This window comes from Dyadobacter sp., from assembly GCF_017744695.1.
Taxonomy (GTDB): Bacteria; Bacteroidota; Bacteroidia; order Cytophagales; family Spirosomataceae; genus Dyadobacter.
This window is the reverse complement of the sequence record NZ_JAGIAS010000011.1, coordinates 57,672-115,342: the sequence shown is the minus strand read 5'-3', so window position 1 is coordinate 115,342 and position 57,671 is coordinate 57,672. Positions and strand designations below refer to the sequence as shown.

General features: G+C 52.3%; 42 protein-coding genes (2 of these 42 cut by a window edge). 20 read left to right on the top strand and 22 right to left on the bottom strand.

The window, feature by feature from the left end:
- Positions 1–361, bottom strand: partial view of a tannase/feruloyl esterase family alpha/beta hydrolase gene (locus J7619_RS29745; RefSeq protein ID WP_291207888.1) — the start only. Its footprint begins 1,271 nt before the window's first position; only the first 361 of its 1,632 coding nucleotides appear in the window; the start codon lies at positions 359–361; its stop codon lies beyond the left edge, outside the window.
- Positions 362–550: 189 nt separating this feature from the next.
- Here J7619_RS29745 and J7619_RS29740 point away from each other — a divergent pair, with 189 nt between their 5' ends.
- Positions 551–1,300, top strand: a complete 750-nt coding sequence (locus J7619_RS29740) for a GntR family transcriptional regulator (RefSeq protein ID WP_291207886.1) — start codon at positions 551–553, stop codon at positions 1,298–1,300.
- A gap of 37 nt (positions 1,301–1,337) precedes the next feature.
- Here J7619_RS29740 and J7619_RS29735 read toward each other — a convergent pair whose 3' ends face one another.
- The 8 genes from J7619_RS29735 to J7619_RS29700 all read right to left on the bottom strand — a co-directional run bounded on the left by J7619_RS29735 (position 1,338) and on the right by J7619_RS29700 (position 17,040).
- Complete coding sequence (locus J7619_RS29735) at positions 1,338–2,045, bottom strand: SGNH/GDSL hydrolase family protein (protein ID WP_291207884.1); 708 nt, start codon at positions 2,043–2,045, stop codon at positions 1,338–1,340.
- A 27-nt stretch (positions 2,046–2,072) separates the two neighbouring features.
- Positions 2,073–4,589, bottom strand: a complete 2,517-nt coding sequence (locus J7619_RS29730; RefSeq protein ID WP_291207882.1) for a hypothetical protein — start codon at positions 4,587–4,589, stop codon at positions 2,073–2,075.
- A 51-nt stretch (positions 4,590–4,640) separates the two neighbouring features.
- Positions 4,641–6,263, bottom strand: a complete 1,623-nt coding sequence (locus J7619_RS29725; RefSeq protein WP_291207880.1) for a RagB/SusD family nutrient uptake outer membrane protein — start codon at positions 6,261–6,263, stop codon at positions 4,641–4,643.
- A gap of 21 nt (positions 6,264–6,284) precedes the next feature.
- On the bottom strand, positions 6,285–9,305 hold the full coding sequence (locus J7619_RS29720; protein ID WP_291207878.1) for a TonB-dependent receptor: 3,021 nt from the start codon (positions 9,303–9,305) through the stop codon (positions 6,285–6,287).
- Positions 9,306–9,329: 24 nt separating this feature from the next.
- Positions 9,330–10,982 (bottom strand): RagB/SusD family nutrient uptake outer membrane protein, encoded by a 1,653-nt coding sequence (locus tag J7619_RS29715; protein WP_291207876.1) that lies wholly within the window; start codon positions 10,980–10,982, stop codon positions 9,330–9,332.
- A gap of 15 nt (positions 10,983–10,997) precedes the next feature.
- Positions 10,998–14,135 (bottom strand): TonB-dependent receptor, encoded by a 3,138-nt coding sequence (locus J7619_RS29710; RefSeq protein ID WP_291207874.1) that lies wholly within the window; start codon positions 14,133–14,135, stop codon positions 10,998–11,000.
- 50 nt (positions 14,136–14,185) lie between these two features.
- Positions 14,186–15,682 carry an L-fucose/L-arabinose isomerase family protein gene (locus J7619_RS29705; RefSeq protein WP_291207872.1) on the bottom strand — a complete coding sequence of 499 codons (1,497 nt, stop codon included), beginning with the start codon at positions 15,680–15,682 and terminating at the stop codon, positions 14,186–14,188.
- A 98-nt stretch (positions 15,683–15,780) separates the two neighbouring features.
- Positions 15,781–17,040, bottom strand: coding sequence for an MFS transporter (locus tag J7619_RS29700; protein ID WP_291207870.1), 1,260 nt, complete (start codon positions 17,038–17,040; stop codon positions 15,781–15,783).
- 258 nt (positions 17,041–17,298) lie between these two features.
- Between J7619_RS29700 and J7619_RS29695 the strand changes: the two genes are divergently transcribed.
- The 4 genes from J7619_RS29695 to J7619_RS29680 all read left to right on the top strand — a co-directional run bounded on the left by J7619_RS29695 (position 17,299) and on the right by J7619_RS29680 (position 22,547).
- Positions 17,299–18,093, top strand: a complete 795-nt coding sequence (locus J7619_RS29695; protein WP_291207868.1) for an AraC family transcriptional regulator — start codon at positions 17,299–17,301, stop codon at positions 18,091–18,093.
- A 73-nt stretch (positions 18,094–18,166) separates the two neighbouring features.
- A complete protein-coding gene (locus J7619_RS29690; RefSeq protein ID WP_291207866.1) occupies positions 18,167–19,153 on the top strand; it encodes a S41 family peptidase in 987 nt (328 codons plus the stop codon).
- 204 nt (positions 19,154–19,357) lie between these two features.
- The gene (locus J7619_RS29685; protein WP_291207864.1) at positions 19,358–20,365 is read left to right on the top strand and encodes a bestrophin family protein; all 1,008 of its coding nucleotides are present in this window, start codon (positions 19,358–19,360) and stop codon (positions 20,363–20,365) included.
- A gap of 94 nt (positions 20,366–20,459) precedes the next feature.
- On the top strand, positions 20,460–22,547 hold the full coding sequence (locus J7619_RS29680; protein WP_291207862.1) for a sigma 54-interacting transcriptional regulator: 2,088 nt from the start codon (positions 20,460–20,462) through the stop codon (positions 22,545–22,547).
- Between the two features lie 85 nt (positions 22,548–22,632).
- Here J7619_RS29680 and J7619_RS29675 read toward each other — a convergent pair whose 3' ends face one another.
- The 5 genes from J7619_RS29675 to J7619_RS29655 form a co-directional block, all read right to left on the bottom strand.
- A complete protein-coding gene (locus tag J7619_RS29675; protein WP_291207860.1) occupies positions 22,633–23,505 on the bottom strand; it encodes a pirin family protein in 873 nt (290 codons plus the stop codon).
- A 28-nt stretch (positions 23,506–23,533) separates the two neighbouring features.
- Positions 23,534–23,704: a hypothetical protein gene (locus tag J7619_RS29670; RefSeq protein WP_291207858.1), complete on the bottom strand. Its 171-nt coding sequence runs from the start codon at positions 23,702–23,704 to the stop codon at positions 23,534–23,536.
- Between the two features lie 55 nt (positions 23,705–23,759).
- The gene (locus tag J7619_RS29665; protein WP_291207856.1) at positions 23,760–24,509 is read right to left on the bottom strand and encodes an SDR family oxidoreductase; all 750 of its coding nucleotides are present in this window, start codon (positions 24,507–24,509) and stop codon (positions 23,760–23,762) included.
- Positions 24,510–24,676: 167 nt separating this feature from the next.
- Positions 24,677–26,860, bottom strand: a complete 2,184-nt coding sequence (locus J7619_RS29660; RefSeq protein ID WP_291207854.1) for a sigma 54-interacting transcriptional regulator — start codon at positions 26,858–26,860, stop codon at positions 24,677–24,679.
- 70 nt (positions 26,861–26,930) lie between these two features.
- The gene (locus J7619_RS29655; RefSeq protein ID WP_291207852.1) at positions 26,931–27,800 is read right to left on the bottom strand and encodes a hypothetical protein; all 870 of its coding nucleotides are present in this window, start codon (positions 27,798–27,800) and stop codon (positions 26,931–26,933) included.
- Between the two features lie 172 nt (positions 27,801–27,972).
- Here J7619_RS29655 and J7619_RS29650 point away from each other — a divergent pair, with 172 nt between their 5' ends.
- The 6 genes from J7619_RS29650 to J7619_RS29625 all read left to right on the top strand — a co-directional run bounded on the left by J7619_RS29650 (position 27,973) and on the right by J7619_RS29625 (position 36,714).
- Entirely contained in the window at positions 27,973–28,380 is a 408-nt protein-coding gene (locus J7619_RS29650; protein ID WP_291207850.1) for a DUF1801 domain-containing protein, read from the top strand.
- 107 nt (positions 28,381–28,487) lie between these two features.
- Positions 28,488–29,069 carry an RNA polymerase sigma factor gene (locus J7619_RS29645; RefSeq protein ID WP_291207848.1) on the top strand — a complete coding sequence of 194 codons (582 nt, stop codon included), beginning with the start codon at positions 28,488–28,490 and terminating at the stop codon, positions 29,067–29,069.
- Between the two features lie 58 nt (positions 29,070–29,127).
- Positions 29,128–30,225, top strand: coding sequence for a FecR family protein (locus J7619_RS29640; RefSeq protein ID WP_291207846.1), 1,098 nt, complete (start codon positions 29,128–29,130; stop codon positions 30,223–30,225).
- 98 nt (positions 30,226–30,323) lie between these two features.
- Entirely contained in the window at positions 30,324–33,638 is a 3,315-nt protein-coding gene (locus tag J7619_RS29635) for a TonB-dependent receptor (protein ID WP_291207844.1), read from the top strand.
- 12 nt (positions 33,639–33,650) lie between these two features.
- On the top strand, positions 33,651–35,351 hold the full coding sequence (locus tag J7619_RS29630; RefSeq protein ID WP_291207842.1) for a RagB/SusD family nutrient uptake outer membrane protein: 1,701 nt from the start codon (positions 33,651–33,653) through the stop codon (positions 35,349–35,351).
- 94 nt (positions 35,352–35,445) lie between these two features.
- Entirely contained in the window at positions 35,446–36,714 is a 1,269-nt protein-coding gene (locus J7619_RS29625; protein WP_291207840.1) for a polysaccharide pyruvyl transferase family protein, read from the top strand.
- A 106-nt stretch (positions 36,715–36,820) separates the two neighbouring features.
- Here the strand turns inward: J7619_RS29625 and J7619_RS29620 are convergent, their stop codons facing one another.
- Entirely contained in the window at positions 36,821–38,422 is a 1,602-nt protein-coding gene (locus J7619_RS29620) for a RagB/SusD family nutrient uptake outer membrane protein (protein WP_291207838.1), read from the bottom strand.
- Between the two features lie 23 nt (positions 38,423–38,445).
- Positions 38,446–41,907 (bottom strand): SusC/RagA family TonB-linked outer membrane protein, encoded by a 3,462-nt coding sequence (locus J7619_RS29615; protein ID WP_291207836.1) that lies wholly within the window; start codon positions 41,905–41,907, stop codon positions 38,446–38,448.
- A 445-nt stretch (positions 41,908–42,352) separates the two neighbouring features.
- Here J7619_RS29615 and J7619_RS29610 point away from each other — a divergent pair, with 445 nt between their 5' ends.
- The gene (locus tag J7619_RS29610) at positions 42,353–44,503 is read left to right on the top strand and encodes an acetylxylan esterase (RefSeq protein ID WP_291207834.1); all 2,151 of its coding nucleotides are present in this window, start codon (positions 42,353–42,355) and stop codon (positions 44,501–44,503) included.
- A 151-nt stretch (positions 44,504–44,654) separates the two neighbouring features.
- Positions 44,655–45,242 carry a hypothetical protein gene (locus tag J7619_RS29605; protein ID WP_291207832.1) on the top strand — a complete coding sequence of 196 codons (588 nt, stop codon included), beginning with the start codon at positions 44,655–44,657 and terminating at the stop codon, positions 45,240–45,242.
- A gap of 6 nt (positions 45,243–45,248) precedes the next feature.
- Here the strand turns inward: J7619_RS29605 and J7619_RS29600 are convergent, their stop codons facing one another.
- Positions 45,249–45,836: a Crp/Fnr family transcriptional regulator gene (locus J7619_RS29600; protein ID WP_291207830.1), complete on the bottom strand. Its 588-nt coding sequence runs from the start codon at positions 45,834–45,836 to the stop codon at positions 45,249–45,251.
- A 667-nt stretch (positions 45,837–46,503) separates the two neighbouring features.
- On the opposite strand from J7619_RS29600, the gene J7619_RS29595 reads away from it, so the two are divergent.
- Positions 46,504–46,887, top strand: a complete 384-nt coding sequence (locus J7619_RS29595) for a RidA family protein (RefSeq protein ID WP_291207828.1) — start codon at positions 46,504–46,506, stop codon at positions 46,885–46,887.
- Positions 46,888–47,409: 522 nt separating this feature from the next.
- Positions 47,410–47,709 carry a hypothetical protein gene (locus tag J7619_RS29590; RefSeq protein ID WP_291207826.1) on the top strand — a complete coding sequence of 100 codons (300 nt, stop codon included), beginning with the start codon at positions 47,410–47,412 and terminating at the stop codon, positions 47,707–47,709.
- Positions 47,710–47,751: 42 nt separating this feature from the next.
- Here J7619_RS29590 and J7619_RS29585 read toward each other — a convergent pair whose 3' ends face one another.
- Together J7619_RS29585 and J7619_RS29580 are read right to left on the bottom strand one after the other, a co-directional pair.
- A complete protein-coding gene (locus tag J7619_RS29585) occupies positions 47,752–48,330 on the bottom strand; it encodes a DapH/DapD/GlmU-related protein (RefSeq protein ID WP_291207824.1) in 579 nt (192 codons plus the stop codon).
- Between the two features lie 85 nt (positions 48,331–48,415).
- Complete coding sequence (locus tag J7619_RS29580; protein ID WP_291207822.1) at positions 48,416–49,294, bottom strand: AraC family transcriptional regulator; 879 nt, start codon at positions 49,292–49,294, stop codon at positions 48,416–48,418.
- A 208-nt stretch (positions 49,295–49,502) separates the two neighbouring features.
- Between J7619_RS29580 and J7619_RS29575 the strand changes: the two genes are divergently transcribed.
- Positions 49,503–49,901 carry a cupin domain-containing protein gene (locus J7619_RS29575; RefSeq protein ID WP_291207820.1) on the top strand — a complete coding sequence of 133 codons (399 nt, stop codon included), beginning with the start codon at positions 49,503–49,505 and terminating at the stop codon, positions 49,899–49,901.
- Positions 49,902–49,912: 11 nt separating this feature from the next.
- Positions 49,913–50,305, top strand: coding sequence for a putative quinol monooxygenase (locus J7619_RS29570; protein ID WP_291207818.1), 393 nt, complete (start codon positions 49,913–49,915; stop codon positions 50,303–50,305).
- A gap of 73 nt (positions 50,306–50,378) precedes the next feature.
- Here the strand turns inward: J7619_RS29570 and J7619_RS29565 are convergent, their stop codons facing one another.
- Both J7619_RS29565 and J7619_RS29560 read right to left on the bottom strand, forming a co-directional pair.
- Positions 50,379–50,606, bottom strand: a complete 228-nt coding sequence (locus J7619_RS29565; protein ID WP_291207816.1) for a hypothetical protein — start codon at positions 50,604–50,606, stop codon at positions 50,379–50,381.
- A gap of 218 nt (positions 50,607–50,824) precedes the next feature.
- Positions 50,825–51,028, bottom strand: a complete 204-nt coding sequence (locus tag J7619_RS29560) for a hypothetical protein (RefSeq protein ID WP_291207814.1) — start codon at positions 51,026–51,028, stop codon at positions 50,825–50,827.
- A 133-nt stretch (positions 51,029–51,161) separates the two neighbouring features.
- Between J7619_RS29560 and J7619_RS29555 the strand changes: the two genes are divergently transcribed.
- The 3 genes from J7619_RS29555 to J7619_RS29545 are packed head-to-tail and all read left to right on the top strand — an operon-like array spanning position 51,162 to position 55,570.
- Positions 51,162–52,028, top strand: a complete 867-nt coding sequence (locus J7619_RS29555; RefSeq protein ID WP_291207812.1) for a GLPGLI family protein — start codon at positions 51,162–51,164, stop codon at positions 52,026–52,028.
- On the top strand, positions 52,025–54,661 hold the full coding sequence (locus J7619_RS29550) for a hypothetical protein (protein WP_291207810.1): 2,637 nt from the start codon (positions 52,025–52,027) through the stop codon (positions 54,659–54,661). The genes J7619_RS29555 and J7619_RS29550 overlap by 4 nt, the downstream gene beginning before the upstream one ends.
- 21 nt (positions 54,662–54,682) lie before the next feature.
- Complete coding sequence (locus J7619_RS29545; RefSeq protein WP_291207808.1) at positions 54,683–55,570, top strand: polysaccharide deacetylase family protein; 888 nt, start codon at positions 54,683–54,685, stop codon at positions 55,568–55,570.
- Here J7619_RS29545 and J7619_RS29540 read toward each other — a convergent pair.
- Positions 55,549–57,671, bottom strand: partial view of a VCBS repeat-containing protein gene (locus J7619_RS29540; protein WP_291207806.1) — the 3' portion only. Its footprint extends 1,315 nt past the window's final position; the window shows 2,123 of its 3,438 coding nt (coding positions 1,316–3,438); the start codon falls outside the window, past its right edge — the gene reads right to left on this strand; its stop codon occupies positions 55,549–55,551. The genes J7619_RS29545 and J7619_RS29540 overlap by 22 nt on opposite strands.

Here is a 57,671-nt window from a genome sequence, read left to right as displayed (position 1 = left end):
CCAGCGAACCGTAGTTGATGTACCCGGCCCCGCCACCCGTGCCGGTGCCGAGAAACCGCTCGTTCCAGCCCGTTTCGGGTAGCCACAATTCAATGCGGATATGGGAGTCCGGCGAAGGCTGCAACACGGCGGCGACCCGGCAGAATGCCGGCAGGTCGCTTATCGCAGGCCCGTTACCGGGAGGCTTGAACGTGCCCGCGGGTACGCATTCGGTAGTTGTGATGGTAGCCTGCGGGATGTGCATCCTTGCGAGCTGTGCGCACGCGCAGGTGTCCGCACGAGGGGATTTGGACTGGGCCACGGACCTTGCGGACAGCAAACCGAACGCGGCCATCAGTAATAATGCAGGGATCTTTTTCATGTTTAAAACAATAAACGGACTGATTTGGCCGCCAACAGGATAAAAAGTCTCTTAACGCACTAACCATACTCGCCGAAAATGCCGTAATTGAGCTCCCGATGCGGGCATCGGCCGGAATATGCGGTTTTCCTATTGCACAGGAATTTGCTTCTGGTAAATTTGCCCTTTTACGTATTGTCCAGTGCACCAATGAAACCGAAGTTTGTCAGTATCAGTGAGGAAATTATCGAAAGGATCAAAACCGGGGAATTACAGCCCGGAGACAAGATTCCGTCGGAGAATGATTTGATCAAAACTTACCGGATCAGCAATACGACGGCGCGCAAAAGCCTGCTGGAAATCGAAAACCAGGGCTGGGCCCGGCGCATCAAGGGAAAGGGGACATTCGTCTTGAACCGTACGGTAGGCCATCACCTTATCCGTACATTGGGCTCCATTAATGCCACCCGGCGCGGGTTTCACGAAAGCCTCATCGCCGAGGGTTTCGAGCCGCATAATGTGGTGCTGGAAAAAACGGTACTCGACGACGGCATTTCGTCGGAAATAGGCGGGAAGCATTTCATCATCGGCGGCCCCGTGCTCAAAGTGCACCAGCTGCGCTACGCCGACAACGAGATCATCAAGGACGAGATCAAGTACATTTCCCTCGCCCTGTGCCCGAAGATCAACCGCATGCCCACGGAAATTTCCTATTTCAAAATTTATGAAACTACCTATAACCTTCGCATTGACGAAGTGAAGCAGACTTTAAGCACCGAAATCGTCCAGCCCGGATCGGAAATGGATAATTTCGAGCTTGCCAATGCCACGCCCATGTTCATCCTCGACAGCGCGGTGATCTGCAAAGACGGCCAGGTGGTGGAGATAGAACGGTCGTTTTACCGGGGCGATAAATACAAGTTCGCCATCAGCGCGAATCCAGACTATCAGGACGCTTAAAGGCCGTTCCGGGACTATTTCGGCCTTTGGTATGCATTCAGAAATAGGGAAGAATGCGGTTCACGATCACCATATGCCCCGTTTCGTTCGGGTGGTTCACCGAGGCCATCACTTCTTTGAGTTTGCCATCCTTCACCAATTGCTGAAATACCACGTACGGATCGGCCAGGCCGGTTTTGTACTGTTTGGCCAGTTCACGGATCTGCACCACATAAGGATCGAGCGGGTTGGCAGGGTCGGCGATGTTGATGCGCTGGTCGGGGGACGGGGTGAGCAGGATTACGGGAATGCCTTTGGCCTGCGCCGCTTCAATCATTTGCGCCCAGGAACTTTTCACCTTGTCGAGCGGTGAAAACCGGTCATTCAATGCATAATCGATAAAAAGGATATCGGGCCGGTGCGTCAGCACGTCTTTTTCGAAACGCGCCTGTCCGCTGATCGCATTCTCGCCGCCGATTGCCGTAACGATCACATTCACAACGGCATAGGAATATTTCGCTTTCAATGCTTTCAGGAATAGATTGGGATACGATTCGAGGGTATGCACCTCGTGGTTTTCCCAATAACCCGCCGGCACGGAATGGCCATGAAAAACGACGTTGATCGTCCGGCTTTTAGGCCATTCGGTTTGTAATTCCTGTTTTAATTTTTGCAGGTACTGGCTGCTGTCTGCGACTTGCGCACGGGTTTTGATGCCCGTAAAAATTGCAAGCAGTGCGATGCCGTAAAGTTTCAGGTATTTCATAGTCAGTATTATTTCAAAATAAATGCATTACCACGCGACGGTGAGCGTACCTGTCACATGCTCGGCCACGAAATGCCTGCCGAACTTCGGGTCGCCTTCGCCGACCTTGATCCTGCCGGTTTTCCAGGGATAGGACGCATTGATATAAGCCTCGAATCGCTCCAAACTAATGTGCTCCGGTGCGTAGACGCGTACGGTAGCGTTCTGCAACCCGCTTATCTGGAAGCGTTTGTCGATATCCTTCACCCCGGAATGCAGCTCTTTATAGGATACAATACCATTGTTTTGCGTCACGAAAATGCGGCATTCACGGTTCCAGGAAGTCGGCAGATTGTACACCGAATGCCCGGCGTCCAGTTTCGTTTCCAGTCCGAGCAGCAAAGGCGCGCCTTGCGGGAATTTGAACCGGTCGGTGATGGTGCTGTTGGGATGGTAACCCGAGAAAACGAATGCATTGTTGCTCCTCGCAATGGTAAGTACCGGATTTTTCACAGCGGCGTTTTCCTTTTCAATCACACAATGCATATCGAATGCGGCCAACGCGTATCGCATCAGCAGCGGGCCGGTGAAGAATTTCGAAGGATCGTCCGGGTTAAGCAGCTTGCCGCCATTGAACTTGCTGGAATTGGTGCCGCGGATGTAGACCACTTTTCCGCCATGCCAGTCGTCGCCCGCGCGTACCCACGCTACGTCGCGCGACTGGCCCGCCTGCGACATTCGTGCGAGGAGGCGGGTATCGGGGTCATTGGGATTGGCAAGGTTCGTGGCCATACCACCACCTGAAAACAATGCTTCATGCCGCACCACATCCGGGTAAGCCGTTGCCAGCCTGTCGCCCTCGTACTGTCCCGATACTTTGAATTCTCCTTCCAACGGTACCTCGTTTTTCAGGTTCAGTAATTCCCGAAAAGCCTTTCCCGCGTGGTCAGCAGGGCCGTACACCATCAATTTACCCCCATTTTTAACAAAACCAATGAGCGCCTTTTCCATCGGGGAATCCGCGTCAGGCACCACGGTTACGAGGATGGATTCTTTGAAAAAGCCGGGTTTGCTTTTGATTACGCTTTGAAATGAACCGGTAGAAACCACGGTGTTCAGCGGGAAACCATTGTTGATCGCCTGCCGGATGAGCCAATCGCCGTAGTAAATCTCGGGGAGGCGGTCCGGGTAGGCGAATGCCCACCGGTGGTATTCTTCGAACGGGTACAGCCACACCAACGGCCCCGGCGCGGTAGGGGCGTCATAGCGGGCTTTCAGGATGTGCGGGGTAACCTCGTCGGGTACCTGCGTGGGCATGTCGCCGTGGGTATCGTCGATGCTGAGGAAGCTCAGGTGCGACGGGATTCTTACCTCGCCTTTGGCATTAATGCGGCTGACGGAGAGCGGAAGGTAAATATCGTGCGCCTCGCGACCATAGCGGTCGAGCCAGGGGCTGTTGAGCCACCACGGGTCGTGGGTGTAGAAGCGGAAAAGGAAGCGTTCGTCGGGCAGCTCGGCCATTCTGGACATGTATCCCACCATTTCCAGCCCGAAATCGCCGTCCAATGCGGCCCATGGCGAGTTGGGCGGCGGCAGCATGTTTTTGTCGCGGTAAATGGCTTGCAGGTTCACGCCGTCGCGGGCGAGGTCGGTGCCGGCGGAGAGGTTGGTACCGCGGGTCTGGATCTGCACATCGGGGTTTTCGGCCCGGAAGTACTTCCAGAAACCGGCGATCTTGTCCTTCGTATCCGCCAGTTTGGCCTGGTCGAAACCCTTGCCGTCGAAAATCGCGCCGGTAGACGACCAGCCTTCCATCCCGTACCCAAACCCGTTGCTCAGCCACAGGAAATCAAACCCCATATCCTTCAAAAAATGCTTGCTTTGCCTGCCCAGGAACGTTCCGAACGGCGTATTGGCCGGAATGCCTTTGGGAAAACCCGCATAGGCCTCGCTGTCGGCATTGAGTACCGAATAGCAGCTCACCATCGTATTATGCCCCATGGCGCTCCCGCCCAGGATTTCCCGGTGTTTTTTGTACTTAAAATCCGACCGAGCGAACTCCGGCCCCGGATCGAAAGTTTCGCCGATGAGCACTGGCTTACCGGTTGCTTTGCGGCCTTCTTCCTTCAATGTTTGTACGATGAATTTCAGGTCGCCATAGGTGAATGCGGGTGGGTTATCGAGGTAAAGATATGCCCGCTCGTGAATGGACAATTCCTTCGGCCCGGAGTTTACCGCGTGTTCGGTGTTGGGGTTGCCCATGTACCTGGCCCATTCCAGCGGCTGCGCGGGCGTGCCCTTGTAATCCAGGATTTCGGAGCCATCGCTCGTCCAGAGCATCACCGATACCGTGTCCGCATGCCGCAGCATCGACGACCATTGCACGAACATTTCCCTGGCCACCTCGCGGATGTAGACCTTGTCATTCTTTTTAAATGGTTTCAGCGAAACTTCCAGGGTGATGTTGTTGAAATTCTTCCCCTTCAGCGTTCCCAGCTTGTTTTGAGCGGAAAGCGAAAGGCCGGTGAGCAGGCTCAGGCAAGTTAATGCGAGTTTTATTTTCATGGTAAAAGGTCAGGTCGGCAAGCCAATTGTGACTAAAAGCAATTTTTGAACTCAATATCCCGGGTTCTGTACCAGTTTCGTAGTGTTATTGATCTCGCCTTGCGGTATCGGGTAGCGGTACATCCTTTCACTGAACACCCGCCGGGCCACTATGAAGCGCTCGTAGACCGTGTTGGTGCCATTCATGGATATCCGCATCCCCGATACCGGCGCAGCGAAGTCTTTTTCCCCCGTTTTCCATCTTCTTACATCAAAAAAACGGTGTTCCTCGAAGGCCAGCTCCACCCGCCGTTCGTTGCGGATCCGGGTGCGCATCTGGTCTTTCGAAAGCCCTTGCGGGAGCACCGGCATGCCTGCGCGCTGGCGTACCTGGTTCACCGCGTCGTACACGCTGGCGTCGGGGCCGGCAGCTTCGTTCTGCGCTTCGGCGTAGTTGAGCAGGATTTCCGCATACCTGAAAATCACCCATGGCCGGCGCACGGTTGCATTGGTGGTCTGGTTCCAGCTGGCAGCTTCGCTGAGGAATTTACGCATGTAGTAGCCCGTTTGGGTCGCATTCACGCTCACACCCAGGCCGTCCTTGCCGCCAGTCGCGGTATTCACGGGCGTACCTTTGAAATTCGAGCCATTGTAAATCACCGACAATGCGAAGCGCGGGTCGCGGTCTTTGTAGGGGTCCGCCGGGTTGTATCCCGACAGCGGATCGGTGATCGGCAGGCCGTTTTTCATTTCATAGGCATCCACCAGTTCCTGCGTAGGATTGGTAAGACCCAACGCGCCATTGTAGCTGATCGGCGCATTATTGGTTTCAATGTCGTTGCGCAGGTTGGCAGCCGTGGCGAAGATCACCTCCGCATTGTAGGCGGCGGTGGAGAAATTGAAAATGTCGGCATAGTTGGCCAGCAGGCTATGGGCTTTGGTGTCGATCAGCTCTTTGGAAGCGGCGGCGGCTTTTTGCCAAAGGGTAATATCCCCGTTCGCATTGTTGAGCGGGCTGGCGGCGTAAAGCAATGCCCTCGATTTCAATGCCATCGCGGCGGCCTTGGTGGCGCGCCCTTTGTCGCCCGCGCCGTATTGTACAGGCGAGAGCGGTAGTGTCACAGCGGCCGAATCGCAGTCTTTCAGGATTTGTGCCAAAGTTTCCTCCGGCGTGTTGCGGGGCAGGTCGAGATTGTCGGTTTGGCTGAAAACGTGATCGGCGATGATCACACCGCCGTAGCGTTTCCAGAGCTCGAAATGGAAGAATGCGCGGAGGAAAAAGGCCTCTGCGCGGAGCCTGGGAATGTCGGTGAGCGGGATGATATTGGCGCGGCGGGCATTTTCGAGGAAGAGGTTCACTTGCCTGAGGCCGTTGTAGTTGATAGCGTAGCTGTCGTCCAGTGTCCGCAGCGAGCTCCACGTTCCGTTGTTAAATACATTGATGTCCGAATTGAGGTTCGAATTCACGGCTTCGTCGGACCCGGCCGCGAGCATGGCGCCGCCATACCGGTTATAACCTTCTTGCAGGAAGTTATAGCCGCGGTTGAGCTGGCCGCGGGCGGAGGCGTTCAGGTTCCAGAACTGCTCTTCGGTCACCGGACCGTCGTAGTAGGGAAATTCCAGGAACCGCGATTCCTTGCACGCGCTCACGAGCACCGCGAGGATCAATGGGATAATGACTTGGTACCTTTTCATAATTATCAAAAAGATGAATGGTCAGAATTTGAGGTTAATGCCCGCCGTAACCGTGCGCAGGTAGGGATAGGCGTTATAGCCTGCGAAAGGTATTTCGGGATCGATGTCCAGGTGGGTTTTATTCAAATTAAATAGGTTAAAACCATTGGCATATACCCTCAAACTCCTGATCCGCAGCTTGTCGGCCATACTTTGCGGGATGGTATACCCCAGCTCCACCGACTTGACGCGCAGGTAATCGCCCGATCGCAGCCAGAAATCCGAATCGGCCGTGTTGTTGCCCCGGTCCGAAATGCCTAATCTGGGATATGGCGCATTAGGATTGTCCTGCGTCCACGCCTGCGGGCTGAACTGGTTGATATACCCCGTGTTGTTCGACCCTGCCATGACCAGCGAACGGATCTGGATTGTGCGGCCGGTCACGCCCTGGCCTACCACCGAGATGTCCAATGCCCGGTAGCGCGCGCCGATGTGGAAGCCGTAGTAGGCATTCGGCGTGTCGTTGAAATCCGTCATCACGCGGTCGTAATTGTCGATCACCTTATCGCCGTTCACGTCCTTGTATTTGATGTCACCGGGTTGGAGCTTGCCTGCGAAACGCTGTGCGGGGCTTTGGTCGATCTCGGCTTGCGACTGGAAAATACCGTCCGAAATGAGCATCAGCTTGCCATAATCGGTCACGCCGGCGATGTTGTGGCCAGCTTGTTTCTGGTAATCGAGCAAGCCCGCCGATTCGTTAATGCGCAGGATTTTGTTTTTGGCAAAAGTATAATTGCCTCCTAATGATAATGTCAGCTGTCCGAATGTTCTGGTAAAATCAATGGAACCTTCAAAGCCTCTGAGACGCGTTTCGCCGTCGTTAATGCGGTAAGTCGCCAGGCCAAGGATCGACGGGTTAATAGGTGCTGTCAGGATGTTCTTTCTCAGCTCATTGAAATAATTGGCATACAACGTGACGGTGTTTTTAAACAGCTTTGCGTCCAAACCGACATCCGTTTTGTAAGCCGATTCCCAGGTAATATCCGGGTTCGGCAAGGTGTTTTCCGAAGCCCCGGCCTGCGCCGCGAAACTGGTGCCAAACGCATAGCTGCCATTTGCCGGACTGAACAGGTAGGCATAGGGAAACTTGCCCGTTTCGCCCGTCGCATTGTTGCCGGCCTTGCCGTAGGAGGCCCGCAATTTGAGGTAATCAATGGCTTTTACACTCCTTAGAAACGACTCTTCGGAAATCACCCAGCCCGCAGCCACCGCCGGAAAGAAACCGAATTGCTTGCCCGGCATGTAGTTGTCCGCGCCTGTGTAGCTGGCTACCAGGTCGGCATAGTAGCGGTTGTTGAAGCCGTAGGAAACACGGCCCGAAAAGCCCTGGCGCTTGTCTTGCAGACGGGCAGGATTGAAGGTCACGGCCTGCTGGTAGCGCGCTGTCGCTTTGAGCTGGTGCCTGCCGAATGCACGGTCGTAGTCGAAGCCGGTCCACAGCTCGTTGGTGCGGATGTTGTCGGCGAAAGTGGCGGCGAGGTAGCCCAGCGGGGTGGATGTGCCGAAGCGCGTGAGTGCGCCATTGGCCGCCCGTTCGTACACCTCGTATTCCTGGCTGCGACCGCTCACGTACCGGCCCGAAATGTCGAAAGTATAGAACACATTCGCGCTCAGTCCCGGCAGCCAGAAATCCAGCTTGTGGGTCGCATTCAATGTGCCGAGCAGCACGCGGGTCACCTCGCTGCGGTTGCCTTGCGCCCGCAACTGCGCGAGCGGGTTGGCACGGAAGAGGTTGCTGCCGCCGTAGGAGCCATTTTCATTCAGCAGAGGAAATGCATTGGCCGGCGTGGTGAAGATGGTGCTCAGGAATGCAGCACTGGTGCCGCCCGGTTCACGACGGTCTTCGATGCGCCCGCCCATATCCAGCTGCACGCTGAGCATGGGTGTCACCTGAATGTCGAGGTTGGTACGCAGGTTGTAACGGCGGTAGCCCACATTGGAATTGAACATGGGGGCATCGGCATGGTCGTACAGCCCGCGCTGGTCGAAAAAGCTGAGGTTGGTGAAGTAGCGCACCGCTCTGGAGCCGCCGGAGGCTGTGAGCACGTGCCGCTGCACGAATGCGCTGGATTTCAGGAACTCGTTCACGAAATTGTTATTGGGATATCTGTACGCGTCGGCGCCGCTGCGGTAGCCGTCGAGCTGCTCCTGGGTGTAAAGTGGCGCGAAGCCGTCGTTTTTCAGGGCCTGATTGTACAGGTTGGCAAAATTGTAGGAATCGAGCGGCTTCATGAGTCTGGTCGGTTGCTGGGCGCCCATCTGCATATCGTAGGTAAACCGCGTTTTGTCCGCATTGCCCCGGCGTGTCGTGATGAGCAGCACGCCGTTTGCCGCGCGGTTGCCGTACCAGGCCAGCGAAGCCGCGTCTTTCAATGTGGTAATGGATTCGATCTCGCTCAGGTCCATGTCCGAAAAATCGCGCGCGACCCCGTCCACGAGCACGAGCGGCACGTTTGCGCCTGCGAAGGATGCGCGGTTGCGGATCACGATAGTCGTTTCGTCGCGTCCGGGCAAGGTGCCGGTTTGCCAAACATTCAACCCCGGTAATTGGCCTGCAAAGAGGTTGGTGAGCGAGCTGGCCGGGATCTGCGGCAATGCATTGGCTTTCAGCGTCGATACCGACCCGTTGATCTCGCGGTTTTTACGCACCCCAAAGGGAATGTACACATCGTCGTCCATACCGGCATATGGCAGGGCTTTCGGCAACTGGATTTTCAGGGGATGTTTCGTTTCGGTGATATTCTGGTAAAAGGTGAGGTAGCCATTTTTTTCAAAAACCAGCACTTCCCCCTTCGCCACTTTAATGGAAAACGCGCCATTCTCGTCTGAAATGGTTTGCATTTTCCCTTCCTGGACGCTCACATTCACACCTGCCACGGGCATGCGGCCGGCGTCTTCCACCGTTCCCGAAACAGCCGCCGGCACAGCATCCTGGGCCATTGCCCGGCCCGACAGCACCGCGAGCGTCAACATCAGCCCGCGGATCATATTGGTTATTTTCATAGATATCGTAAGGTTGAGGTGGGACTACCAGCCTGGGTTTTGTTCCAGCTTTTTGCTCTTCTGCACTTCGTTGCGCGGGATGGGGTAGAGGTGCATATGGTCTTCATACACCCGCTGGAATGAAGTCGGCAGCTCCACTTTGGTGTAGGTAAATGTGCCGTCGGCGTTCTTCACTACGTTCATTCCATACATCTTCTGCGCCACCAGTTCCTTGCCCTTTTTCCACCGCATGATGTCGTACCAGCGGTTATCCTCGAAAGCCAGTTCCACGGCCCGTTCGTTGTAGATCCGGGCGCGCATCTGGTCTTTACTCAAACCGGTGGGCAAATCGGGCATGCCGGCGCGCTTGCGGAGCTGGTTAATGGCGCTGTACACGCTCGCATCCGGGCCGGAGGCTTCGTTTTTCGCCTCGGCATAGTTGAGTAAAATCTCGCCGTAGCGGAAGAAGATGAAGTTGAGGAAAGCCGTTTGTGTGCCGGGCGTTTTGTAGACTTCGGGCCACATTTTACGGGAGTAGTACCGGGTAGCTGTATACGACGAGCTGCTCGAACTGTAATCGGCACCGCCGTCCCACATTTGCATTTTCCGGTCCTGCCAGGGCGCGTCGTTGTAGAGAATGTTGGCATAAAAACGCGGGTCGCGGTTGGCATAAGGATTCGCCGGGTCATAACCCGACTGTGGATCGGTAATGGGCAGCCCGTTCTTCATTTCATACAGATCCACGTGGTTTTGGGTAGGATTATAGGTCCCAATGCGCCCGCCGGAACCCGGCGATACTACCGAGAGAATGGCCCAATCCCAGGTTCGTGGTTTTTTGATCTTGATGAGAATGTACTCGTCGGTGGTGCCGTTCCCGGCGGGTGAAAGCAATTCTTCGTAGCGCGGGTGCAGCTTGTATTTATTCATATCCATTACCTCTTTGGCCGCATCGGCAGCGGCTTGCCATTTGGCCGGATCATTGGAGCTATTATGTAATGGGCTGGCCGCATACAGGAGCAGCCGGCTTTTGAGCGCCCGGGCAGCCCCAATCGTCGGGCGACCGTAATTCGCCTCGTCGTGGTCGGTGGGCAGGAGGGACACAGCCTGCGCGATGTCAGCCTGGATGAATTTTACACATTCGTCGTAACTGTTGCGGGGAAGGTCGATATCGTCCGTGGCCGCATAGGCCTTGTCGATGAGCACCACGCCGCCGAAGCGTTTGATGAGTTCGAAATACATGAATGCACGCAGGTAGTACATTTCGCCTTTGATGCGCTGCGGGTTCTGGTCGGCGGTCCATTTCACCTCGTCCATTTTGGAGAGCATTTTATTCACAATGCGGATACCGGCATACAGACGGTCGTATTGTCCGCCGATGTCGTTGATCGCCAATGTGGTAAAGGCGGTGTGATCGTGGTAGAGGCCTTTGGAAAGAGTATAAAGCATCGGGTTGGTAACGTCAATGCCGACCGCCTCGTCGGAAGCCTGGGCCACGCCGTTGCCTTCATTGAAACGCAGGTAATCGTCGGGGAGGAAGCTGTACGCATTGTCGGCGTATTGCGCGGCCATCACCGGGTCACCGAATACTTTCGTTTCATCGAGCGCTACATCGGGCGCTACGTTCAGAAACTTGTCGTCACAGCCCGACAGCACGGCCAGCGAAGCGACAAAGAGGGAAAGGAAATGTTTTTTCATCATCGTAAAAAAGATGGTTCAGAACTCGATGTTGAGGCCCAGGTTGTAAAGCCGGGAAGTAGGGTACACGTTGTAAGCCCCCTGCGGCGCGCGGCGCTGGAAGTTTTCCGGATCGCGGTAGAGCACTTTGGTCCAGGTGTACAGGTTTTGGCCCGAAAGCGATACGCGGATGCCTTTCACACCCACTTTCTTTACCAGTGTGGAAGGCAGCTGATAAGCGAGTTGTGCATTGCGGATTTTGAGAAAACGGGCATTGGTGAGCAGAAAATCGTTGGTCGCATAGCTCATGAAGTTACCGCCTACTGCCGGCTGCAAAGCGGGCCAGGTCGCGGTTTGGGCGGTAGCGGGTGTCCAGCGGCCGAGCATATTTTCGTACATCTGGTTGCTGCTCAGGTTCCGCTGGTCAAACTGAATGTCGGAGCTCACGTGCGCCACGCCCTGGAACATCACCGAAAACGAGAAGCCCTTGAAACTGAATGTCGGTTCGACGCTGTAAGTGTACTCGGGTACGTTGGAGTAGCCGATGGGTGTAATGTCGTCGGTGGAAATCACGCCGTCGCCGTTGATGTCCCTGAATTTCAAATCTCCGGGAATGGGCTTGCCGAGCAGGTTGGGCAGGTAGCTGTTGATATCGTCCTGCGACTGGTAAAAGCCGTCGGTCACGTAGCCCCGGTACTGGCCGATCTGGTAGCCTGCGGCCTTTTGGTAAGCCGGACGGCCCGATGGCTCATCGAGGTTGATCACCTTGTTTCTGGCAAAACTCGCCTGGGCCGTAATGCCGTACCCGATCTCGCCGATCCGCCGCAAATGCCGCAATTCGATCTCGTAGCCGTGGTTGCGCACCTCGCCATAATTCAGGCTTGGATACGCCTCCCCGTAAGTAGTGAGGCCCGATTGCCGGTTGAGCAGGATGTTTTTTCTGGTTTCATTAAAAATATCGAAGTTCAGCGAGAACATATCATTGAAGAAGCTACTCTCAAAACCGATGTTACGCTTCGTGGAGGTTTCCCAGGTAATATTCGGGTTGCCAATGCGTGAATGCGTAATTACCGGGTAGGTGTTGATGGCTGTGGGCAATCCGAATTGCGCCGCGGTGTTGGGTTTTACTGTCAACCCAAGGTTGGCGCCCCCGCCGTAAACGGTGGAGTTGCGGGTATATTCGTCCAGGTACAAAAAGCGGTTCCCGCCGATTTTATCAAAGCCGATCTTACCCGCGCTGCCCCTGATTTTGAGGTAGCTCAGCCAGGAAACATTTTTCATAAAATCCTCCTTACTCACCGTCCATCCCGCCGACACCGCCGGGAAAAAGCCGTAGCGTTTGCCCGAAGCGAAGTTTTCCGAACCATTGTAAGCCCCGTTGAACTCGGCGAAATACTTGTCCATAAAACTGTAAGTCACCCGCGCCACAAGCCCCTGCGACGCGTACGCGGGCTGCGCACCGACCACACGCCGCGCCTGCCGCTGGAACAATGCCAGGCCCGTCACGGTGTGGTTACCGAAGGTGTTGTTATAGTTCAGGCTCGATTGCAGGTTGTAGGCGATGGTGCCGTCGTAAGCAGCTACCACCGCGCCCAGCGGGGTATCCGAGTCGCTGAAAGAGGCGTTACCCTTCACGATCGCGTCGGTCTGTTTGTTGATGTAGTAGGAGGTAAAAGTGCCCTGTTGGCGGCGTGTGGCGATAAAGTAGGCATCGTAGGCATACTGGGTGCGGAACGAAAGCCCTTTCAGCAGCTTGTGTAAGTCATAATTCAATGCGAGCGTGCTTTCGATGGAATTGTTTTGCTGGATGTAGTAGCCGCGGCGCGAAATCCAGCCGAGCGGGTTGGTGAGGTTTACGCCCGCATTGGGGTTTTCCATGAAACGGCCATCGGGCAAAAAGGGCTGGTAGGCATATGCCGGTATCCCGTTCACACGCGACAGCAGGTATTCAATTTCCGCATTGGCATAAAACGGATCGCCGGCGGGCGCATAACGCTCTTCGAGACGGCCGCCGAGCTTTACCGACACGCTCAGGTCTTTGCTCAAAGTCAGGTCCAGGTTGGAGCGGAAGTTGTAGCGGCTGTATTTGGGTGAGGTGGAGTAGCCGTAGGGATTGTCGAATTTTTTGAGAAAACCATCCTCGAACAAATAGCCCGCCGACACGAAATACCGTGCCACTTTGGTGCCGCCCGATACGTTCAGGTTATGCTGTGTCTGCGGATAATATTTGCGGGTAATGTAGTCGAACCAGTTGAAATCCAGGTACTTGTACGGGTCGGAATGGTCTTTGAACTTCTGCAACTCGATGTCGGTGAATGCCGGAGCCTTGCCCACATTCGCATTGGCTTCGTTGAGCAGGCTGGCCGCATTGAATGCATTCAGGGTTTTGGGCAAACTGGTGTAAGTCTGCAAAGCCACGTTGCCCGAATAGCTGATACGCGGCTTGCCTTCCTTGCCCACTTTGGTTGTCACCAGGATAACGCCATTCCCGCCCTTGATCCCGAAAAGCGCCGTGGCGGAAGCGTCTTTCAGTACCGACACGGTTTCGATCTCGTTCGGGTCAATATCTCCGAAACTCTGCCGCTCGGCGCCGTCCACGATGATGAGCGGGGAACTGTCGCCGGTGGTAGCGCGGCCGCGGATGAATATATCGGCCTGATTGTCACCTGGTTTACCGCTCCGCTGCACCACAAATACCCCCGGCATCCGGCCGGTGAGGCTGTTGGTGGCATTGGAGGTAGGCGCTTTTAAGATTTCGTCCGACTTCACCGAAGCCACCGAGCCTGTCAGTGTGGACTTCTTTTGGGTACCATAACCCACCACGACCACGTCCTGCAACTGTTGCATATCCGCTTTCAGCGTGACATCGATTACCGAACGGTTATCCGGTTTTACTTCCTCCGCGGTGTAGCCGATGAAGCTGATCACCAGCGTACCCGTGCTTGCGAGGGTGATCTTGTACTGGCCGTTGCCATCCGTGGTGGTGCCATTGGTGGTGCCTTTTTCGGCAATGGTGGCGCCGATCAGAGGCGTGTTATCTGTCCCGGAAAGGACCGTGCCGGTGACCGTCACCCGCGGGCCCGACTGCGCGAGCAGGTGGCGGCAGGGCAAAAAGAGCAAACACAGCACAGCCCACCGCGCATAAGGCGGCAGCTTTTTGCATAAAAAGTGTTTCATAAAGATTCGGATTTACTTTGATTAAAGCGGTACAGGAAATGCAAAAGGTCCTACTGGTCGATCACCACGGCTTCGAGGCCGAGATAACCGGCTATTTTGGCAATGGTGGCTGCATGGTGCCCTACGCCGAGCGCGAAGTGGTGCGTGGGCCCTTCTTTCATCCATTTTTTTAAAAACGTGCGCACATCCGGCTTGAAAAATCCACGCGTATTGGTATTACCGGTTGGTGGAATAGGGCCTTCTACTGACTGTCCTTCGGCAATAATGAATTTAAATTTGCCATCGAACGTGGAATTGATGCTTAGCATGGTAATAGGCCCTTCCTTGATTTTGAATTCCACGCCTGCACCGAAACCGGGTTTGCCGTGGTACTTCGTGAGGCTGCGCAAAACGGGTTTCCCATTGGCAATAGCGACATTGTGCGGCCCATCGTGGCCCACTAGCACGAAACCTTCTTTGAAGTCCACCGGATGAAACTCGGCAAAGCTACCGCCTATGCCTAAACGTTCCATGATCAGCATCGCAAAGCACGTCTTCAAATCCGACTCCCCGCACATGGGGAAGCCCGCGCCGGTGAGCAGCGAGTTGCCGACGATGAGGTTGGACATGACGAGCCGCGTTTCACTGTTTTCGGGACCTTCGTAATAGTAGGCGAGGCCGTCGAGCTGTTTGGCTTCCACAAACTTTTCCAGTGCTACCGTCACGCGGGCGGCGGTTTCGAGGTCGGTATCGCGGAGTTTTTCGGAAATAGGGTCGGAGACCGGGTCGGGCGTGTCGAAAAAGTCAAGGATACGTTCCTTCATGTTTTCAATATCGGCCCGTTGCGTTTGCTGGTACTGCGTCACGATCTCGTGGGCCTCGCATTGCACAATGTGCGCACCGAAATGCGCGGTAAACATCGTGGAGTCCGAATGCATATCGAGCATTGCCTCGATGGGGTGGCCGATGTGACCGATGCGGGAAGTACGCAAATCGTGCAGCACGGCGGCAATGCGGCAATATTCTTCAATCTCCGCGTCGGCCTGCGGATCGTCGTGGAGCGTACCGATGATCATTTCCGGCACGCGCTTGCCCATCCGTGCGGCCACGCCCGCGAACTCGGGCAGGGAACAGATGTCGTCGTTATACAACTGCATGTAGGTGGAGGCGCGGCTGTAATCCATCGCCTGGTCGGGCTGCAATGCTACGAGCACGATGGGCACGTTCAGGTTGCGGATAATGGTACCGAACGTATTGGAAGTGGCGTAGGTGAGCATATCGCAGAAAATCAGGTCGAGATTGGCCGCATGCAGCTTCGGAACGAGCTCGTAAGCCTTCTGCACCGTATCGATCAACCCGAAATCGACGCGTTCGACATCGCCCAGGCGATCGATCTTTTCGATGAAAACAGCCTGTTTACGCAGCATATCGTCGAGCAGACCATCGAACTGGCCCCAATATTTGAAATACCCGACCCCAAACACGCCGATGCGCGGTTTGGTAGGCTGGCGTTTCCGGATAATGGCTTCTTCTACGGCGTGATTTTCGTTCGGTAATGGATTTCCCATGAGTGAGTGAAATATTGTTTTTAAAGTTTAATTCTTAACGCACTAAGTTCTTTGAGCAATAGTTTTTCCTGTTCGGGTTTTACTAAAAATAGAAAATGCTAGTCGGTAACCTCCGCTGGCGTGACGATGGCGGCAGGGCGTTCAAAAAGTGGCCGCAGCCTGGGTATGAGCACAATGAATGCGATGAATGCAACGGGATACAGCAAGCCTGAAGCGATCCAGAGCGGCTTATACGAATATTCCTGCACGATTTTCCCGATCATCGGGTTCAGGATCAGGCTGGATAATGCACCTGCCGTGCCCGACAACCCCACCACCGTAGACGTCGCCCCCGGCCCGAAAACGTCCGAAATGGCGGTGATATAATTGGTAATCCAGCAGCCATGCGCAAACATATATAACGCCATGCAAGCCACCGCAATACCCACCGACGATGTAAATTCCGTGAGCGGGACCGCGAGTGTCAGAGCCGCCGCGCAGCCCATTACGATCTTCCGCGCGCGACCGGTACTGACCTCTTTCCGGGCCAGTTGATCGGAGAAGAAGCCGCCGAGGATATTGGAAATACCCAGCGACAGAAAGGGTATCCAGAACAACCGCCCGATCTGACCAAAAGGTACGGCGCGTACGTCGCTCAGGTATTTGGGTATCCAGAACATCATGAAATACATGACCGGATCGAGGAGAAACCGTATCAGGACGAATACCCAGGTTTCCCGTTGTTTTAATATGGTTGAAAAGGGTATTTTAAAGATTTGCTGGGTCTGGAAGACGGCTGTTTCCGTGTTCGCATCCTTCCGTTTCCACGGCAAAAGCAGCCATACGATCACCCAAATGGCTCCTGCCACGCCGGGTATCACAAATCCCGAACGCCATCCGTAGCTGTTGGACAGCCAGATGGTGAGCGGCGGGGCGATAACGGCCCCAATGGCCGAGCCGCCGATGGCGATGCCGTTTGCGAAGGCCCTTTCTTTTTCATCAAACCATTCATGAACCGTCCTGGCCGCGCCGGGAAAGCAGGCGCCTTCGCCCATACCGAGGAAAAAACGGAAGGTAAGTAGCTGCGGAAGGTTCGTCATTACCCCATGCAATGCATTCGCTACCGACCATACGCCCACTGCGATGCCCAGCCCTTTTCGCGCGCCGATGCGGTCGATAAGCCAGCCGCCTACGGTGAACATCAATGCATAACTGAGCAGGAAACTGGTATTCACCCAGCCGTATTCCACGTCGCTGAAACCGAATTCCTCCTGAATGCGGATCACGGCGATCGATAACACCTGCCTGTCGAGAAAGCTCAGGCCGGTCGCGACGAAGACCAGGAAAACAACCCACCAGCGAACGTAGTTTTTCTTCATGATAACTTAACGCACTAACTTAATTTGTGTCAAAAATAAAATAGGAAAGTACAAAATGCAATGTGTTGCGAAAAAAATATCGGAATTTTTTCAGAACGTGGGCCCAGGAGGGGGAGGGGACCTTTCGGGCTCATTAATGGCGGCACATTGGGTTAGTAATAGGGGGAATAAATTCGATTTTGCAACGCGAACATGTAGGCAACCGACGTTAGGTACAGATGAGCGTCGTTCGCTTTTCCCTGACACTTTGAATCGATTATGCAGCTACTTCCGACAGCCACCTATTTAGGAACGAACCTGACCACCCGCCTTGCGAACGGTATCTGGACAAGCGTAACAACGTATTCACGGGAAAATCTGCCCGACGTATCGCTGCACGCACACGAAAATGCACACATTACAATGCTACTGGCAGGAGCAACCATTGAAAAACGGCAGCGGGGAGAAAGTTACCGGCAGGCAGGTGAGGCGGTATTCTTTCACGCGGGAGAACCGCACCAAAACAGCAAAACGGTGCCGGGTTCACGGAATTTTAATTTGGAGTTTACGCCGGATTTTTTCAAAGCGTACCAGCTGGCAGAGTCTCAGATCGGAACGGTTAATTATGCCAATCCGCTCGCTTCCAGTGCATTGCTGCGGGCCTGCCGCGAATCATTATGGGATGAATACGATACCGGCGATTCGATTACGATGGCCATTCTCGGGCTCGTCCGCACGAGGGAGAACTGCGGGAACAGACCGCCGGCCTGGGTAGGACGAGTCACCGAGCTGCTGCATGACCGCTGGAACGAGCCCGTTAGTCTGGATGCGCTTTCAGGTGAAACCGGTACGCATCCCGTAACGATCTCGAAGTATTTTACGCGTTACTTTGGCTGCACATTGAGTGAGTACATGCGCAGGCTTAGGGTTATGAATGCTATTGCGCTGATTAAAAACACCCGTTATCCCCTCACGCGCATTGCTTATGAATCGGGGTTTACCGATCAGGCGCATTTTACCAGGGCTTTCAAACAGGTCACCGGGTTTTTGCCCAAAGAATACCGGGCGATTTAGTGCGCTAATCTCATACAATTTTGAGCGATCAGGAAGCGGGAACTTTGCTGCTAAACTAAAACCAATCCAGTATATGTTAGTCGCCAAACCTGCTTATTTCTATCTGAGCGCCGTTTTCTCACTATTTTGCTGCCGCTGTGCATTCGCCCAGGTGCTCTCTGTCGGGGAGACCGATGCGGCGATCGCTACCATGGTGCAGCAAATCGACACCGCCTATGTTTTTCCTGAAAAGGGACAAAAAATCGCCCAACATCTCCGATCGGAATACCGGCAGGGGAAATTCTCGGCCGCCAAAAACTGGCAGGAACTGGCCGAAACTATTTCCAAAAATTTGAAGGAATTCAGCCAGGATGGGCATTTGTACGTCAGATTTGACCCTAAAACTGTTAAAGAATTGCAAAGCGCAGCAGAGTCCGGGCCCGACACTGCCAGCCAGGCGCCCGAACCGTTTTTCGATGGAAAGGATGCAGCAGAACGAAATTACGGTTTTCGCAACGTACAAGTTCTGAAGGGGAACATAGGGTATCTCGAAATCTCGGAAATCAATATCTCGGCCAATAGCCTGCCGGTGCTTTTTGCTGCGATGCGCTTTGTAGCGAACACGCGTGCATTGGTGGTCGATCTGCGGAACAACGGGGGAGGGGGCAGCAATGTCGGCAGCGTTCTGGAAAGTTTTTTTCTGCCCCCAAACAGATCTTTACTGGAATTTAGGACCAGGAATGGTAGCATGCAGACGGAAAAGACCGTCGGCTGGTTGCTGGAACCAAAATATGAAAAACCGCTATTCATCCTGGTCAGCAAGGGAACAGCTTCTGCCGCGGAAGCATTTGCGTATGCGTTGCAAAAGCACCGTCGGGCAAAAATCGTCGGACAGCGGTCGGCCGGAGCGGCGTTCATGAATTCATGGTATCCCGTCAACGAACACCTCTACATGTCTGTTTCCACTGGCGCCCCTGCGTGGCCTGGCACGACCGAGAATTGGGAATCCACGGGCATTCAGCCGGATTACACGGTGCCGGAGCGGACGGAGCTGGACGCTGTTGTGAGCTTGTTGAAATGAGGGGGCCAGGTACTTGCTCCAACTGTATTTAGTGCCATAACAAGTAATTTGACGAAATATCGTCACGGAATTTGCGGGTTTATTTGGTTAAATGATTGGTTGTTAGTCTGTTGATTTGGTGGTATAGCACTTGCAATATCCCGTTTCGTCCGGACAGGTTTCACGGATCATTTTTCTTCATAATAATACCAACTGCAAAGTGCGATGCATATAGGCAAATCTTATCGATTGGGCGAGTTTCTGGTTTGGACACGACGGAATATCTATATTCTTTTCTTTCTGGGACTTTTCCCGGTGGTCATTCATGAAGTATGGGGGCTGAAATGGTTGAATGTGCCGTGGCCTGTGGTGGGACTTTTAGGAACCGCTACGGCATTTACAGTCGGTTTCAAAAACGCACAGACGTACAGTCGGGCTACCGAAGGGGCACGGCTCTGGACCGATATTCTGAGCCTGAGCCGCTTTTGGGGGACTATCAGTATCGATTTCCTGAACAATCCCGGGCAAAGCAAGGAATTGATTTACCGTCATTTGGCGTGGCTTACCGCCCTGCGCTATTACCTGCGCGAGGACCGTGTGTGGGAAAACAATGAAAAAAGCCACAATAAGGAGTACCAGCAGTTTTTTCGCATTCCGGAACGGCTGCGGGGAATGGAGGCCGAGCTGAAAGAATTCCTGCCTGCCGACGAGCTGGAACTGGTGCAGCGGTCGGGAAACAAGGCGGGGAAAATACTGGCGTTGCAGAGCAAGATCATCAAGTCGCTGATGGAGAATGCGGAGCTGATAGCACCCCAATATGCCACAATGCAGCAGTCGATGAAGGATTTTTTCGTTTTGCAGGGCAAATGCGAGCAGCTTAAAGATTCGCCGTATCCCCGGCAGCATGCGGTGATCAACCATATCTTCGTGTGGACGTTCTGTTTTATGCTGCCGTTTGGAATCGTCCATGATTTTGATTTGCTCAACGAGGTCGTGGATGCACCGTTGCGCGGGTACATGGCCTGGACGACGATCCCTTTCAGTATGCTCATTTCGTGGATGTACATTTCACTTGAACAGGTGGGAGAGAGTACCGAAAACCCCTTTGAAGGAAGTGCAAACGACGTTCCGATCTCGCAAATGTGCCAGCAGCTCAATATAGAGCTCCGCGAAATGCTCGGCGAAGATAACCTGCCGGAAGCGTTGCAGCCTCATCACAATATTATCCTTTAAATGCCGGCCAATGGCGTAAACGACGCGCTCTTTGATGTATATTTACCGCTCACCATCGATCTCATTCATCCAAAAATTTTAAAACAACAGATAGGTGAGCGCGCCCGGAAAAGAACAACTTGCGGATAGGGAGCGGATCAACGAGGTCCTGCTCGAACTGAGCAACAGAATGGTGAAAGTCCGCGACAGGGCGGACTTGCTGCATGTCATCAATTCGGGTTTGCGAGAGGTAATCAATTTTACGGCGTGCGTCATGACGATCCTCGACGAGGCGCATCAAACGTACAATGCGTTTCTGACAGACCCCAAACCGAAATTTGGCGATGGCGACGCCTATTACGAGGCGATCAGCACGTCCTACCCGGTGGCGGACGGCATTTATGATGTTGCTGCCAAGTCGGACGAGCCTGTGTTGTTCGACCTGAGAAGTTTTGACGTCGGGCAGGCGCCTCTGTGGTGTAAGCTGCACTATGCGGCGGGTGCGCGCGAGATGATGGTCAAAATGCTGCCCGGTGAAGATGTGCCGAGGCATAGTCTCATCCTTTTTTCCGATGAAACCGGGACTTTCGATGCATGCGCGATGCATATTATCGAACGCATTTCCAATCAGTTATCGACAGCGGCGAGGAATATTACCGCTAACGAGGAAATTCTGAACCGGGAAAGTGAAAAGTCGTTCCTGCTTAAATTCAGCCAGAATATCGCCGCGGTGCGAACGAAGGCAGACCTTGAAACGGCCATTTCCGAAGCCTTGCAATATTTGCTTGGCACGCGGCTGGCGATGATCCGCGTTATCGAAGACGACGGCCACACATTGACCCCATATTTGTGGGATGATTCGCTTTTCACCCAGGTAGCCGACCTTTTCGATCAGCTGGCTAACCGCACGGCTACGGTAGATGAATACTTCTTTGCGCAAGTACTCGGGAGCCGGGAGCCGATTGTTATTGATATCGCAGAGGAAGAGGCAAAAGGTAATAGTCCGGCATATATCCTTTTTTGGAAGCGGCTGGGTATGAAGAAGGTATACGCATCAGCCTTGCGCGTTGGGCAGGAAAATGTCGGGACGATGTTTTTCCTGTCCGACAACCTCAACCTGAATTTGCTCAAAGGGCTTTGTGCGCAGATTTCCATCGCCATTTCCAATATCCGCGCCAATGAAAAGATATTGGCCTACAAGCAATTGCTCGAAATTGAGAATGACCAGCTGAAAGAGCAGATCCGTACGATCTATAACTTTTCGGAGATTGTTGGCAGCGGCCCCGAAATGCAGGAAGTGTACCACTTGATGTCGCTTGTGGCAGATTCCGCTTCGACGGTATTGCTGCTCGGCGAAACGGGAACGGGCAAGGAGCTCATCGCCCGCGCAATTCATAATGCGTCGCCGCGGAAAAACAAGGTGATGATCAAGCTCAACTGCGCCGCATTGCCGGCCAATCTGATAGAAAGCGAGTTGTTCGGACACGAGCGGGGCGCATTCACTGGTGCGGTAGAGCGACGTATCGGCAAGTTTGAGCTGGCAGACAACAGCACTTTGTTCCTCGACGAGATTGGCGAGATGCCGCTCGAAGCGCAGGTGAAACTGCTGCGCGTTTTGCAGGAAAAGGAGCTGGAAAGGATTGGCGGAAAGGTAACCATCAAAGTGAATGTGCGTATCATAGCCGCTACGAATCGTAACCTGGAAGAGGAAGTGAGGCTGGGCCGTTTCCGCGCCGACCTTTATTACCGTCTGAATGTTTTCCCGATCACACTGCCGCCGCTCCGAAACAGGCCTGACGACATCATCCCCCTGGCGCATTTTTTTGTGGACCGTTATCGCAGGAATTCGGGCAGGAAAGTTACCGGCCTCTCGCCCGGCGTGATGCAGGAATTGCAAGCGTACCCGTGGCCCGGGAACGTGCGGGAGCTGGAACACCTCATGGAACGAAGCGTGCTGTTAGCCGGCGACGGCGTTATCCGCGAAGTGCATTTGCCCAGGCAACAGCCGGAAGGGAAGGCGGCATCGGCATTGGTAACCCAGACACTCTCCGACGTAGAGCGTTCCTATATTATTGAAGTATTAAAGCAATTTAGCGGCAAGATTTCGGGGCTCGACGGCGCAGCGGCGTTTCTCCAGATTCCGGCCACTACGCTTCATTCCAAAATTAAGAAACTGAAAATCAGCAAGGCCGATTACTTCTGAAACATGCAAGGCAAATAGAGCTTTCCGAGTAAAAGACGAACGCTCCGCATACCGTGGAGCGTTCGTCGTGTCAGGCAACTAGTATTCAGGTAGCTAAAACAATGGTTCGCTTGTCCCCTTCAATGCGGATAAAACCCATCCGGCCTTCTTCAAAATCTGATATGGCTTTGCCGAGCTCCTCTTCAGAGCTCATCGCCATGGCACCTGCGGAGAAAATCGGTTCCGACAGGGGTTGTCCACCGAGCAGGATGAGGCGTGTGTCGGAAACAGCGGTTAACGACAGCGTTTCCAGTTGGTCGGAGCGGCCCATAGCCAGGACCTGGCCAGCGGTGATCACCCAGGATTTGCGGTCATCGGCAACCTCGCCGGACAAGACGTAAATGGTCGCGGTCCATCCTGCCGGGAGGTCATGCTGAAACGTCCGACCCCGCCCGATGGTAATGTCCAGGAATGTCAGCGCCTCGGGTGTTTTGATGCGGTTACCCGCTATGTTTGTACGTCCGGCAATCACTTTCACGGTCACACCATTGTAATCGACCACCGGAATGTCGCGGCTGTCGATAAATAACGCTTGCGGCAGATGCTGCTTTCTGAGCGCGGCCGTGTTCACGAATACCTGCATACCGTGCACGCGGGTGCCTTCGGGTACCGGAAATTCGGTATGTACAATGCCGCGTCCGGCCCAGGTCCACATCAGGCTGCCGGGTGTGATGACGACGTCGGTACCGGACGAGTCGAGGTTGTGGTAATGTCCGGAATCTTCAAAAAGATAGGTGATCGCCGACATGCCCGCGTGTGGGTGAGGGCCGAAAACGTCGCTCGTCAATTCGAAATGATCGAAACCGATCAACGGGTCGAGCAGTCCGTTGAAATGGATCGACCGTACTTTTCTGGCCGCGAACTGCCCGTCGCCCGAGCTGACTGTTTGGAACACCCTCGATACCTCTAAATGCTTCATGGCTGAATCAGGCTTAGGACCGGTGGAGTCATTCATTGTCCTCCAAAGGTTGCTCGTGCATTCGCAGCGCATCGTCCATAAACTCACTTCCTTCAAAAGTATGGTCCTCGTGGTGGTGAGTCTCGGTCGAGAGAATTTCGACTTCGCGCTTGTACTCGTCATTACCTTTCTCGTGCATCATTTGCAGTAACGGGTTCATAGCCGTAGTTGTTTTTAAGGTTTATAAATCAATTTGAAAAAGCTACCTGTCTGTGTTATACGTTTGTCGCTTTGAACCAGTCGGCGAAGTTCACCGAGCCAATGCGTGCGTCGCCGGCTGGCAGCAGTACTACATCCGAAAGTAGTGCGCCGTAATAGCGGGCCTGGTTGTCGGTCACAACCGAGCGGGTGTCGCCTTTGAGATTCAGGAATTTTTGAACCAGTTCTGCAAGCCGGAAACGCTCCGGTCCGGCGATCTCGACGAGGCCATTGTGCGGCGTATCCAGGGCTACGTCCGTTACTGCGGAAGCTACATCATCCGATGAAATGGGTTGCACGTAAGCCGCTGACAATCTCACGATCTGCCCTTGTGTGGCCGATTGCGCAATGCCTGCCAGAAACTCGAAAAACTGCGTGGAATGCACAATCGTATAAGGTATGCCCGATTCGCGAATGAGTTTTTCCTGCGCGATTTTACCACGAAAATAGCCGCTCTCCGACAGTAGTTGGGTGCCCACCACCGACAATGCAATGTGGTGTTTCACACCGGCATTCTTTTCCGCAGCTAAAAGGTTGGTACCCGAGGTAGTGAAGAAGTCGAGCACCGCCTGGTCTTCGAATGAAGGCGAGTTGGCCACGTCTATCACAATGTCGGTATCCTTTAAGGCCTCCGCCAGCCCTTCGCCCGTAATCGTGTTTATCCCCGTCGCGGGAGCGCCTGCGATTACCTGGTGGCCAAGGCTTGTAAGGTTATTGACAACTTTGGAGCCGATAAGGCCGGTTCCGCCGATTACAACGATTTTCATAGGTGTTAAAAATTTTGGTTTGAAAACACGTTATAAGAATCAATCGCTGTGCCAGACTATTAAGTGTTTGATAATGAATAATATTTAGAGTTTGTGAGTGCTAAAAACCACGCGATATTTCGTCTAATGGCAAGCAGCCACTTTAAATATCGCGTGATCCGAACGGATCATTCTACCAGGTACTGACGTTTGGTAATACCCAGTTTCTTGATTTTTGAATGCAGTGTGGTCGCAGGCATACCCAGGTATTCGGCAGCCCCGCCGCGGCCTGCGAGCTTTCCGCCGCACCGTTTGATAGTCTGTATAATGTGAATCCGCTCCACGTCTTCGAGCGTGCCGACCATGTTGGGCATCTGTTCCGTCGCTTTCCTGGCGGGCAGATAAACTTCCTTTATCACGGGCCCGGCAGCTAGCAGCACGCACCGCTCGATCAGGTGTTCGAGCTCGCGTACGTTCCCGGGCCAGGGATAGCTTGTGAGCTCATGCAGCACTTTGGGTGAAATCTTCGTGACTTTCCGGCCGGTCGCTTTGCTGTACCGGTCCACAAACAAATGCGCGAGCGGCACTATGTCGTCGCGGCGGTCGCGCAGGGGAGGCAGGTGGATCGGGAATACATTGAGGCGGTAATAAAGGTCCGACCGGAAGCGCCCAGCCTTTACTTCCTCCTCCAAGTTCCGGTTGGTGGCGGCTATGATACGTACATTCACTTTGATGGTTGTTTTCCCGCCAATCCTTTCCAATTCCTTTTCCTGCAAAACGCGCAGCAGCTTCACCTGGGCTTCCAGCGGCATTTCACCGATCTCGTCGAGGAAGAGCGTGCTGTTATCGGCCAGTTCAAACTTGCCTATCCGGCGTTCGAGCGCACCCGTGAATGCCCCTTTTTCATGTCCGAACAATTCGCTTTCAATCAGGTTAGCGGGCAATGCGGCGCAGTTGACTTTGATCATCAACTTGTTGCTCCGCCTGGAGGTGTTATGGATCGCCCGGGCGATCAACTCCTTGCCGGTACCTGTCTCGCCGGTAATGAGTACTGTCGAGTTAGATTCAGACACGAGGCTGATCAGGTCGTATACCTGCTGCATTTCCGGCCCGCTGCCAACTATTTCATTGAAATTGTAAGTCCGTTTGATCTGCTCTTTCAACTGGCTGTTCTCCATTTCGAGCATTCTTTTATAGGCCAGGATCTTTTCATTGGCCTGAATGTTGGCGATGGCCGTCGATATCTGCGAACAAATGCCTTGTAAAAGCTCGCTTTTCAGGTTGTCGGTGAGCAACCATAGCGTACCCAGGTCGGCCTGGGCGCTTCTTAGCGGCGCGGCAAACATATATGGAAGCCTCGTTTGCGCCCAGAGCAGTACGAACGGATTGTCGGGGCAGGTTTTCAATTCTTCTTCAAGTTTCAGGATCACACGGTCTTCCGACGCCAGTATTCGTGCGGGAAGCGGTTCCTGAATGTTGCCGGACGCTTTCAGGAGGGCGTCCAGTTGACCGGCGGCGTTTTCGAAAAGCGCCTGGCCGTACATGAAAGGTTTTAAGGTGAAATTATCGTCGCCGATCAGGTTGATGAGCGCAAGCCGGGTGTTCCGGACGCGGCCGAACACTTTAAAAACCGCATTTTTCAAATCTTCTTTCGTACGCACGCGGGAAATTTCGTTGCTGAACGCGAGCAGAAAGCTTTTCTCCTGCTCCCGTTCCAGGATCTCCTCCGCGGCCAGTACGTTCGACATCGCTACTGATATCTGCGAGCCGATCGCTTGCAGCAAGGGAAGGTTGGCCTGCTCGATGCCCAGCCACAGTATGCCCAGTGTCACATCGCCGCTCCGCAATGCGATTCCTACCAATGTTTTCAGGCCCATGCGTTGCCATATGGAAAGGTACCGGCTGCTAATGCCCCGCCTGATTTCGGCATCGACATTGATTTGCAATGGTATGGAGCTCTCTAACACCCGGTTCTGCAAGCCATCGTAAATTGGAAACTGTCCCTGCGTCAGCTCGACCCTGTCGGAATCGGAAATGACGTTAATCCCCAGGTCATATACATAGGTAGTCACGGTCTGCTGGTCAGGATTGATGCGCCGGACGGCGAACCCGCGAATCAGGTTGAAACGGAGCAGTGTGCCCCGCACTGTCCCGGCGAGTTCGTGCCGGTTGCGAACGGTCGCCAGGTTAATGCTGCATTCGAGCAGTACCTGGGTGATCCATTCTTTTTCCCTGATCAGATCATTCTTGTCGTGGATTTGCGGGGCGTCGTCGCTCGGATCCGGCCGCTGTTTTTCCGGAAACGCTTCTTTCCAGGCATCTTTGGAATGCGTTTTCAGCAAGCTGCGCCCATTTTGAATATTTTCTTCCATGATTGATAGGATCGCTGGTCGACCGGTTTGATGGCTTGCCCGACGGTAGCTTAATACGAAATTAATAAAATCAGGATTGTACGCCATCCAGCCATTGATACAGAAAGTCCTGCGTGGCAACCCTGGTCGGTTCGTTTCCGGAGGTAGAACCCGCCGTAGCGATACCTAGTATGAGGCACTGCGCAGGTTCAATGCCCATTTTCAGGCCTAATGCATAGCCGGAGATAAAATTGTCGCGCTCGTGTCGGTGATGAAACCGTGCAGGTACCGGCGGCCGGGCGATCTCATCGTAAGAGGCTTCCATGGCGAGCGCAGCCTGGCTTTCGGAATAAATGATGAGACGCCGGACGTTCAGCATCTGGAAAAGCGCCCGGTAACGTTCCTTGGCCTCCGGATCCTGCATATCGAATTCCGACACCTCTTTCCGGCCAAACAGGACCGACCACACTGCCCAGGCTTCCCGGGCGTCCAGCGCCAGGGTGACATTGCCGCTGCGGGTGAAGCTGCCCATGATATCCAGAATTTCGTCGACTTCAAAGAAATGACGGCTGGACGGGTTGCCCAGGTAGAAAATGAATTCCCAGTCGCTGCGCGCCAACGGCCGGATAACGTCCGCCAGCAGGCCATACCAGACATCTGCGGCCTGATCTACCTCCGCCCAATCGGAAAAAGGAATGATGCGACTTTCGGAAAAAAGGCCTCGCAGCTTTTCAATGCCGGTTTGGGAAACAATATCGCGCCATTTTGAAACCCGTTGCGTTGCAACCGTACTAGCGGTTTCTGCGGCTCCCGCCCTGATACCCAGTAATTGTCTCAGGGGAGCGTTTTCTTCGGAGGCAAAGTCTTGGGCGAAGTCGGCGTCGACCAGCTGCCCGACGGCCCGGATGACGTGGCGCAGCATTCCGCGCGTAACATCCGATTGAATTTGAGGATTCTTCATGTTGCGTGTTCTGGATAGGATACCCTGGAAAAGTCAATAGCTATGCCAAAATGTAACACGATGATTGTCAGTCTGAAATTGGAGACGATATTAAAAAAAGACACTATATTTCGTCAATTCCCTAATGGGCTACGAAATACAGTGTATTGCCGACAATTCCAGTCAAACGTATATGAGCCAGTTAAACCCGTTGAAAATCAGAAATATCGTAGAGTTGTATGATCTTTTACCAGAAGATGAGCGGTTGATCGTGGATGTGCTGCGTGCCATAATCCGTGAAACGCTTCCTGATTATTGCCGGGAGAAAATATCATATAATGTACCGTTTTACTACGGAAACAAAGGCATCTGTATCGTATGGCCGTCGACGGTTCCCCGAGGCGGCATTAGGAAGGGAGTACTTCTCGGTTTTTGGTATGGCTGCCGATTAGTGGACGAAGACCGTCTTTTATCGCATGGGACGAACAAACAGATTTTTTATAAAATCTATCAGACCGTAGAGGAAATCGACGAAACCGCGATAAAGAAGCTTCTGAACGAGGCCATCAGGATCGATTGCGGCTTCAAAAAGGCGCGATAGGCAGTACCGGCGCCGCAGAAAGCGAGTATATCACTTCAAATCCGGCCTCTTAATGCCGATTACCGGTTGCATAGCCGGTTTTTCGCTGTCACCAATCCTATATTACTTTGCCTGCACAAACCGAACATGAGCTCTGGGTAGCATTTCAGGACGGGGATCAGGAAGCTTATACCCAACTTTACCGGCTGTATATTAAGGATATGTACCGCTACGGGTCCAGTTTGGTAGCCGCGTCCGACGCGTTTGTCATGGATTGCATTCACGATGTATTCACAGAACTCTGGGTGAAGCGGGAACGACTTTCGGTTCCAACGCATGTGAAGTATTACCTGATCAAGGCGCTGAAAACCCGCATTATGCATTTGCTGGAAAGAAAAGAGCGGCCTTTTACACCCTTGTCGGAAATTGATCTGGAAATATTTGATGCCGACGACCTGGAAATCCTGGAAGAACTCGACATCGCTGCCTCCCGCCAGGACAAACTGGTCGCCCTCATTTCCAGGTTGCCGCAACGGCAGCAGGAGGCGATCAAGCTGCGGTTTATCGAGAACCTGACTTACAGCCAGATCGGTGACATCCTGCAAATGAACACGCAATCGGCCAAAAACCTCGTTTTTAGGGCTATCGAAAAGTTGCGTGGTTGGATCATTCTGCCGGTTCTTCACTTTTTTAATATTTTTTTGGGTTAAACTGAGTACTATTTGCGGTTCCCGTCATCTATGTACGAACCACAACCCGCATTGTACTTTGGACCATTCGTTTGATCACTTCTCGGCGGCTGATTTTCTGTTATCTGACGACTTCGTTAGCCATCACTTGGAGCCGGGCCCGGAAACGGCCCAGCTTTGGGAGCAATGGCTGGCAAGTAACCCGCCGAATCTGGGCGAATGGAACCGGGCGGTGCATTTGCTGGAATCGATCAGGCTCGGGCTGGACAAGTACGCCGGGAACATCATTTCCGAAGAAGCTATCGAGGCGCTGCTGGTACGGATCCGGGAAACCAACAAGCGAACATCCCGACCGGTACGTACGATCGGCGGCACGCGCTGGCTGGCTGTGGCGGTGGTCGTTTTGCTAAGCGGGTTGTTTGCCTACTGGTGGCTGAAAGGCCGGGATGCCGAGAGCTACTACGCAAGCCGCATTTCGAACGGACGCGACCATTTTACCGAACGTGTCAACGGCGGTCCGACAATGCAGACGATCGTGCTTTCCGACAGCTCGGTCGTGCAGCTCGCGCCGGGAAGCAGGATCAGTTTCAAGCCGGTATTCGATGGGGCCGCGAGGGAAGTGTTTTTGTCTGGAGAGGCTGATTTTAAAGTGGTAAGGAATGTCCGGAAGCCATTTTTGGTGTATGCCAATGAGGTGGTAACCAGGGTGTTGGGTACGCAGTTCAAAGTGCGGGCTTTCGACAAGGAGACGAAGGTGCTGGTGAACGTGGCTTCGGGGCAGGTTTCTGTTTCGAGGGATGCGCATGCGCGCGGTCAGGACAAGCGACGGCCGGTGACGGGCCTGCTGTTGCTGCCGAACCAGCAGGCGGTCTTTTCACGACAATCCGCGGAATTCAGCAAATCGATCGTGCCGGAACCGCGGGTGATCGATGTTTCGAAGGAAATTCCTGATTTCGAGTACGATGCGGTGCCTGTGGGCGAGGTAATCGGCGATCTGGAAAAGGCTTACGGCATTTCTATTTTGTACAACAAAGAGCAGTTGAAAAATTGCGAACTCAGCGCGTCGCTTAAAACCGAGACCTTTGAAGAGAAACTTCGGGTCATTTGCACCACTATCAATGCAGATTACCAAAAACTGGATGGCCAGGTCGTCATTCATGGCGGTGAGTGCCGGTAACCCGGTTTAAGATGTGAAAGACTTTTAATCCTTTGACCTCCGGTATTGCCGTGGGATGCTCAACTATTGCTTTTACTAACCCTATTCATCCGATCATTATGAAGAAACTCGCCGCACATAATGCATTCCGATGCATGAGGAACACCGTCGCCCCGGTGTTGCTGGTGCTCGGATTCATTCAGCTGTCCTGGGCGCGAAGTGCCGCCGGTCAGGAACTGCTCAATCGAAGTATATCCATAACCGTTCAGGAAAAAAGCTTGAAATCAGTCCTGCATCTCATCGAGAAACAGGCGGAGATCAAGTTCTCGTACAGCCCGCAGGTGGTGCCGGTCCGGCAACCGGTTACCTTAAATGCTGCCAATCGCAGCCTCGGGGAAGTGCTCGACCTTATTTTGAAACCGTTGCAGGTCCGTTACGTGGTAGCGGGGCGGCAGATCATCCTGTCGAGGGCCGAGGCCGAGCCGAAAACGGGCAGTATCGCGCCTGCGGCCGGCAACACCCCTGCGCCTGTGCCCGACCGCAGGGTAGAGGGTACCGTTAACGACGAGGCAGGGGCAGGGTTGCCCGGTGTGAGCGTGGTCGTGAAGGGGACGCAATCGGGGACGGTGACCGACGTGGATGGCCAATTTGCGCTCGAAATTCCGCAGGAGGCTACCGTTCTGGTGTTTTCGTTCGTAGGTTACCTGCCGCAGGAGATAGAAATCGGTTCGAAAAGCCGGATTGATGTGGTGCTGAAGCCGGATACCAAAGCGTTGGAGGAAGTGGTGGTCGTCGGATACGGCACAGCCAGGAAGCGCGACCTGACAGGTGCCATTGCGAGCGTCAATGTGGAGCAAACACGGCTGCAACCCAATACCAATGCTTCGCAAATGCTCCGCGGAACGATTGCGGGCGTTCAGGTGACGGACAATGGTCGCCCGGGCCAGGTAGGCGGGATCAAAATCCGCGGTACCAACTCCATTTCGGCCAGTAACGCGCCGTTGATCGTGCTGGACGGTATTATTTACGCCGGGGGCAGCCTGTCGGATATTAACCCCAGTGATATTGAGTCGATAGATGTGCTGAAAGATGCCAGCTCGACGGCCATTTACGGATCGCTGGCGGCCAACGGCGTGATCGAGATCACCACGAAGCGCGGCAAATCGGGTAAGCCGGTGTTTTCGTTCAATACCTATGCAGGCGCGTCGGATTACGCCTTTTTACCCAAATTCCTGAATGCGGAGCAATACCTGGCAGCGCGTAAGGATGCCGAAATCGCCGACGGCGGAGCGGTACCTTTTCAGCCCGTTGAGTTGGAAAATATCGCTGCGGGACGTTCCATTCGTCCATTTGAAGAAATCAAACAAAAAGCGCCGATGTCGAATTACGAACTGAGCGTATCGGGCAAAACCGACCGGACGAGCTATTTCCTTTCAGGCGGTTATCTTAAAGCGAAGTCGCCGGTGAAAGGCGATAATTTCAGCCGCATTTCCAGCCGGCTCAACCTGTCTGTCGATGCGACGGACTGGCTTAAACTGGGCATTAATTCAGGGTTTTCCTCGCGCGACGACTCGGGCGTGCGTGCCGACCTGGTACCCGCTACGTACCTGAGCCCGTATGCGAGCCTTTTTCTGGCGGATGGCACATCGCCTCGTCCGCTGCCGCAGGATATAGGGCTGGTGACCAACACTTTGATCGGCACGCTTTTGAACGACCGCAAGTCGAATGCCCGGGCATTGTTTGCCAACGCATTCGCCGACGTACACATTTGGAAGGGGCTGTCGTACAAACTGAATGCGGCTTATACCCGCACTGATTCCGCATTGTTCATTTACAGTCCTTCGTATGAACCTTTGAACCGCCTGGGTGCCGGTTCGAAGCGCCACGGCGAAACACAAAACATCACGATCGAGAACATCGTGAGCTATAAGCAGCAGATCACGCGGACGCAAAGCCTGGACCTTACCCTGCTTTATGGAGCGTATGAGCAGAAACGGCAGTCGTCATTGCTTTCCAGCCAGAATATTTTCAATGATGCCCTGGGTTATAATGCACTGGAAATAGGGGAAGGGTTCAATATCAATACGGGTGCGGCCAGGAACCGTCAGTTGTCGGCTATGGCCAGGCTGGGGTATTCTGTGGCGGGCAAGTACCTCGCTACGGTGAGCGTGCGCCGGGACGGGTTTTCGGCCTTCGGAGCGGGCAACAAGTTCGGCGTGTTTCCTGCGGTTGCATTGAGCTGGAACGTCACCGAAGAAGCATTCATGCACGATTTGAAAGATATTAACTTTTTGAAATTGAGAGCTTCCTGGGGCCGGAACGGCAACCGCGGTGTGGCCGAGTACTCTTCCCTGAGCCAGGTGGAGCAAAAGAATTACGTATTCGGGGATGGAGCCGGTACGTCGGTCGGTTTGAGCCCTTCCAGCCTCGCTAACCCGAACCTGGGCTGGGAGACCTCCGAAAGTACGAACATCGGAGCCGACATGCAGTTTTTAAACAGCCGGATCAGTGCCTCGCTCAATTACTACTGGACCCGCACGTACGACCTGCTTTTGAAACAGGCCATTCCCAATACCAACGGTTTTGAGGAATTTCTCAGAAATGTAGGTCAAACCATGAACCAGGGACTGGAAATCGATCTGAAAACGACCAATATCCAGCGCGGCGGATTTGCCTGGAATACCAGCATTGCATTTTCATTTAACCGGAATAAAATCGTGAAACTGACCGGCCGGGATGTGAATAACGATGGCCGGGAGGACGACGATATTGCGAGCGGCTGGTTTATCGGCCACCCGCTGCTGAGCAACTACGACTATGTTTTCGACGGTATTTTCCAGCAGGGTGACGACCTGAGCCTGATTCCGGGCGCTAAACCCGGCGATATCCGCTTCAAGGATATCAGCGGCCCCGACGGCGTGCCGGATGGTAAGATTACCCCGCAGGACCGCAAGGTAATCAGCCATGCGCAACCCGCTTTCAATATGGGGCTAACCAATATTTTGAGTTACAGGGGACTAAGCCTTTCGACAACTTTCAATGTCCGCCAGGGCGGGTACAGCAGGCTCGATATGATGAACCCTGGCACTAATTTCTACGACCAGGCCAATTTTCTGAATGTACCTTACTGGACGCCCGACAATCCGATTAATACCCACCCGAGGATCAATTACCGCAATCCGCTGGGATACGGGTTTTATGAAAGCCGCAGTTTCGTCCGTTTTCAGGATGTCTCGCTCTCGTACAATATTCCCGAGAAGCTGCTGAAGACGGTCAAAATAGGCGCATTGCAGGTTTATGTGAGCGCGAAAAACCTCGGTACCTGGACCAAATGGGAAGGCTGGGACCCAGAGTTCGGCGGAGGCGGAAGGAGCCCTGGGGAGAATGGGCCTTTATTGAAAACCTTCATTGCCGGGCTTAACATTTCCTTCTAAACCTTAATGAACATGAAAAGATATCTTACTTGCCTGCTCACCCTGTGTGCGCTCGGCCTGACGACGGCCTGCAAAGAGTCCTACCTGGATGAAGTCCCTCTGGACCGTTTCAGCCCGGAAAACCTGCTCGTGAATGAGGCGGGGTACGATGCGGCCGTGGTGTCCCTCTATGAAGGCGCGCGGCAGGAGCAGAGCATCGCGTCCAACAATTTCGAATACATGACCGTGGGTACCGACCAAAGCCAATGGGGCCGCAACGATTCCCGGGGAAACAAGGATTACAGTTTGCTGAACTCCAACCTCGAAGCAACCGCCATTTACTGGGATTGGGCATTCAAGCAAATGATTGTGCGCGCTAACCTGATCCTGGATAACATCGACGACCCGAGCCTCAAAATCGGCGATGCCGCCCGGGCGAACATCAAAGGGCAGGCATTGTTTTTCAGGGCATATACCTACAATTTCCTCGCGAACGTGTACGGTGGAGTACCGATTGTGAAAGAGCGGATCGTGGAGCCGAAGTTCGACTTCGTCCGGGCATCGCGCATGGAGGTGCTCGACTTCGTGGCGCAGGACCTGGAAGCCGCGTCGGCGTTGCTGGACAAGGAGGTGCCCGATGGCCGCATTCCGCGTGCAGCCGCATTTCACTTGCTGAGCGAGGTTTATATTTCGTTGGGAATGGAGAAAAAGGACGATTCCTATTTTGACAAATCAATAGCTGCCGCCACGATGGTGATCAGTAAGGAAGCCGGCGACTACCAGCTCATGACCCAGCGCTTTGGCAAGGCGGCGGGCCGGCCGGGAGATGTATTTTCCGACGTTTTCGCCGATGGGCAGATCAACAAATCGCAGGGGAACAAGGAAGTGATGTGGGCATGGCAGTTCGAGAACTTTACCCCCGGCGGCTACTCCACCGCTTCGCTGGCGAACATCAGCATCCGGTACTGGGGGCCGGAATATGACAAGATCCAGTCTCCGAATGGCAGCGCCAACCTGCCCTCGGACAGCCTTGGGCGCGGGATAGGCGTAAATTCTCCCACCAATTACATTAAATACGACATCTGGAAGCTGGATCCGAACGATATACGCAATTCGGTGTATAACATCCGCAGGACCTATTATTACAACAATGCGGCTGATAAGGAGTACTTCGGGAAACCCATTCTGACCAAAAGAGGTGCGGACGGGCAGCTGTACACCACCAAAGCCGACGGTACCCTGACCAAAACTGTGCTCGACACTTTGCGCCAATACTATCCCTACATCCGAAAAATCGAGGGAACGCCCATGGGGAATAACAACCTGAGCGGCAACTCGGTGAAGGATTTCAGCCGGATGCGCGTGGCGGAAACCTATTTGCTGCGGGCAGAGGCGCATTTCCGGAAAGGGGATAAAACCTCGGCCGCTGCGGATCTCAATGTCGTGCGTGCACGGGCGAAAGCCAAACCGGTTGCCGCTGCCGACGTAACAGAAGACTTCATCCTGGACGAGCGTTCGCGGGAGTTGATCGTCGAAGAACCGCGGCTCCGCACGCTCATACGCATGGGTAGGCTCGTGGACCGCGTTCGCAAGTACAATTCGGTCCCGTCGGTACCGAACGGCCCTTCTTCGGGCAGTACGATTCAGGATTTCAACCGGTATTGGCCCATTCCGCAGAAAGTGATTGACGCCAACACCGGCACGAAGTTCGAGCAGAACCCGGGGTACCCGTGACCGTCATACCGCATATGCTCACCAGCAAAAACATAATTGCGGCGAAAAGTAGATAAGTTAATTTTTACATTGATAGTCTAAAATATTGTAAATCATGCAATTGAAAACCAGAAGAAATTTTATCAAAAGCGGGGCTGCGCTGGCAGGGTTCTGCATGTTTGGAACGATGGCACAAGCCAAAGCCGATCCTACGATCCTGTTCGTTTCGGGATGGCAGGATGTGAATATCGGCGATATCGCCCACACGCCGGGGCTGATCGCCCTCCTGAAAAAGCGTATGCCCAGGGCAAAGCTCATTCTCTGGAAGAAAAGCAAAAGTGACTTTGCCGAAGGAATGCTCAAAAAGCATTATCCTGATCTGCAAATTATTCACGGACAGGTTACTAAGGACGGGGAGCCGCAGTCGGACGAGGTGAAAAAGGCATTTTCGGAAGCCGATTTTTTCCTGCACGGTTCCGGGCCGTCGGTAGTGGCCGCGGATTACCTGGATAGCTGGCAAAAGCAAACACAGAAACCTTTCGGGATTTTCGGGGTGACCATTCAGGACATTACGCCGGAGCTCAAACGCATTATCGAAAATGCGTCGTTCATCTTCACACGCGAAACCGCGTCGATCGGGAAGTTGAAGGAAGCCGGTCTGGAAGGAAAACATATCGCATTCGCCCCCGACGCCACTTTTGCGATGGATATTCACGACGACCCCGCTGCCGCTAAATTTATCGGGGAAAACAAACTGACCGACCGCCGGTTCATTTGCGTGATCCCTAGGCTACGGCGTACGCCTTACTACAAAATCAGGCCGAACAATGCCGGATGGAGCGCCGAACGCATCAAAGAGGTGGACGAGCTCAATAATAAATGGAAGGAGAACGACCATGCCAAGCTCCGCGAGGCAATGATCACCTGGGTGAGGAAAACGAAGGGGAAGGTGGTGGTGTGCCCCGAAATGACTTATGAGGTGGATGTCATGGACGAATTGCTGATCAATCCGCTGCCGGACGACGTGAAACCTTATATCGTGAAGCATGGCTACTGGCTGCCGGACGAGGCGGCGTCGCTCTATCAAAAGGCCCAGGCCGTACTCAGTTTCGAATGCCATTCTCCGATCATCGCGGCCACCAACGGCACGCCCTGCTTTTACCTGCGCCAGCCCGAGGACACGATCAAGGGGCAGATGTACTATGATCTCGGCCTTGCCTCCTGGACTTTCGAGATCGAACAAACGACCGCGGAGCAAATCACCCGTCGCCTGATGGAAGTGAATGCGAACTACGAAGCCGCGCTGGCACAGGTTAAATCCGCGATGGATAAGGTCAGGGAGCGTTATGACGACACTTTCAGGATCATGGCACAAAAAGTTTGAAAGCTGCCGGTAGTTGACCTTACGGTTGCCTGTTAATTTAATAATCCAAAAAGCCCCTTTCTGAACGGGAAGGGGCCTTTTGGTATTCAGTTGATTGAAATTATGCCTAGTTCTGAACAGCCAGCGGATTGTACAGAATCTCTTCCTCGGGAATTTGCAAAGTCATATTGGAAACCGGGTAATTGACTTTGGACAGGTGGTTGGCCGAGCTGGTGCGATCGACCGGGATGTTCCACCGCTTGTTATTGTAAAATTCGCGGCCGCCTTCGCCCCACAGTTCCATGCGCGTTTGCAGGTATACCATCTGCAATGCGGTCAGCCCCGACATGGCGGGATAGGTATCACAGGTCAATGCCGGCGAACCGGTTTTGGTGCGGGCGGAGAGCAGCGTGTTCAGGGTTGTTTTCGCCCCTGCTTCGTTGGCAAGCTGCGCCTGCGCTTCCGCTTTCATAAGCAGCACTTCGGATGTACGCATATAGTAGCACGTCACATTACCGACTTCGATTTTGTTGGTACTTGCAATCCCATGAGTCGCGGCAAACTTGGTGTTGGTGTAGCTGGGAATAAACGCTACCGTGTTGTTGCCGGGGTAGGTATAGTTTCCAAAATCCGTTGCCATGAAACATGCTTTACGATAATCCGTGGCAGCCATTTTTTCATAAAGGCGGTTGTCGATGCGCTTGTATGCGCGGGTGACGCCACCGTTACCCAGTCCGAATGGGTTGGTGTATGCATTATGGTAAGTTTTGGCCTGACCGACGGGAAACCCTAAAATGACTTCCGGGTTGGATGCATTGTTGAGAAAACCGTTAGTTTCGGGTAGGAATACCGGATCTGCCGCCGTTCCGGTGTTTTTTCCGCCATATTGCGCCTCACTCATCAAAGTGGGATACTGAGCCAGGATTTCGTCGCAGGCGGTAACGGCAGTATTCCAGTCGCCGGTCCACACGGAAACTCTCGCCAACAGGAAGTTGACCACCGCGAGGTCGATATCGCCCAGATCTTTTGTGTAGCCGATACCTGCATCGGTGAAGAGCTTTTTGGCGGCATTCAGATCTGCTTTGATAAAAGCATATGTCTCCTGTGCGCTTGCCCTGGCTTTGTTGGCCTGGGTGGGCGAGAAGGAATCGTAAAGCATGATACCGAGCTTATCTTTACCCGTGAGCGCGAATGCATCCTGATAGTTTTCCATGAGATAGTTATAGCCGTACGCACGGGCGGCCAGTCCCCGTGCTTTGCAATCCATCAGGAAGGTGTTGGTGCCTACGGTCGCATCGGTCAGGAAGTTGAGCATTTTATTGGCCTGGTTGATGCAGTTCCAGGCGTAATACCAGTATACGAGGTTTTTGTTGGCTGTGCTGGAAATAAAATTGTCCAGGCCATACTCGGGTGCGCCCACCAGCGGGGAAAGACCGGCTACATCGCCAAGCACCATGTCGTTGCCTTCCAGGTTTCGCATGATATCGAGCCCCTGGTTACTGTAATACATATCGGCACCTCCCACGCCGTTGATTCCCGCGAAATTGAAAAGCAACGGCATATTATTGGCCATACTGCCCATCACAAGCTTGATGGATTCTGCATTGCCCGACAGCAAGAGCTGCCGGATTTGCTCGTCGGTAATGTTGTTGGGCGGTGTAATGTCCAGTTTGTCTGAGCAGGAACTGAAAAGCATGGTCGCCAGCAGGATAAAAATATATTTTCTCATATCTGTATTCACTTTTAATGTCCTCAGAAAGTTAGATTAAGACCCAATGAAACCGTGCTCATATAAGGGTAGGAGTAACCGCCCACTTCCAGGCCGCCTACCAGCGACATCCGGGGATCGAATCCCGAGTGGCCGGTCAGCATGGCCACGTTGTCCGCCGAGGCGAAAATCCGGCAATTGCTGGCTTTGAATTTTGACAGCACGGAAGCCGGCACATTGTATCCGAGCGACAGGTTTTTCACGTTCAGGTAAGAAGCGTTGAAAAGGGCGAGGTCCGAATACATCCAGCTTCCGATGGTGGCGCCGTTGGTATAATAGGTATTTCCGTAAAATGCCATCGGGAATTTCGCGTCGGTATTTTCCGGGGTCCATGTGTTGCCTACCAGCTCTTTGGAAAGCGCGCTGCCTATGTTCCCGTTTAAATAGAGGCCATTGGCATATTCGACGCTTAGATACTTGCCTCCGATCTGGTAGGCGATGATTGCTGATAAATCAAATTGCTTGAAGCGGAACGTCGTATTGAAACCTCCGATCCATTTAGGCAATGCACTGCCCATCTCATAGCGGCTGGCCAGTGCATAATCGGTCGTTTTTATATCGGAGCCGATGGGCGTATCGGTGAACTTGTCGGCGGCGTGATCGGCTTGCGTCACACGGTGGTGGAATAGCGGTAAGCCCGTATTCGCATCTACACCTCCGTATTTGAAGAAATACAAATTATAGAAATCCTTGCCCACGCCGCGCAGGTAGGCCGTTTCGCCCGTCGATCCGCCTCCGTTGGCAGCCCAGCCGTCCACGCCCGCAGTCCAGTTGCCATTAAGCTGCGCCGAGCCGACGCCGGGAGGAACTTTGGTGAGCACGGTGGTGTAATGGGTTCCGTTAAGGCCGACGGTCCAGTTGATATCCTTGGTACGGATGATGTCGACATTGATATCCACTTCGATCCCTCTGTTGCGCAGGCCTGCCGAATTTTTAGTCAGGGCGGTTTGCCCCAGTGAAAAGGCGATCGGCTGGTTGTATACCGAGTTGACGGTATGCTTGTTGTACCAGTCAAAAGACCCGTGCACCCTTTTGAATACGGTAAAATCGATGCCTGCGTCCAGCGTGTGGGTATTTTCCCAAGTCAGACCGTCGTTGACAAATGCGCCTTGCGTAAGCGTATAGCTTGCGGGTATGCCGGATCCCGACGTGCTTGACGTATAAATAGCCCCGTAACTCCATAGCTGGTATCCCGAATAATTCCCGATACCGCTCTGATTGCCGATTACCCCGTAGCTGGACCGGATTTTCAGGTCGTTAAGCCAGGAGTTTGTTCCCTTCATAAACTCCTCGGTCGACAAACGCCAGCCACCGCCTACCGACCAGAATGTACCCCAGCGGTCTTTGGCATACTTGAACTTGGAAGAGCCGTCACGACGAATGGAGGCTTCGAGGTAATACCGGTCGCCATAAACGTAGCTCACACGGCCGAAATAGCTTTCCATAGCCGTTTTGACCTCGTTCCCGCCGGGAGCGGCGAATGTACCTCCGGTGTACCGGCCCACAAAGTTGGCGTAAGCGGGGAAGCCGTCGATGAGCCCGTAGGCCGAGTTGTAGTTGAGGTTGTCGAGGCTGTATTGATAGTATTCGTGGCCTGCCATGGCGGTCAGTTCGTGACGGCCGTAGGTGTGCCCCCAGTTGAGGAGCTGCTGAGCATCCAGGATCCCGACGTTCTGATAGGTTTTGCCGAATGCACCTACACCCACATACGGCCCTGTTCCGCTGTTGCCGTAGCGGGTCCGTGTTTCGGAAAAGCGATCATATGAAATGTTGGTGGTCAGGCTGAAATCTTTCAGGAATTTGAATGTAGCATAACCTTTCAGGTTCAGGTCGTTGGAAACGCGTTTGTCGATATCGTCGTCGAGCAGTTTGATCAGGTTGGCTTCCGAGGTCGGGATTTTGGCGGGGCCGAGCGGCGAATAGGTGTCGCCCAGCTTCACATGGACCATATCCGTGCCATCGGCGTTCTTTTTGATATTGCCGTTCTGATCGCGGGCGAAGAGCGAGATGAGCGGGCTTTGGCCATTGATCCAGCGAAATACGTTGGCCGTGGCCGAACCCGGGTTCCGGCCGAACCGTGTTGCCGGAGACTGCGTGGTGCGGTTGGTATACCCGATGTTTGCACCGATTTTTACCCAGTCAAATAGCTGCGCATTTACATTCGAACGCACATTGTAGCGACCGAACTTGGACCCGCGGATGTAGGACGGATCTTGCAGGTAACCCACCGAAGTAAAGTAATCGACCTTTTCGGTACCACCGCTGGCCGTAAGGTTATATTCCTGGCGGAGCTTGCTTTCGAGAAAGTAATTGTCGTAGCTGCCTGCATCGTAGAGCTTCCGCGCATTTGGATTCAGCTTTCCGTCTGTATTCACCAGGTAGGCGCCCGACATGGTCGCGCTGGCTTGTGTACCGCTTCCCGTGGGCGTGTACACCGCGCCGGGAACATCGTACAGCATCCAGTTACCCAGTGTATTAGCTGAAAAGTTGGTCGTAGATCCGGTATAGTCGAACAAATGCGCGCTGGCAAATTCGGCGGCCTGTTCATGCGACATATTCGGGTTTTTAAGGTTTGTCGTAGAAGTGCCGTTGGTAGAAGGGCCGCCCGCAACGCCGTACCTGACAGAGTTGTAAATGGCCTGCCAGGCATATTCGTAGATGTCTTTGGCGTCGGTCATTTTATCGAATTTGAGCGCACCGGCATAGTTCACGCCCCAGCGTCCCTCAAATGAAATCCGGGTTTTTCCGGTTGCACCTCTTTTGGTGGTCACGAGCACCACGCCATTCGCTCCCCGTGAGCCGTAAACGGCGGTAGAAGCGGCATCTTTCAGCACGCTGATGCTGGCGATGTCTTTCGGGTTAATGGACGACAGGGCATTTTCGTGCTCTGCCGGCACCCCGTCGATGACGATGAGGGCATTGGAGCTGTTCTGACTGGTAGACCCCGCGCCGCGCACCCTGATACCCATGTCGAGCCCCGGCTGGCCATCTACCGATGACACCTGTAAGCCCGGCACCACGCCTTCCAGCGCCCTGGTGACGGTCGAATTGGATTGTACGGCGATGGTCCTGGAGTCAATGGCCGTAACGGCCCCGGTGAGGTCTTTCTTTTTGGCTGTACCATAGGCGATAACGACCACTTCGTTGAGCTGCTTATCGTCGGGGGCCATGGTAATGTTCAGCACGGTTTTTGAGCCGACCTGCACCTCCTGGGTGGCAAAACCTACAAATGAGAAGACCAGCACGGTTCCCTTTGTGCCGGATACGGAGAAATTGCCTTTTTGGTCGGTGGTGGTGCCGGTCGTTGTGCCTTTCACGACCACGCTTACACCGGGTAATTCATTGCCGTTGGTGTCTGCTACTTTGCCCGAAACCTGGGTTTGCGCGTACGCCCAGGTACCCAGGAGCATACACCACAGGAGAAGCAGCGATATCTTTTTCTTCATGGTAATTGAGTTTTGGAATTGATAAACTGAGTTAAGAAAGGTGAGCGTATTCAATGAGCGGGATGCGGTCGGAAATACACCGAAATCCTTCCGCTTTTGGGAAGAAATTCCTACATAGGCAGTGATTGGTTAATTGAATATGAATTACAGAAAGCAAATGCCCGGGCAATCGGAAAACTGCCGCACCATTAGGTATGGCAATATTTTTACGGTAACGTTAACGTTGAGCTTGAAAATCCTCGGAGATGCCGACCGGGATCGGTCGTTGGATGGATTTAACAAGTTATTAGTTAGGGATGAAAGCAGTTACATATTGCGAGAAGGTGATCAGGACAAAAATCTAACCATAGTTTTAAAAACATATTGGTTACTACCGATGATATGTTAATTTGCCCAATCACTAAAAAAACGCGGCTATTGCGTTTTTCACCTAAACCTGAACATCATGAAATACCCTAAATGGATCGTTTTTGCATGCAGTTTTTTAGGGGCATCGAACAGCCTTTTTGCACAGGAAGATCTCTCGGTCTATGGTTATTGGAAATACCATCAGAACACGGCCGGACAACTCTTTTACGATGCGCTTAGCGAGAGGGCCTTTTCGCAGCTGGGTCATCGGGAAGCCGTTGTTTTGCGACTTACAACCCGGCAGCAATGGCAGCAGCGGCAGGCAGAAGTCCGGATGAAGCTGGCGAAGGCCGTCGGGCCATTTCCGGAGAAAACGCCGTTGAACCCGGTCATTACAGGGACGTTGAAAAAGGAAGACTATACGGTCGAAAAATTGTATTTCGAATCCCGCCCGGGTTACCACGTGACGGCCGCCATGTTTCTGCCGGACAAGCGGCAGACGAAAGCGCCGGCGATCCTCTTTTGCAGCGGGCACAGCGAGAACGGTTTCCGTAGCGAAGCCTATCAGCATCTGATCCTCAACTACACGAAAAAAGGCTTCATCGTATTGGCATTTGACCCGATAGGGCAGGGCGAACGTATTCAATACCAGCCGGATGAGTTGAAGGAAGGTGCGACCGGCGAACATTCCTATGCGGGTGTACAGTCGTTCGTGGCCGGGCTTCCGCCTGCGAATTATTTCATTTGGGACGGCATCCGCGCGGTGGATTATTTGCTCACCAGGAAAGAAGTGGACCCCGCCCGCATAGGCATTGCGGGCCGCTCGGGCGGGGGCACGCAGAGCGCGTACATTGCCGCAATGGATGATCGCATTGCCGCGGCGGCGCCCGAATGCTACATTACCACCTTTGATAAGCTAATCCACTCGAACGGGCCGCAGGATGCCGAGCAGAACCTGATGTACGGTCTGGCAGAGGGCATCGATATGGCCGACTTCCTGGAAGTGCGCGCGCCGAAACCGGCATTGATAGTGGCCACTACCCGGGATATTTTTGCCATTCAGGGGGCCAGGGACAGCTATCATGAAGCCCGGAAAGCTTATGAGGCATTTGGAAAACCGGAGCAGATCCAAATGACCGAAGACGATGCCGGTCACGCATCCACGCTCAAGAACCGGGAGGCTTCGTACACATTTTTTCAAAAACACCTCAACAATCCCGGCAGTTCCGTCGATTTGAAGGTACAGATGCTTACCGACGAGGAACTTCATGCAACACCCGGCGGCCGGGCCATTGCTGCTTTGAAAGGGGAAAGCATGTTTTCCCTGAATGAAAAATATACCCAAGCGCTTGCGGAAAGGAGAAAGAATGTGAAGCCGGGAGCGAACTTTTCCGAAGCGCTTCGGAAGAAAATCATTGCCTTGTCCGGATTTACAAAACCGGCGGGCAAAGCCGACGTGGTGTTTTCAGGGAGATTGCACCGGCCGGAGTATGCCATTGAAAAATATCTGGTGAAGGGAAGCGGCAGTTACCATCTTCCTGTGTTGTGGCTAAAACCGGCCAGGAGCACAGGTGCTACCATCCTTTTGCTGAATGAGCAAGGCAAAGGGGAGGCAGTCCAGAAAGGCAAGCTGGCGGATCAGCTGGCCAGCAAAGGTTATGAGGTAGTGGTCCCCGATTTGAGCGGTACCGGCGAACTGGGCAGCGGCTTTATCCGCGGGGGCGATTCGGTGATCGACGATATTCCGTTGAACCTGTGGTTTTTTGGCATATTGACGAACAAAAGCCTGGTAGCGACCCGTGCCGAGGAGATTATGATCCTGGCCGATTTTATCAAAAAGTCGGGTACACCGCACACGAAGCTGTCGGGCGTGGCTGTGGGCACGCTTACTTCCGATCTGCTGCACGCGGCGGCGATCGACAACCCATTCGACAAGCTGGTTTTAGTCCAACCGCTGACGTCCTATCAGTCCATCGCCGAAGAAAGGCTCTACAAACCCCGGTTCGCGCTTTCCGCAGTACCCGGCGCATTGGCCGAATACGATCTGCCCGATCTGGTGGAAGTGCTCTCTTCCAAAGGGCTGCTGTTGCTCAATCCAGTAACGGCTAATGATAAACCGGTTGACCAGAAACGCGCAGATGCTATTTATAAGCAGGCGCCGGGCAAGGCACAAGCCGGCGGGTTAAGCATCCGGAGCGGAGTACAGCAAGACGCGCTTTTGGAAAATTTTGCATCATGGGTGAAGTGAGGTTGCTCGTGCGGCGAATGGCCCAGGCGAGATGGAGATTAGCAGTACCCGTACTGTCGGTAGGTTTTTTCCTGCATTTTAACTTAGGTGAAAAAACTACCAAACCCGACTGCGCAATTTTGGAGCAACAAAACATTTAAAGATTTAAATTATGTCAGCTCCATCTTTTTCCCAGGCAATAACAGACGGTCAGACTGTAAAAACTGCCACTTCATTACGCAATCTCTATTTCATTCGGGCAGCCTTTTCGGTGGTTTGGGTGACGCTGGTCGTCCTTTTTGCGAAAACATCCGACGGTATTGCGACCTTCCTGCTGGTCGTTTACCCGGCCTGGGACGTCGTGGGTACGTTACTGGATATCCGCGCTAACCGAAGCGGTGCTTCAAAGACTCCTCAATACCTGAATGCTGCGATCAGCGTCATCACCACGATCGCCGTCGGCATCGCCTTACAGCGCGGCGTGCCCGAAGCGTTGGTCGTCTTTGGTTTTTGGGCAATCCTCACGGGTGTGATCCAGCTGATCCTGGGGTTGCGCCGCCGGCAGGCGTTGGGTGGTCAATGGCCTATGATCATCAGCGGGGGGCAGTCTGCTGTGGCCGGCGTTTCATTTATAGCGCTCGCCCACGATCCCACGATGGGCATTACCAGCCTGGCAGGTTATGCGGGTTTTGGCGCGTTTTACTACCTGCTTTCCGCATTTCGCCTGATGAGGACGTCCACGCATATCGCTGAAAACTGATCAGCATTACTTCCGGACGCGTTTCCGGATCCGGCTTAACGACGGGTTGGTTATGCCGAGGTAGGACGAAATATGGTAGGCCGGAATGCGTTCGATAATGTTGGGATGTTCTTCCAGGAGTCTCAGGTAACGTTCCTCATGGGAAAAAAACATGAATTCTTCGGCCCGGGTCTGCGCGTAGGAAAAAAAGAGCTCCGCCAGTAACCGCCCGAATTTGCCCCAGTTGGGGTTCGTTTCATAGAGGCCGTGGAGGTCCTTGTAAGAAATAAAGACAATTTCCGAATCTTCCATCGCCTCGATAAAGTACCAGCAAGGGTTACGCGAAATGAAGCTTCTGAATGACACCACGAACTGGTTTTCCGAAAAGAAGAAAAGGTTTTTGTCCCTGTCCGTCTGCGGATCACGGTAGTATATTCTAAAAATGCCTTTGATCACCAGGCCGAGGTCGTTGCAAACCATGCTTTGCATATTGAAGAAATCGCCTTTTTTGATTTTCCTCGGTTTCCAGTAGGGCTGACTTTCGGCAATATCTTTTTCGGTCAATGCGTCGAATTTTCTTAGATGTCGCGCGACGATCTCGTTTTTGTCTGACATAACTTCCGCGGTTGAATGAGTAATTAGCTAATGTTTGGTCATCCTAAAACCAAATTGACGGCCAAAACATAACAAATTTCGGCTAACCTGCTCGGGAAGATTTTCACTTTGGTTAAAATCTGAGTTAGGTTGTTCGATACGTGAGGGCCCGTGCGGGGCGTTGCTCTCTGCGCGTACGCTTGCGCGGAGGACATTCGTTTGTTGTACCGTTACATCCCTCCGGGATTTCAAGGATGTTGGGTGCCGCCGATGGACTACCGATATTACGTGCCTGACGGCACTTTACGAACAAAATGCGCAATCGCGTTAGCGATGTAATATGGGTAGAATGATAGGTTTCAAGGATGTTGGGCGCCGATAGACTATCTATATTACTTACCTGACGGCACTTTACTAACAAAATGTCCAATCGCGTTAGCGATGTAATATGGGTAGAACGGTGAGATAACGACTGTCCGGAAATGCCGTAGGCATGTAACAGCGGTGCTTAGCCGAAGCATCCAACCGGACAAGTCGAGAGAACACAGTAAATAGGGAATGATAAGCAAATCGCTTACGTACATCGTGATCAAAAATATAAAGCGGCATTTTTGCTAAAAATTGAGCTGGCTATAAGATATTGCTGCGCCAGTATTAAACAAACAAACATATCAATCACAATCTATATATGAGTACAATGGAAAAGGGCGCTGCACCGGTAGTGCCGATTTCAAAAGCTTTGGTGTCCAACGGGTTCTTGTTTATTTCAGGTCAGATTGGCTCCGCCGGTGGACAGCTGGTGACTACCTCCTTCCAGGACGAGGTAAGGCAGGTGTTTACCAATATTGAGACGATACTTCATGAGCATGGGCTGACTTTCAGCCACATTGTTAGCGTTACGGTGTATCTGACGGATATGCGGTATTTCGACGAGTTGAATGCGGTTTACCAGACTTACTTCGCTGACCGCTATCCGACCCGTACGTGTATAGCCGTTGCGGGCCTGCCCAAACAAGCGCGTGTCGAATTAACGACAATGGCCAGTCTGGTGTTAGAAAACAACCAGGGATAAATCGATTGTCGGAAATCGTTTAGTTCCCGCAAGACCGGCTCCCTAAAAACGGGCGAAATAAAAGGCGATCTGGCAGGTGTGAACTACCTGCACGGATCGCCTGCAGAACGGGGAGCCGGTTTCGGGAATCATAGTCATTGACCCACCTTTGCCAATAAATCGGCAACCGATTTGGGTTGAGACAGGAAGGGGGAATGGCTCGTGCTCACATAAACGAGCTCTCGATTTGGGACGGTACCTTTTCCGCTACGTGTGTGACCACTACCCCGCCCATGCTGTGCCCATAACCTTGCCGTTCGAAGGAACCTGATCACTAAAAAAGTGTGACCGGAGGCACAGGAGGCCTTCGTGCGGCTGTTTAGTGCGTCGCGTTTGCTTGCGATGGTCAACGGCTGGTCGAGAGGAAACAGGATTGTTTTTAATGGTATCAATATTTTGATAAAAATAATATCAAAACTTGAGGTAATTCTCAAATGAGCTGTTATTTTTGCAATACACCATCATCAACAAACTCTGACCATTATGAAAGCGAAATTTGAGCAGCGCTATATTGCAAAAGCGGTAAATCCCGACCAGCTGACTACGCCGTTTACCCCTGAATTTTTCAGGGAATACGGAGCAGTACTTTACCAGTTTCTGCCCACTGTGAAAGGCAATGAGTTGTTGCCCGGTGAGGTGAAGTATGGGTACAAATTCTATCTGCTTGAGAATCCCGGCAAGGAAGGGGTGTTTTATCTTTCCTCCCACAAGGATATGGACACGCTCAAATCGCGATCCAAATTCCTGTCAAGGGTGGAGAAGGAAATATTGAAGGTTGCGTGATATTATTTTGCTGTAAATGCATTCATCTTATCACCATGTTAACTAGGTCAGTCTTTCTTTCACAACTTTTGCCGGTATACCAGCGACTACGGTATTGGGTGCAACATCACGGCTGACGACGGCGCCAGCTGCCACCACGGCATTCTCGCCGACCGTAACGCCGGGCAAAATGGTCGCTCCCGCACCGATCCATGCATTTCTTTTGATGTGCACGGGTTTTAAGACCAATGCTGCACGGTCAGCTGGGTCAAGCGGGTGGCTTTCGGAAGTGATATTAACACGTGGTCCGACCAGCACGTCGTCCTCGATAGTGATACCGCCAATGTCCAGAAAAGAGCAGGCATGGTTGATGAATACATTTTTGCCCAGCGTCGTAAAATGGCCTAGATTGATGTAAAACGGCGGAAATATGGTGGTCGAGCTGTCGATCGGGCTGCCAATGATCTCGCTCAGGCGTTCGCGGACCTGGTCCGTATCGGTTGCGCCGGTGTTCATTTCGTTGCAAAGCCGGATCGTACGCGCCACAGCCTGGCCGAAGTCGTCATAGCCGGGATCGTTCTTTCTGATCGTTTCGCCGGCTCGCATTCGTTCGAAGATATCGTTCGTGTTTTTCTTTATCATAGATTTTTGTGCTTATAATCTATGACAAAATAGTAAAATCGAAATGCGTATTGGTTAACGGCAATCAAACCGATCATTAAGAATTTCAAACGGTTTCCATGCGGAGCGCACGCGGATTTGTGCCGGTCAGGCGCTTGAAGAAGTTATTGAAATAGGTAGGGTATTCAAAACCCAGGGAATAGGCGATTTCGGAAATATTCCAGTCGGTGTGCTGCAAAAGTGCTTTGGCTTCGGTAATGATCCGTTCGGTAATGTGGGTAGTTGTAGGCTTCCCTGTCACCTGTTTGACGGCCCGGTTCAGGTAGTTGACGTGCATATTCAGGCTGGTGGCGTAATCCTGGGCCGTCTTTAATTGCAGGGGCCGGTCGGCGCTTTCGATGGGGAACTGTCTTTCGAGTAGTTCCAGAAACACTGAAGTAATGCGCCCGGCGGCGTTCTTCTGCTGGTGGTAATTCTCGGAGGGCTGCAATTTCAGCGCTTCGTGGATAATCAGGTTAATGTAGTTGCGCATCAGATCATCCTTGAATACATAATCGGTCTTTTGCTCCTCTATCATCTTTTGAAACAATGTATTAAGAAAATCCCGCTGCTGCTCTGAGATATTCAGAATGGGTGTGCCACCGATTTTAAACAGCGGAGATTGTTGCAGACTTTCGGTGCGCTCGGCCGCATTCACGAACGCCTCGGAAAACAGGCAGGTGTAGCCCACATAACTGGTAGAGAGCGTCTCCCAGGAATACGGAATATGCGGGTTGCCGAAAAACAGCACGGTACCATCCGTTTCAAAACTCCGGTCGGAATAATGGATCTTACTCTTGCCGGTGGTGAGGCAGATCTTGTAAAAATCTTTGCGGCTGTACACGCGCGTAGCATTGCCATCCTCTTCGATCTGGAAGACATTGAATCCTTTTAACTTCAACTCATTGTTGAATTCGGATACCGTCCGCTGCTTTACATTTTCCATTTCCCGAAATTAAGAATTACACGAGTTCTGATTGCCGCATAACAAAAATAGCAAAGCATTCTTGAAGCTGTATCGGTACCATCCTGTAAGAGCCTGTTTGGTTTGAATTTCTTAAAAGATGGTTTGAAAATCATTATCCGCCCGGAAGTACTGCGCTGATATTTGTACATTGAAGAAGCATATTCATTGAGTGAAACAACAGAGCATTATGGAGATCACAAGAGCAGGCAGCAGGCCGTCCGGCAAAGGACCGGGGGATTGGTTTACCGGGGCGGTGCGCATCGACCCGCTTTTTGAGCCGAACAGCGCGCGTCGCGCCGCGTCGGCATTGGTCACATTCGAGCCCGGCGCAAGAACGGCCTGGCACACGCACCCGCTCGGGCAAACCCTGATCGTGACCGTAGGCGCCGGTTGGGTGCAGCGGAAGGGAGGGCCGGTTGAAAAGATTTTCCCGGGCGACATCGTCTGGTTTGAAGCCAACGAAAAACACTGGCACGGAGCAACCGCGACCACGGGCATGAGCCATATCGCCATTCAGGAAAGCCTGGACGGGAAGGTCGTGGAATGGATGGAGCAGGTTTCAGATGAGGAATATACCCAACCTTAAACAAATAGCTGATGAGGGCATTTCTTTCAGTTCTTTTCATAGTAGCTGTTGCAGGTCTGCAACCCGCATTGGGACAAAGTAAAGAATGGATGGTTCGGATGGCGAAGATCGAGATCGATAGCGCTTATCTGGAACCCTATAAAGCGGCTATCCGCGAACATACTCAGGCAGCAATTGCCAACGAGCCGGGCGTGCTTACGTTGTATGCTATGTACGACAAAGCCAGGCCAACCCACGTTACGGTGCTGGAAATTTATGCGAGCAAAGATGCCTACCAGGCCCATTTGAAAACACCTCATTTTCAGAAGTATAAAGCAGGGACACTCAAAATGGTAAAATCTCTGGAGCTTATAGACGTGGATCCTATTGCATTTGGGGCCAAGCCAAATATTCTGGAGCGGTAAGACAATTCTTAACAGTACCGGAGAGGCATCAGTATTGGTATAAGGTCAACGCGCAAGTTTTGCCAATCGGGGCTTATTCGGATTGGCTTTCTGGTTCATACTCCCATTTTACAATATCCTCTTCGGGGAAAAATGACTCCTCTTTGCGCGGCACTTCCATTTCACTGATTTCCACGAAACCATGGCTTTTGCGGTAAACGCCACGGCGACGGATACCCTGTAAGTCTGTGAAAACGACCGCCGATTCGTCCAGCGGGAAGGTTGTGGGGCCTGTGTCATTGTCGTCTTTGCTTTTCATCATTTCACGGATTTGGTCTGCGGGCTTGTACAAAACCCGTTCCGAATGCGATTTGTAATGTGGCACCGACTGCTGACTTGCTTGTTGGGGTCAAGACCTACCTGGTAGCGGGATTGGGAGCGTTGGTTAATGCAAAAAAATCAGCAGTAGCGCCTGGCATAATTTTGGTGTGGCCTGCCCGATTTTTTTCAACCTGATCCAATGACGATATGAAAGCGAGTCTAACGATAGTTGTCTGCTTGTTGCTGGCCGCTCTGCTGGCATTTTCGGACCGTTTCAAAAGTGTTTCGACGGATAGGGTCGTTGTACTTTCTGCCGCAGACGGTGGTATGCTCGAAGTGAGGTTGGGAGAGCTGGCGGCTAATTGTCGCCAGGCAACAGGTATACGACGGCCTGGCCAGCGAAAGCGGAGAGAAATTCGACATGGTGTTTATGAATATCATGATCGCATCTCCTGAGAAAACGATTGGACTCGTGTCGTTTTCTTGCTATTTATTCCTAGTATATTCAAAATATTTATACATTGTTATGGCTGGTTAATATCAAAACTTCCATGGCATGAGAAAGACGGCGAATCAACGTATTGAAGTACGTAATAGCAGGATGCTGTATATAAACAGATCAATCGTTGCCGGTTTGTTTTTTTTAGGCAGTTTAGCCGCATTCGGTCAGTCTGGTGGGATAGACTCTTTGAATTACAAAATATATTGTACCTATCAATTGAGTTTTCTTCCCGACTCGATAAGTACAAGTAAAAAAAGCGAGGTATTTCGCCTATTCGCCAGTCATGGAGAATCTATTTTTATGAGTGCCAATAAGTTTTTACAGGATTCGATTATGAGGTTCCCGAGCAGGAACTTTGAACAGAATCAGCAGAAAATGGAGTTTCTTGCCAGCCACAGGACTGATTTTAATTTTATAATTCACAAACGAGGTTGCGATCAAGTTCAAACCGTTGATAAAATTTACCATAACGATTTCATCTATCTTGAACCGGCTATTCCACCTAAATGGAAAATGTCCAGGGATAAAAAGATGATCGCGGGTTACCAGTGTCAGAAGGCCACAACGGCCTTCGGCGGACGAACTTGGGAGGCTTGGTTTACAAGCGAGATACCCATAAGCGACGGTCCTTATAAGTTCTGCGGCCTTCCCGGTTTAATCGTGCAGGTCGCCGATATTCAGCAACATTTCAGCTTCGAACTCACTCAATTAAAGAATGCGAACGAGACGATAAACTATACAACAAAGGGAATTAAGATAGAGAAGGAGAAGTATTTTCAGAAGTTGAGAGAATACAAACAGAATCCCGTTGGCATAGCGGAACAATCGGGAGTCGTATTTACATCCGGGAAAAATGACATCATTAATCGTGTTGCGGCGAAAAACAAGGCGGAAAATAATACCCTGGAAAGATTCAAATGATGGGGAGAGGTCTACTTGCGTTCTCGATACTCTGGTTGATCACGATAAACAGTGGGAAATCGCAGCGCCTGATTTCCGGTACAATACGAGACGAGGGTGGCAGGGGTGTTGCAAATTGCCAGATTTCGGTGCTAGGCGCTGACACGCTGGATATTATCTCGTTTTCTGCAAGTAAGGGCGATGGAAGATATGAGATTCCGGTCGGTGATACACTGGGCGCGTCCTTTCTTCAAATCACTCATCTGGATTATGAAACGGTTCTTGTCCGACTGGAAAGCCTTAGGACAAAGACAGATTTTACACTCATCAGGAAGGCACGAATGCTGAGGGAGGTAACCGTAAAAGGGCCGCCGGTCGTTATTAAAGGTGACACCATCAGTTACAGTCCGGATGCGTTTAAGGCCGAATCTGACCGGACAATATCTGATGTACTTAGAAAGCTGCCTGGCATACAGGTAGAGAAGAATGGCGAGATTCTATATCAGGGAAATCCAATTCAGAAGTACTATGTGAATGGACTGGATTTGATGGAGGGTAGGTACAATCTCGTAAATAACAACTTGCCCATCAGCGCTGTTAAGCGGATTCAAGTAATCGAAAACGATCAACCGATCAAAATTCTTAAGTCACGTTCTTTTTCTGAAAAGGCGTCCATTAATATTCAACTCAAAAAATTTACGACGACTGGTTCGTTTTATGGAAGTATAGGTGTCCCCAGCCTGCTATACGATCTTAATCTGTCCCCTATGACGTTCAATAAGGATTTTCAGGTGGTCAGCAGCGTACAGGCCAATAATATTGGTCGCGATCTTACACGGGAGACAGCCAACTTAACGAAATCGGATGCCTTAGACACGGTTTCTGAAAAAGGGCAAATTGCCATTCAACCCATGGCCCCACCACCATTTGATTCTGACAGATGGCTGAACAATGCTTCACAACTTGTTTCGAGCAACATCATCAGACGGGTTGGACCTGATTTTCATGTTAAGGTGCAGGCCGGATATATAAGGGACAAGCAAAAAATGGCGGGCAGTACTTTTACGAAAATTTTGTCCGATACCAACATCGTTTCAATCTCCGAGAAAAAGGTTAATGTATTTAAAGACAGGGACTTTATTTCTAATTTGGTCGTTGAAAAGAATTCCTCAAACTTGTTTGTAAAGAACCTCTTCAATTTCGGTCACACGCGTCGCAGATCGGCTGGTGAGCTGTCACTGGACACCACCGGGGTGTTGCAGAGCCAGGCAAGTCGCAGGTATTCCATAAACAATTCTCTGCAAGCACTAAAATTCATAGGAAAGCAATTGTTTGAGGTCAAATCAAAGCTTCATTACATGAATCACCCTCAACAGCTGATCGTGACGCCGGTACTCTTCGACAAGCTATTTGACCCAACCGACAGTGCTGGTGGATTGCGTCAGTTGTATAGAGATAGCAATCTGGATTTTATGGGAGGTATATCAACCAGCCGGAAAATGACCAGGTGGACTGTATCGCCAGCATTTGGCATAACTTGTCAAAGGTTTAATTTAAGAAGTTCTCTGTTCGAGATTCATACGGATGACCAATTTCAGCTACCATACCCTTTCGCGAATGACTATGCTTTTGTAAAGAAAACGGTCTTTGCGCAAATTGTCAGCTCTTATTCGTCCGACAAGATCAATTTTGAGGTTACAATGCCGGTCAAGGGAAATGATATATCGATTAAAAATCGGTTTCTCGGTACAAGTGCATTAAGCAGGATCACATTTGATCCGTCAATCTATTCAAAGTTTAAGCTCACCCAATTCACGGATTTATCTATTCAAGCTTCGTTGTCAAACACATTCGGGGAGCCGTCTCAGCTTTATACCGGATACATCCTGAAGTCCTATCGAACGATCCAAAGATACACGCCGGAGGTTATGCAGAACAGAAGTTTAAGTGGCGGTATATCGGTTACCGTGAAGGACCCCGTTTCGCTTATCTTTTCAGATTTTAGTGTTTCCGGTAATGCAGCAAGGTCTAATCTTATGTTTAATACAGCATTGTCGACAGAAGGCCTGACAACTGCTACATTTATCAGGAAGAGCAATACAAAACACTCGATAAGGGGTAATCTTGGATTTGGAAAATACTTTTCGGCAATAAACACATCTACCAAAGTTTCCTGGACGTCATCTTATGGAATTTGGCCTCAGCTGGTTAATGACCGTCTCTTCAAGTCTAAAATTTTGACAAATAGCATAATACTCAACTCGTCGACTAACATGAGCTCCATTGCCAGTATTTCATATAGCTCTACAATAAATTTTTCCCGTCTTGGTCTGGGAGAGCAGAATGACCAGAAGGTTGTGTTCTCGCAGCATATGTTAAATTTCAGCTCGTTTCTTTTCAAGAATCAGATAACCGACCTTAAACTCGAATATTACACGAACAATTCGAGATTGCTTCATAATGCCTTATTCATAAATATTACGCATGAGATAAAATTTCCAAAGAGAAATTTCCAGATTGAATTGAGTTGCAATAACCTGTTGAATTCAAAATACTTTGTTTCAAACAACAACATGGCCAATATTAGTGTTGTCAATGTGTTCGATATGCGACGCAGACAACTACTATTAACTGCCTTATTTAACCTGAATTAACATACGGAATTTGTGATCACTATGAGACAATCAGCCCTCTGGCTGCCGAAAACCGGCTTCGGATGCAATGCAGCTTTGATATTAATCGCGATGCTGGTGGGTGAACTGGCCGCGCAGGCTCAGTCAGTACCGGTGGCATTGGAAAACGATCACTATCTGAGGCAACTGTATGCCGACACGGCCTATCGGTCGGCCAAGGAGCGGGTGTCTGCCGAGTTCGCCCATGCGCGTGCGGGTAGTTGGGGCGAGTTTGTGAAGGGTGTTGACGAGGATATTGTAACTGGCAAAAAGTTGCTGGCGCTTACTTTCGATGCTTGCGGGGGCCCGCATGGCAGTGGCTATGATGCTGAGCTGATCGGTTACCTGGAAAAGATGCGGATCCCCGCTACGCTGTTTGTGACGGGGAAATGGATCGATGCCAATTATGGGATTTTTACGGCCCTGAGCAAAAACAGCCTTTTTGAAATTGAAAACCACGGCCTCAATCACCGTCCCTGTTCGGTCGATGGCGAAAGCGAATATGGTATCAAAGGGACTCCCGACGTCCCCGACGCATTCGACGAGATCGAAGCGAACGAGCGGAAGATCGAGGCTGTTACTGGTAGAAGACCGATTTTCTTCCGCTCGGCGACCGCGTTTACCGACGAAGCCTGCGCCAAAATCGCCCGGCAGCTAGGCGTCACGATGATCAGTTTCGACGTGCTATCCGGGGATGCGGTGCCCAACACGCCAACGAACATTATCGAGAGCAACATCCTCAAACATGTTCGTCCCGGCGCGCTGATTATCATGCATTTCAATCATCCCGAATGGAACTCCTACGAAGCCTTGCAGAAGGTGGTGCCGGCGCTTCTGAAATCGGGATACACCTTTGTTCGTTTGAAAGACTATTCTCTGAAAGGGCGATAGGCATTTGATGTGATTTTGTTCACTGCAATGCCTTTTGAATGCAAGGCCGTGAGCAACATGGGTTGATTTTTTACGTCGTGAAGCAACAGACTGGAACGCGCGTCGCCGCGAAGCAACAGGCCGCTTTTGGCGGGATGTTGAGGCGAAAACCCGCCTTTGCCGTCTCCCAGTAACAAAAGGCCTGTCGAAGCATCCTGTCTTCCCATATTTACTTCATTCGGGAAGAAATTGCCTGTCAGGATGATGTCCAGTTTTCGGTCCGCATTGACGTCCGTTGCCACAATCCCGAAAACCGGCGCGACTTGCGCTTCTACCGGCAAAGGTTTTACTTCGAACTTTCCGTTGCCTTTATTCTCGACGTAAGCAGTTTGCAAAAAAGTCGCTTTCGCGGTGTACGCATCTTTTTTCTCCTCCGCGCTCAGCAAATCGTCGAACTTGACCTTCGCATAATCAATGTAATGCGGGAATTTCCGGCGAAACTGGATTACCTGCTGGTTCAGTGCGTCACGCGGGACGCTCGGGTAGGAGGTGCCCTGGATGTAATAACCCATCAATGGGTCGAACGTACCGTCGTTGTTGAAATCCTTGGCAACCAGTGTTATCGGTTCTTTTTCCGACGCATGATAGAAAGTATTGAGCCCTTCATTTCCGGCTACGAAATCAACGTCCCCGTCGCCATCGAAATCGCCTGCTGCGAGGCTGTTCCACCAGCCTGCATAGGGTTGGAGCGAGGTTTTGACAGGCTCTGTTTCCTGAAATTTAGTTTTCTGATTTTTAAACACGCGCAGCGGCATCCATTCGCCGGCTATCACCAGGTCGTCCGATCCGTCGCGATCGGTATCCGTCCACAATGCGGTACAAACCATACCTGCCGTAAGCAACTCGGGGCAATGCGTTTTGGTAATGTCCGTAAATGCGATTTTTCCCGAGTTTGAATCATTCCTGAGCAGGTAGCTGCGTGCGGGAAGCGGATATTTACCCGGAATCATCCGCCCGCCGATAAACAGGTCCGCGTCGCCGTCTTTGTCGAAATCGTTAGCCACCACGCAAGAGCCACTGACAGAAATCGCAGGAAAAGTCCCGATGGGTGCCAGTTTGAAATCGCCGTTCCCGGTATTTAAATACAATTGTACTTCGTAAAACCGCCGGTCGGTTTCGGGTCGCTCGTTGCCGCCGTTGACTACGATCAAATCCTGGTCCCCGTCGCCGTCCACGTCGAGGAATGTGGCTGAAATATTTTCATGAAGCGAGTCCTGAGCGATTATTTTTTTGGCAAATGTTCCCGAAGGTTGTTGCAAATAAATGCAGGGCTTTCCTTTCTGGTAGCTGGCGCCGGCAAAGAAATCTTCCAGGCCATCCCCATTCGCATCGCCCACTGCCAATGCGAAGCCACTTTTAGAAAGCATTTTGTGCAGGGCGGCGGTTTGCTTGAAATCGATAAACGCTGATTTTTCGTGGGTGTAATCGATTTTCAGATCATGGGTAATGTCGGTAAAAAAGGGCTCCGAAATCGTATTTTGTTTCGGTAGGGTAATGCCTGCTTCTTTTTGTACGAGCTGCAAATGCTGGTCTGCCGCTATTTTGTACAGCCTCTGCGATTTCCCGCCAGGCCAGGTTACCAGCAGGCTGTCAATTGTGTTGGCGTTTCCAAGTCCAAAATGCAGGCCCGTTCCCATGGTCGAAAGGAATCCACGGACAGGAAACATTTCTGCATATTGCGGCTGGTTACCCTGCCAGATTGTGACGCTGGCGCCTATGCCGGCAAGGTTTCCCTTTTCGCCTTTCAATGTGACCGCTAAAAAGTGGGCGCCCACCTTTTCCCGGCTTTGGTTTTGATATATAAGCGGCTCTGAATCAATATTATTGACGACCAGATCCAGGTCGCCATCGCCGTCCAGGTCCGCATACGCCGCACCGTTGGAATAGGACAGTTCATCTAATCCCCAGGATTTGGAAGCATTTTCAAATGTCAGGTTCCCGGTATTTTTATAAGCGTAGTTCGGGATTTTCACTTCCGGTACTTTCCGGATCAGCTCCACCGCGTTTTGCTGCTTGAAGTTGTTGGTGCCGAAATTGGAGAAATCCTCCTTGAATTGGATAA

Excerpts from the sequence above, each read along its gene's own strand:
- J7619_RS29690 (WP_291207866.1), top strand. The coding sequence starts at position 18,167 with ATGTTAGTCGCCAAACCTGCTTATTTCTATCTGAGCGCCGTTTTCTCA.
- J7619_RS29630 (WP_291207842.1), top strand. The coding sequence starts at position 33,651 with ATGAAAAGATATCTTACTTGCCTGCTCACCCTGTGTGCGCTCGGCCTG.
- J7619_RS29715 (WP_291207876.1), bottom strand. The coding sequence starts at position 10,982 with ATGATGAAAAAACATTTCCTTTCCCTCTTTGTCGCTTCGCTGGCCGTG.
- J7619_RS29600 (WP_291207830.1), bottom strand. The coding sequence starts at position 45,836 with ATGTCAGACAAAAACGAGATCGTCGCGCGACATCTAAGAAAATTCGAC.
- J7619_RS29595 (WP_291207828.1), top strand. The coding sequence starts at position 46,504 with ATGAGTACAATGGAAAAGGGCGCTGCACCGGTAGTGCCGATTTCAAAA.
- J7619_RS29545 (WP_291207808.1), top strand. The coding sequence starts at position 54,683 with ATGAGACAATCAGCCCTCTGGCTGCCGAAAACCGGCTTCGGATGCAAT.
- J7619_RS29565 (WP_291207816.1), bottom strand. The coding sequence starts at position 50,606 with ATGATGAAAAGCAAAGACGACAATGACACAGGCCCCACAACCTTCCCG.
- J7619_RS29720 (WP_291207878.1), bottom strand. The coding sequence starts at position 9,305 with ATGAAAATAACCAATATGATCCGCGGGCTGATGTTGACGCTCGCGGTG.
- J7619_RS29580 (WP_291207822.1), bottom strand. The coding sequence starts at position 49,294 with ATGGAAAATGTAAAGCAGCGGACGGTATCCGAATTCAACAATGAGTTG.
- J7619_RS29655 (WP_291207852.1), bottom strand. The coding sequence starts at position 27,800 with ATGAAGAATCCTCAAATTCAATCGGATGTTACGCGCGGAATGCTGCGC.
- J7619_RS29590 (WP_291207826.1), top strand. The coding sequence starts at position 47,410 with ATGAAAGCGAAATTTGAGCAGCGCTATATTGCAAAAGCGGTAAATCCC.
- J7619_RS29675 (WP_291207860.1), bottom strand. The coding sequence starts at position 23,505 with ATGAAGCATTTAGAGGTATCGAGGGTGTTCCAAACAGTCAGCTCGGGC.
- J7619_RS29615 (WP_291207836.1), bottom strand. The coding sequence starts at position 41,907 with ATGAAGAAAAAGATATCGCTGCTTCTCCTGTGGTGTATGCTCCTGGGT.
- J7619_RS29605 (WP_291207832.1), top strand. The coding sequence starts at position 44,655 with ATGTCAGCTCCATCTTTTTCCCAGGCAATAACAGACGGTCAGACTGTA.
- J7619_RS29700 (WP_291207870.1), bottom strand. The coding sequence starts at position 17,040 with ATGAAGAAAAACTACGTTCGCTGGTGGGTTGTTTTCCTGGTCTTCGTC.
- J7619_RS29635 (WP_291207844.1), top strand. The coding sequence starts at position 30,324 with ATGAAGAAACTCGCCGCACATAATGCATTCCGATGCATGAGGAACACC.
- J7619_RS29650 (WP_291207850.1), top strand. The coding sequence starts at position 27,973 with ATGAGCCAGTTAAACCCGTTGAAAATCAGAAATATCGTAGAGTTGTAT.
- J7619_RS29570 (WP_291207818.1), top strand. The coding sequence starts at position 49,913 with ATGAGGGCATTTCTTTCAGTTCTTTTCATAGTAGCTGTTGCAGGTCTG.
- J7619_RS29555 (WP_291207812.1), top strand. The coding sequence starts at position 51,162 with ATGAGAAAGACGGCGAATCAACGTATTGAAGTACGTAATAGCAGGATG.
- J7619_RS29670 (WP_291207858.1), bottom strand. The coding sequence starts at position 23,704 with ATGAACCCGTTACTGCAAATGATGCACGAGAAAGGTAATGACGAGTAC.
- J7619_RS29685 (WP_291207864.1), top strand. The coding sequence starts at position 19,358 with ATGCATATAGGCAAATCTTATCGATTGGGCGAGTTTCTGGTTTGGACA.
- J7619_RS29560 (WP_291207814.1), bottom strand. The coding sequence starts at position 51,028 with ATGTCGAATTTCTCTCCGCTTTCGCTGGCCAGGCCGTCGTATACCTGT.
- J7619_RS29585 (WP_291207824.1), bottom strand. The coding sequence starts at position 48,330 with ATGATAAAGAAAAACACGAACGATATCTTCGAACGAATGCGAGCCGGC.
- J7619_RS29575 (WP_291207820.1), top strand. The coding sequence starts at position 49,503 with ATGGAGATCACAAGAGCAGGCAGCAGGCCGTCCGGCAAAGGACCGGGG.
- J7619_RS29735 (WP_291207884.1), bottom strand. The coding sequence starts at position 2,045 with ATGAAATACCTGAAACTTTACGGCATCGCACTGCTTGCAATTTTTACG.
- J7619_RS29705 (WP_291207872.1), bottom strand. The coding sequence starts at position 15,682 with ATGGGAAATCCATTACCGAACGAAAATCACGCCGTAGAAGAAGCCATT.
- J7619_RS29730 (WP_291207882.1), bottom strand. The coding sequence starts at position 4,589 with ATGAAAATAAAACTCGCATTAACTTGCCTGAGCCTGCTCACCGGCCTT.
- J7619_RS29710 (WP_291207874.1), bottom strand. The coding sequence starts at position 14,135 with ATGAAACACTTTTTATGCAAAAAGCTGCCGCCTTATGCGCGGTGGGCT.
- J7619_RS29550 (WP_291207810.1), top strand. The coding sequence starts at position 52,025 with ATGATGGGGAGAGGTCTACTTGCGTTCTCGATACTCTGGTTGATCACG.
- J7619_RS29620 (WP_291207838.1), bottom strand. The coding sequence starts at position 38,422 with ATGAGAAAATATATTTTTATCCTGCTGGCGACCATGCTTTTCAGTTCC.
- J7619_RS29665 (WP_291207856.1), bottom strand. The coding sequence starts at position 24,509 with ATGAAAATCGTTGTAATCGGCGGAACCGGCCTTATCGGCTCCAAAGTT.
- J7619_RS29610 (WP_291207834.1), top strand. The coding sequence starts at position 42,353 with ATGAAATACCCTAAATGGATCGTTTTTGCATGCAGTTTTTTAGGGGCA.
- J7619_RS29660 (WP_291207854.1), bottom strand. The coding sequence starts at position 26,860 with ATGGAAGAAAATATTCAAAATGGGCGCAGCTTGCTGAAAACGCATTCC.
- J7619_RS29740 (WP_291207886.1), top strand. The coding sequence starts at position 551 with ATGAAACCGAAGTTTGTCAGTATCAGTGAGGAAATTATCGAAAGGATC.
- J7619_RS29695 (WP_291207868.1), top strand. The coding sequence starts at position 17,299 with ATGCAGCTACTTCCGACAGCCACCTATTTAGGAACGAACCTGACCACC.
- J7619_RS29725 (WP_291207880.1), bottom strand. The coding sequence starts at position 6,263 with ATGAAAAGGTACCAAGTCATTATCCCATTGATCCTCGCGGTGCTCGTG.
- J7619_RS29625 (WP_291207840.1), top strand. The coding sequence starts at position 35,446 with ATGCAATTGAAAACCAGAAGAAATTTTATCAAAAGCGGGGCTGCGCTG.